This window comes from Xenophilus azovorans DSM 13620, assembly GCF_000745855.1.
GTDB classification, from domain to species: domain Bacteria; phylum Pseudomonadota; class Gammaproteobacteria; order Burkholderiales; family Burkholderiaceae_C; genus Xenophilus; species Xenophilus azovorans.
The window spans coordinates 1-54,711 of the sequence record NZ_JQKD01000034.1 but is presented as its reverse complement, the minus strand read 5'-3'; the positions used below and the strand labels follow the sequence as shown (position 1 = coordinate 54,711).

General features: G+C 70.0%; 54 protein-coding genes and 1 riboswitch (1 of these 55 only partly in view). Of the genes, 35 read left to right on the top strand and 19 right to left on the bottom strand.

Going from position 1 to position 54,711, the window contains the following annotated elements:
• Positions 1 to 95 carry the 3' portion of a hypothetical protein gene (locus Q392_RS34060; RefSeq protein WP_281173421.1) on the top strand. 34 nt of this gene lie to the left of the window's left edge, so only the last 95 of its 129 coding nucleotides appear in the window; the start codon falls outside the window, past its left edge; its stop codon occupies positions 93 to 95.
• Between the two features lie 36 nt (positions 96 to 131).
• On the opposite strand, the gene Q392_RS17965 is transcribed toward Q392_RS34060, so the two are convergent.
• Together Q392_RS17965 and Q392_RS17960 are read right to left on the bottom strand one after the other, a co-directional pair.
• Positions 132 to 383, bottom strand: coding sequence for a hypothetical protein (locus Q392_RS17965; protein WP_038210649.1), 252 nt, complete (start codon positions 381 to 383; stop codon positions 132 to 134).
• 188 nt (positions 384 to 571) lie between these two features.
• Complete coding sequence (locus tag Q392_RS17960) at positions 572 to 925, bottom strand: HU family DNA-binding protein (RefSeq protein ID WP_038210648.1); 354 nt, start codon at positions 923 to 925, stop codon at positions 572 to 574.
• A gap of 166 nt (positions 926 to 1,091) precedes the next feature.
• Here Q392_RS17960 and Q392_RS17955 point away from each other — a divergent pair, with 166 nt between their 5' ends.
• The 4 genes from Q392_RS17955 (at position 1,092) to Q392_RS17940 (ending at position 5,320) form a co-directional block, all read left to right on the top strand.
• Complete coding sequence (locus Q392_RS17955; protein WP_038210688.1) at positions 1,092 to 1,799, top strand: response regulator transcription factor; 708 nt, start codon at positions 1,092 to 1,094, stop codon at positions 1,797 to 1,799.
• Complete coding sequence (locus Q392_RS17950; protein ID WP_038210647.1) at positions 1,796 to 3,151, top strand: sensor histidine kinase; 1,356 nt, start codon at positions 1,796 to 1,798, stop codon at positions 3,149 to 3,151. Before Q392_RS17955 ends, Q392_RS17950 begins: the two co-directional genes overlap by 4 nt.
• A gap of 128 nt (positions 3,152 to 3,279) precedes the next feature.
• Positions 3,280 to 3,765: a tripartite tricarboxylate transporter TctB family protein gene (locus Q392_RS17945; RefSeq protein WP_038210646.1), complete on the top strand. Its 486-nt coding sequence runs from the start codon at positions 3,280 to 3,282 to the stop codon at positions 3,763 to 3,765.
• Positions 3,766 to 3,808: 43 nt separating this feature from the next.
• A complete protein-coding gene (locus Q392_RS17940; protein ID WP_038210645.1) occupies positions 3,809 to 5,320 on the top strand; it encodes a tripartite tricarboxylate transporter permease in 1,512 nt (503 codons plus the stop codon).
• A gap of 62 nt (positions 5,321 to 5,382) precedes the next feature.
• Here the strand turns inward: Q392_RS17940 and Q392_RS17935 are convergent, their stop codons facing one another.
• From Q392_RS17935 to ruvB, 3 genes are all read right to left on the bottom strand, one after another.
• A complete protein-coding gene (locus tag Q392_RS17935) occupies positions 5,383 to 6,249 on the bottom strand; it encodes a UDP-2,3-diacylglucosamine diphosphatase (RefSeq protein WP_051953664.1) in 867 nt (288 codons plus the stop codon).
• A gap of 82 nt (positions 6,250 to 6,331) precedes the next feature.
• Positions 6,332 to 7,273 (bottom strand): CDF family Co(II)/Ni(II) efflux transporter DmeF, encoded by a 942-nt coding sequence (gene dmeF / locus Q392_RS17930; protein ID WP_038210685.1) that lies wholly within the window; start codon positions 7,271 to 7,273, stop codon positions 6,332 to 6,334.
• Between the two features lie 25 nt (positions 7,274 to 7,298).
• The gene (gene ruvB, locus Q392_RS17925) at positions 7,299 to 8,363 is read right to left on the bottom strand and encodes a Holliday junction branch migration DNA helicase RuvB (protein ID WP_038210683.1); all 1,065 of its coding nucleotides are present in this window, start codon (positions 8,361 to 8,363) and stop codon (positions 7,299 to 7,301) included.
• Positions 8,364 to 8,540: 177 nt separating this feature from the next.
• Here ruvB and Q392_RS17920 point away from each other — a divergent pair, with 177 nt between their 5' ends.
• The 7 genes from Q392_RS17920 (at position 8,541) to Q392_RS17890 (ending at position 14,710) form a co-directional block, all read left to right on the top strand.
• Complete coding sequence (locus tag Q392_RS17920) at positions 8,541 to 9,161, top strand: CDP-alcohol phosphatidyltransferase family protein (RefSeq protein ID WP_038210644.1); 621 nt, start codon at positions 8,541 to 8,543, stop codon at positions 9,159 to 9,161.
• 19 nt (positions 9,162 to 9,180) lie between these two features.
• Positions 9,181 to 10,947, top strand: coding sequence for a bifunctional alpha/beta hydrolase/class I SAM-dependent methyltransferase (locus tag Q392_RS17915; RefSeq protein ID WP_038210682.1), 1,767 nt, complete (start codon positions 9,181 to 9,183; stop codon positions 10,945 to 10,947).
• Positions 10,944 to 12,272 (top strand): phosphatase PAP2/dual specificity phosphatase family protein, encoded by a 1,329-nt coding sequence (locus Q392_RS17910; protein WP_038210643.1) that lies wholly within the window; start codon positions 10,944 to 10,946, stop codon positions 12,270 to 12,272. The genes Q392_RS17915 and Q392_RS17910 overlap by 4 nt, the downstream gene beginning before the upstream one ends.
• Positions 12,269 to 12,709, top strand: coding sequence for a hypothetical protein (locus tag Q392_RS17905; RefSeq protein ID WP_038210642.1), 441 nt, complete (start codon positions 12,269 to 12,271; stop codon positions 12,707 to 12,709). Before Q392_RS17910 ends, Q392_RS17905 begins: the two co-directional genes overlap by 4 nt.
• Positions 12,706 to 13,404 carry a lysophospholipid acyltransferase family protein gene (locus tag Q392_RS17900; RefSeq protein WP_084217160.1) on the top strand — a complete coding sequence of 233 codons (699 nt, stop codon included), beginning with the start codon at positions 12,706 to 12,708 and terminating at the stop codon, positions 13,402 to 13,404. The genes Q392_RS17905 and Q392_RS17900 overlap by 4 nt, the downstream gene beginning before the upstream one ends.
• A complete protein-coding gene (locus tag Q392_RS17895) occupies positions 13,401 to 14,336 on the top strand; it encodes a phosphatidate cytidylyltransferase (protein WP_038210641.1) in 936 nt (311 codons plus the stop codon). The genes Q392_RS17900 and Q392_RS17895 overlap by 4 nt, the downstream gene beginning before the upstream one ends.
• 164 nt (positions 14,337 to 14,500) lie before the next feature.
• Positions 14,501 to 14,710 (top strand): hypothetical protein, encoded by a 210-nt coding sequence (locus Q392_RS17890; RefSeq protein WP_038210640.1) that lies wholly within the window; start codon positions 14,501 to 14,503, stop codon positions 14,708 to 14,710.
• 21 nt (positions 14,711 to 14,731) lie between these two features.
• Here the strand turns inward: Q392_RS17890 and ruvA are convergent, their stop codons facing one another.
• Complete coding sequence (gene ruvA / locus Q392_RS17885) at positions 14,732 to 15,313, bottom strand: Holliday junction branch migration protein RuvA (RefSeq protein WP_038210639.1); 582 nt, start codon at positions 15,311 to 15,313, stop codon at positions 14,732 to 14,734.
• A 41-nt stretch (positions 15,314 to 15,354) separates the two neighbouring features.
• On the opposite strand from ruvA, the gene Q392_RS17880 reads away from it, so the two are divergent.
• From Q392_RS17880 to Q392_RS17870, 3 genes are read left to right on the top strand one after another with little or no spacing between them, the layout of a single operon-like run.
• Positions 15,355 to 16,293: a PhoH family protein gene (locus Q392_RS17880; protein ID WP_038210637.1), complete on the top strand. Its 939-nt coding sequence runs from the start codon at positions 15,355 to 15,357 to the stop codon at positions 16,291 to 16,293.
• A gap of 3 nt (positions 16,294 to 16,296) precedes the next feature.
• Positions 16,297 to 16,758 carry an rRNA maturation RNase YbeY gene (gene ybeY, locus Q392_RS17875; RefSeq protein WP_038210635.1) on the top strand — a complete coding sequence of 154 codons (462 nt, stop codon included), beginning with the start codon at positions 16,297 to 16,299 and terminating at the stop codon, positions 16,756 to 16,758.
• Positions 16,759 to 16,766: 8 nt separating this feature from the next.
• Positions 16,767 to 17,510 carry a sulfite exporter TauE/SafE family protein gene (locus Q392_RS17870; protein WP_038210633.1) on the top strand — a complete coding sequence of 248 codons (744 nt, stop codon included), beginning with the start codon at positions 16,767 to 16,769 and terminating at the stop codon, positions 17,508 to 17,510.
• A gap of 4 nt (positions 17,511 to 17,514) precedes the next feature.
• Here Q392_RS17870 and dtd read toward each other — a convergent pair whose 3' ends face one another.
• The gene (gene dtd, locus Q392_RS17865) at positions 17,515 to 17,958 is read right to left on the bottom strand and encodes a D-aminoacyl-tRNA deacylase (RefSeq protein ID WP_038210632.1); all 444 of its coding nucleotides are present in this window, start codon (positions 17,956 to 17,958) and stop codon (positions 17,515 to 17,517) included.
• A complete protein-coding gene (locus tag Q392_RS17860) occupies positions 17,955 to 18,878 on the bottom strand; it encodes a cation diffusion facilitator family transporter (RefSeq protein WP_038210631.1) in 924 nt (307 codons plus the stop codon). Before Q392_RS17860 ends, dtd begins: the two co-directional genes overlap by 4 nt.
• Positions 18,879 to 18,999: 121 nt before the next feature.
• Here Q392_RS17860 and Q392_RS17855 point away from each other — a divergent pair, with 121 nt between their 5' ends.
• Complete coding sequence (locus Q392_RS17855) at positions 19,000 to 19,494, top strand: FecR family protein (RefSeq protein ID WP_038210630.1); 495 nt, start codon at positions 19,000 to 19,002, stop codon at positions 19,492 to 19,494.
• Positions 19,491 to 20,135: an OmpA family protein gene (locus Q392_RS17850; RefSeq protein ID WP_342665614.1), complete on the top strand. Its 645-nt coding sequence runs from the start codon at positions 19,491 to 19,493 to the stop codon at positions 20,133 to 20,135. The genes Q392_RS17855 and Q392_RS17850 overlap by 4 nt, the downstream gene beginning before the upstream one ends.
• Positions 20,136 to 20,202: 67 nt before the next feature.
• Here Q392_RS17850 and tyrS read toward each other — a convergent pair whose 3' ends face one another.
• The gene (gene tyrS / locus Q392_RS17845; protein ID WP_038210629.1) at positions 20,203 to 21,435 is read right to left on the bottom strand and encodes a tyrosine--tRNA ligase; all 1,233 of its coding nucleotides are present in this window, start codon (positions 21,433 to 21,435) and stop codon (positions 20,203 to 20,205) included.
• Positions 21,436 to 21,600: 165 nt separating this feature from the next.
• Between tyrS and Q392_RS17840 the strand changes: the two genes are divergently transcribed.
• The gene (locus tag Q392_RS17840; protein WP_038210677.1) at positions 21,601 to 22,953 is read left to right on the top strand and encodes a M23 family metallopeptidase; all 1,353 of its coding nucleotides are present in this window, start codon (positions 21,601 to 21,603) and stop codon (positions 22,951 to 22,953) included.
• A 60-nt stretch (positions 22,954 to 23,013) separates the two neighbouring features.
• The gene (locus Q392_RS17835) at positions 23,014 to 24,129 is read left to right on the top strand and encodes an anhydro-N-acetylmuramic acid kinase (protein WP_038210628.1); all 1,116 of its coding nucleotides are present in this window, start codon (positions 23,014 to 23,016) and stop codon (positions 24,127 to 24,129) included.
• A 4-nt stretch (positions 24,130 to 24,133) separates the two neighbouring features.
• Here Q392_RS17835 and mdtD read toward each other — a convergent pair whose 3' ends face one another.
• The 4 genes from mdtD to rplM all read right to left on the bottom strand — a co-directional run bounded on the left by mdtD (position 24,134) and on the right by rplM (position 26,978).
• On the bottom strand, positions 24,134 to 25,579 hold the full coding sequence (gene mdtD / locus Q392_RS17830) for a multidrug transporter subunit MdtD (protein WP_157008055.1): 1,446 nt from the start codon (positions 25,577 to 25,579) through the stop codon (positions 24,134 to 24,136).
• A gap of 70 nt (positions 25,580 to 25,649) precedes the next feature.
• Entirely contained in the window at positions 25,650 to 26,021 is a 372-nt protein-coding gene (erpA, locus tag Q392_RS17825) for an iron-sulfur cluster insertion protein ErpA (protein ID WP_038210627.1), read from the bottom strand.
• Positions 26,022 to 26,145: 124 nt separating this feature from the next.
• Positions 26,146 to 26,538 carry a 30S ribosomal protein S9 gene (gene rpsI, locus Q392_RS17820; protein ID WP_038210625.1) on the bottom strand — a complete coding sequence of 131 codons (393 nt, stop codon included), beginning with the start codon at positions 26,536 to 26,538 and terminating at the stop codon, positions 26,146 to 26,148.
• 11 nt (positions 26,539 to 26,549) lie between these two features.
• Positions 26,550 to 26,978 carry a 50S ribosomal protein L13 gene (gene rplM / locus Q392_RS17815; protein ID WP_038210624.1) on the bottom strand — a complete coding sequence of 143 codons (429 nt, stop codon included), beginning with the start codon at positions 26,976 to 26,978 and terminating at the stop codon, positions 26,550 to 26,552.
• A gap of 263 nt (positions 26,979 to 27,241) precedes the next feature.
• Here rplM and Q392_RS17810 point away from each other — a divergent pair, with 263 nt between their 5' ends.
• Together Q392_RS17810 and Q392_RS17805 are read left to right on the top strand one after the other, a co-directional pair.
• A complete protein-coding gene (locus Q392_RS17810; protein WP_038210622.1) occupies positions 27,242 to 28,135 on the top strand; it encodes a 23S rRNA (adenine(2030)-N(6))-methyltransferase RlmJ in 894 nt (297 codons plus the stop codon).
• 187 nt (positions 28,136 to 28,322) lie between these two features.
• The gene (locus Q392_RS17805; protein WP_038210621.1) at positions 28,323 to 29,189 is read left to right on the top strand and encodes a transporter substrate-binding domain-containing protein; all 867 of its coding nucleotides are present in this window, start codon (positions 28,323 to 28,325) and stop codon (positions 29,187 to 29,189) included.
• A gap of 6 nt (positions 29,190 to 29,195) precedes the next feature.
• On the opposite strand, the gene Q392_RS17800 is transcribed toward Q392_RS17805, so the two are convergent.
• Genes Q392_RS17800 through ahcY form a run of 4 tightly spaced genes read right to left on the bottom strand, consistent with a single transcriptional unit; the run spans position 29,196 to position 32,968 of the window.
• Positions 29,196 to 29,903 carry a septal ring lytic transglycosylase RlpA family protein gene (locus Q392_RS17800; protein WP_084217156.1) on the bottom strand — a complete coding sequence of 236 codons (708 nt, stop codon included), beginning with the start codon at positions 29,901 to 29,903 and terminating at the stop codon, positions 29,196 to 29,198.
• Complete coding sequence (gene metF, locus Q392_RS17795) at positions 29,900 to 30,745, bottom strand: methylenetetrahydrofolate reductase [NAD(P)H] (protein ID WP_038210619.1); 846 nt, start codon at positions 30,743 to 30,745, stop codon at positions 29,900 to 29,902. The genes Q392_RS17800 and metF overlap by 4 nt, the downstream gene beginning before the upstream one ends.
• Positions 30,742 to 31,497 (bottom strand): TlyA family RNA methyltransferase, encoded by a 756-nt coding sequence (locus tag Q392_RS17790; protein WP_038210617.1) that lies wholly within the window; start codon positions 31,495 to 31,497, stop codon positions 30,742 to 30,744. Before Q392_RS17790 ends, metF begins: the two co-directional genes overlap by 4 nt.
• 13 nt (positions 31,498 to 31,510) lie before the next feature.
• Positions 31,511 to 32,968 (bottom strand): adenosylhomocysteinase, encoded by a 1,458-nt coding sequence (gene ahcY, locus Q392_RS17785; RefSeq protein WP_038210615.1) that lies wholly within the window; start codon positions 32,966 to 32,968, stop codon positions 31,511 to 31,513.
• A 60-nt stretch (positions 32,969 to 33,028) separates the two neighbouring features.
• Positions 33,029 to 33,115, bottom strand: a riboswitch (S-adenosyl-L-homocysteine riboswitch).
• Positions 33,116 to 33,293: 178 nt separating this feature from the next.
• Between ahcY and Q392_RS17780 the strand changes: the two genes are divergently transcribed.
• From Q392_RS17780 to Q392_RS17755, 6 genes are all read left to right on the top strand, one after another.
• On the top strand, positions 33,294 to 33,710 hold the full coding sequence (locus tag Q392_RS17780; protein ID WP_038210613.1) for a DUF2170 family protein: 417 nt from the start codon (positions 33,294 to 33,296) through the stop codon (positions 33,708 to 33,710).
• 33 nt (positions 33,711 to 33,743) lie between these two features.
• Positions 33,744 to 34,469 carry a PspA/IM30 family protein gene (locus tag Q392_RS17775; protein ID WP_038210612.1) on the top strand — a complete coding sequence of 242 codons (726 nt, stop codon included), beginning with the start codon at positions 33,744 to 33,746 and terminating at the stop codon, positions 34,467 to 34,469.
• A gap of 71 nt (positions 34,470 to 34,540) precedes the next feature.
• Entirely contained in the window at positions 34,541 to 34,915 is a 375-nt protein-coding gene (locus Q392_RS17770; protein ID WP_038210611.1) for a hypothetical protein, read from the top strand.
• A 49-nt stretch (positions 34,916 to 34,964) separates the two neighbouring features.
• Positions 34,965 to 35,609 carry a hypothetical protein gene (locus Q392_RS17765; RefSeq protein ID WP_038210609.1) on the top strand — a complete coding sequence of 215 codons (645 nt, stop codon included), beginning with the start codon at positions 34,965 to 34,967 and terminating at the stop codon, positions 35,607 to 35,609.
• 138 nt (positions 35,610 to 35,747) lie between these two features.
• Entirely contained in the window at positions 35,748 to 37,886 is a 2,139-nt protein-coding gene (locus Q392_RS17760) for a flotillin family protein (protein WP_038210608.1), read from the top strand.
• A 9-nt stretch (positions 37,887 to 37,895) separates the two neighbouring features.
• On the top strand, positions 37,896 to 43,460 hold the full coding sequence (locus tag Q392_RS17755; protein ID WP_051953660.1) for a DNA repair ATPase: 5,565 nt from the start codon (positions 37,896 to 37,898) through the stop codon (positions 43,458 to 43,460).
• A gap of 27 nt (positions 43,461 to 43,487) precedes the next feature.
• Here Q392_RS17755 and Q392_RS17750 read toward each other — a convergent pair whose 3' ends face one another.
• Together Q392_RS17750 and Q392_RS17745 are read right to left on the bottom strand one after the other, a co-directional pair.
• A complete protein-coding gene (locus Q392_RS17750; RefSeq protein WP_038210607.1) occupies positions 43,488 to 45,032 on the bottom strand; it encodes an aldehyde dehydrogenase family protein in 1,545 nt (514 codons plus the stop codon).
• Positions 45,029 to 46,183 (bottom strand): saccharopine dehydrogenase family protein, encoded by a 1,155-nt coding sequence (locus Q392_RS17745; protein ID WP_051953657.1) that lies wholly within the window; start codon positions 46,181 to 46,183, stop codon positions 45,029 to 45,031. The genes Q392_RS17750 and Q392_RS17745 overlap by 4 nt, the downstream gene beginning before the upstream one ends.
• Before the next feature lie 130 nt (positions 46,184 to 46,313).
• Here Q392_RS17745 and Q392_RS17740 point away from each other — a divergent pair, with 130 nt between their 5' ends.
• From Q392_RS17740 to cas2, 8 genes are all read left to right on the top strand, one after another.
• The gene (locus Q392_RS17740) at positions 46,314 to 46,748 is read left to right on the top strand and encodes an Lrp/AsnC family transcriptional regulator (protein WP_038210605.1); all 435 of its coding nucleotides are present in this window, start codon (positions 46,314 to 46,316) and stop codon (positions 46,746 to 46,748) included.
• An 81-nt stretch (positions 46,749 to 46,829) separates the two neighbouring features.
• The gene (locus Q392_RS17735) at positions 46,830 to 49,127 is read left to right on the top strand and encodes a CRISPR-associated helicase/endonuclease Cas3 (RefSeq protein WP_038210603.1); all 2,298 of its coding nucleotides are present in this window, start codon (positions 46,830 to 46,832) and stop codon (positions 49,125 to 49,127) included.
• Between the two features lie 46 nt (positions 49,128 to 49,173).
• On the top strand, positions 49,174 to 49,848 hold the full coding sequence (gene cas5c / locus Q392_RS17730; protein WP_038210602.1) for a type I-C CRISPR-associated protein Cas5c: 675 nt from the start codon (positions 49,174 to 49,176) through the stop codon (positions 49,846 to 49,848).
• Positions 49,845 to 51,662, top strand: coding sequence for a type I-C CRISPR-associated protein Cas8c/Csd1 (gene cas8c, locus Q392_RS17725; RefSeq protein ID WP_038210600.1), 1,818 nt, complete (start codon positions 49,845 to 49,847; stop codon positions 51,660 to 51,662). Before cas5c ends, cas8c begins: the two co-directional genes overlap by 4 nt.
• Positions 51,659 to 52,540: a type I-C CRISPR-associated protein Cas7/Csd2 gene (gene cas7c / locus Q392_RS17720; RefSeq protein ID WP_038210598.1), complete on the top strand. Its 882-nt coding sequence runs from the start codon at positions 51,659 to 51,661 to the stop codon at positions 52,538 to 52,540. Before cas8c ends, cas7c begins: the two co-directional genes overlap by 4 nt.
• Positions 52,541 to 52,565: 25 nt before the next feature.
• Entirely contained in the window at positions 52,566 to 53,225 is a 660-nt protein-coding gene (gene cas4, locus Q392_RS17715) for a CRISPR-associated protein Cas4 (RefSeq protein ID WP_038210596.1), read from the top strand.
• Positions 53,210 to 54,250, top strand: a complete 1,041-nt coding sequence (gene cas1c / locus Q392_RS17710; protein WP_038210595.1) for a type I-C CRISPR-associated endonuclease Cas1c — start codon at positions 53,210 to 53,212, stop codon at positions 54,248 to 54,250. The genes cas4 and cas1c overlap by 16 nt, the downstream gene beginning before the upstream one ends.
• Positions 54,251 to 54,259: 9 nt before the next feature.
• Positions 54,260 to 54,550 (top strand): CRISPR-associated endonuclease Cas2, encoded by a 291-nt coding sequence (gene cas2, locus Q392_RS17705; RefSeq protein WP_038210594.1) that lies wholly within the window; start codon positions 54,260 to 54,262, stop codon positions 54,548 to 54,550.
• The last annotated feature ends 161 nt before the right edge of the window (positions 54,551 to 54,711 follow it).

The window sequence follows — 54,711 nt, the reverse complement described above, 5'->3', positions numbered from 1 at the left end:
CCAACCCGCAGAACCCCGACCAGCAGCAGCAGAATCCGGGCAAGCCGGGACAGCAGCAACCGGGACAGGGACAGCAGCCCGGCCAGCGAGGCTGACCAAGGCGCTCCGCACGCCGCCTCCGGGCGGCCTTTTCATTCCAAGGCCGCGAAGCCGGACGGCGGCCGGTGGAGGTATTCGTGGATCCACCACCGCGCCTTCTCGGCGATCACCGTGCGGACAGCGTCGCCTTCCTGCTCGTTGAGCATGATAGACAGGCGGCACATCACCTTGCCGTCACGCCGCAACTCCGCGATGTGCTGATCGCCTTCGCGGATCATGTCCATCGTCCAATCCTCGGGGGCCAGAGGCGCCTCGTGCGGCGCTCCAGGGCGATCCAGTTTCATTTCGTGCTCTCCAGCGATCGAGAGTACGCCGAACTTCGCCGCAAAAGGGAAGTTCTTTACGCTTTCTGTGTGTCTTAGGACATAGCCATGCGCCGGGCGGCACCTTGCAGAGTGTCATCGAGCGCCGGAGCCACCAACAAGAATGGCCCCGAAGGGCCATCTCGAAGGATCGGCAGGTGCCGTGCTTCTTACTTCTTCGCGCCCTTCTTCGCGGCCGGCTTCTTCGCCGGCTTGGCGGCGGCCTTCTCGGCCTTGCGCTTGGCGGCCTTCGGATCGACGGCCGCCTTGAAGGCTGCGCCCGGCACGAACTTCGGCACCTTCTGGGCGGCGATCTTGATCTTCTCGCCGGCCTGCGGGTTGAAGCCGGTGCGCGCGGCGCGAGCCACCTGCTTGAAGGTGCCGAAACCGACCAGCGACACGCTGTCGCCCTTCTTCACGGCGCCGACGATGGTGCTGGTCACCGTCTCCAGAATGCGGCCGGCCTCGGCCTTGGACACGCCGTGCGCGGCGACGATCTTTTCGATGAACTCGATACGATTCAAAACTGCTCCTTGAGATACGAAATCGCCCGCGGGGATTTGCCCGCGGGCGGGTTCGCAGTGTAGACGCCGCGCGAGGCTCGACAATTTGGCCATGGCCCCGAGCACCGACAGCATGCAGACGCACCCCTCATCCGCACAGCCGGCGGCCGGCGCGACGGGCACCGCCATGTGGCGCTGCCTGGTGGTCGAGGACGACGCCGACAACGCACGCTACATCGCCGACGGCTTCCGCGGCCTGGGGCATGTGGCCGTGATCTGCCGCGAAGGGCCGGAGGCGCTGGCGCGTGCCAGCGCCGAGGCCTGGGACCTGATCATCCTCGACCGCATGCTGCCCGGCGGCGTGGACGGGCTGGGCATCCTGGCCGCGCTGCGCGCCATGGGCAGACGCACCCCGGTGCTGGTGCTCAGCGCCCTGAGCGCGCTGGACGAGCGCGTGCGCGGCCTCAAGGCCGGCGGCGACGACTACCTGGCCAAGCCCTTCGCCTTCTCGGAACTGGCCGCGCGCGCCGAGGCGCTGGTGCGCCGCTCGCGCCCCGGCCCGGAGATCCGCGTCGTCGAGGTGGCCGACCTGCGCCTGGACCTGGGCAGCCGCAAGGCCGAGCGCGGCGGGCGGCCCATCGCGCTGCAGCCGCGCGAGTTCCGGCTGCTGGCCTTCCTGGCGCTGCATGCGGGCCAGGTGCTCACCCGCACCATGCTGCTCGAGGCCGTGTGGGACTACCAGTTCGACCCGCAGACCAACGTCATCGACGTGCAGGTCAGCCGCCTGCGCGCCAAGCTGGACGCGGGTGGTGGCCCCTCGCTGATCCACACCGTGCGCGGCGTGGGCTACCGGCTCGCGGCGCCGGCATCCGGCGACGGCGCCGCGCAGACATGAACGCGCTGCGCCGGCTGTGGCGCTCGGCCGGCTTCCGGCTGGCCGCGCACTACGCGCTGCTGGTGGGCATCACCATGCTGGCGGCGCTGGCCATCATCTACCTGCAGACGGTGGGCGTGCTGCACCAACGCATGGCGCGGCAGGTGAGCACCACCGCGCAGCAGCTCGCGACGCTGCTGGAGCGCGAAGGCGCCGACGCCGTGGTGCGCGAGATCGAGCGCACGCTGGCCGACGGCCGCAGCACCGACCAGGAGATGCTGCTGCTCGTGGACGCGCAGGGCCGCCGCCTGGCGGGCAACCTCGACACCCTGCCGGCGCCCGGCGCCGACGGCCAGCGGCAGGTGCTGCGCAAGGGCCGCAGCGTGCGCGCCTGGCTGGTGGTGCGTCCGGTGGCCCAGGGCCACGTGCTGGTGGTGGGCAGCGACCTGAGCGACCAGCAGGCGCTGGAGGAACTGATCGTCAGCGCCAGCGCCGCCGCGGCCTTCGTGGCCATGCTGCTGCTGGCCGGCGGCGTGTTCGTGTTCCGCCAGGAGCTGGAGCGCAGCGTGGGCGCGGTGCGGCGCACGGCCGCGCGCATCGCGCTGGGCGACCTGCGCCATCGCGTCCCGCTGTCGGAAGACGACGACGAGTTCGCACTGCTGGAGCAGGACGTCAACACCATGCTGGACCGCATCCAGTCGCTGATGGATGGCGTGCGCCACGTCTCGGACACCATCGCCCACGAGCTGCGCACGCCGCTCACGCGCATCCTCGCGCGCCTGCGCGCGGCGGACGACGACGGCGCCGACGCCGGGCAGCGCCGGGCGGCGATCCGGACCGCCATCGCCGAGCTGGAGGACCTGAACCGCGTGTTCGGCAAGCTGCTGCAGATCGCCGAGGCCGAGGCCGGCGCGCAGCGCGGCCGCTTCGGCGCGGTGGCGCTGCACACCATCGCCGACGACGTGGTGGAGCTCTACGGCGCCGTGGCCGAGGCGCAGGGCGCCACGGTGCTGCGCGAGCCGTGCGAGGCGCTGCAGGTGCGGGGCGACCGCGAGCTGCTGGCCGGCGTGGCGGCCAACCTGCTGGACAACGCGCTCAAGTACGGCGGCCCCACCTGCACCGTGCGCGTGGGCACCGAGGCCCGGGACGGCTGGGGCCTGCTGACGGTGCAGGACGACGGCCCGGGTGTGCCGGAAGCGGACCGCACACGCATCGGCACGCGCTTCGTGCGCCTGCGCCCCCAGGTGGGCGGCCACGGCCTGGGCCTGGCCGGCGTGCAGGCGGTGGTGGCGCTGCACGGCGGGCGCGTGCACTACGAGGACGCGCAGCCCGGCCTGCGCGTGCGCGTGGAACTGCCGGCCGCCGGCACCTGAGCACCGGGCGGCGCCCCGCACATTGCCGAACGGCAATGGTCCGGTCATGCACGCCGTCGCGCGCCTTTCCTACGATCGCCTGCGCCCTTTTTTTTTCATCTCCGGGGCGATCCACAGGAGACCAGTCAGTGAACATCAAGAGTCAGCGGGACTTCTTCGCGGGAGTCCTTTTCTGCGCTTTCGGCGTGGCCTTCGCCTGGGGTGCCACGACCTACACGGTCGGCACCGGGGCGCGCATGGGCCCCGGCTACTTCCCGATGATCGTGGGGGTGCTGATCGCCATCATGGGCGTCGCCATCACGCTCAAGGCGCTGGTCGTCGAGACCGAGGACGGCGAACCGGTCGGCAAGATCGCCTGGCGCCCCCTGATCTTCATCATCGGTGCCAACCTGCTGTTCGGCCTGCTGCTGGGCGGCCTGCCCAGCATCGGCCTGCCGCCGATGGGGCTGATCGTGGCGATTTACGCCCTCACCTTCGTCGCCAGCCTGGCCGGCGAACGCTTCAACGCCAAGGCCACGGCCATCCTGGCCACCATCCTGGCCGTCGGCAGCTACCTGGCCTTCGTGGTCGCGCTGAAGCTGCAGTTCCCCGTGTGGCCGACCTTCATCGCCTGAACGGCGCCTACGACAACCGAGACATACAGAACCGAACGGCCCCATGGACCTTCTCAGCAATCTCGCGACCGGCTTCGGCGTCGCGTTCACCTTCCAGAACCTGGCGTACGCCTTCGTCGGCTGCCTGCTGGGCACGCTGATCGGCGTGCTGCCCGGCATCGGCCCGGTGGCCACCATCGCCATGCTGCTGCCGGCCACCTACGCGCTGCCGCCGGTGTCGGCCCTGATCATGCTCGCCGGCATCTACTACGGCGCTCAGTACGGCGGCTCCACCACCGCCATCCTGGTCAACCTGCCGGGCGAGTCGTCGTCGGTGGTGACCTTGATCGACGGCTACCAGATGGCCAGGCAGGGCCGGGCCGGGCCGGCGCTGGCCGCGGCGGGCCTGGGCTCCTTCTTCGCCGGCTGCGTGGGCACCATCATCCTGGCCGCCTTCGCGCCGCCGCTGACCGAGCTGGCCTTCAAGTTCGGCCCCGCCGAATACTTCAGCCTGATGGTGCTGGGCCTGATCGGCGCCGTGGTGCTGGCCTCCGGCTCGCTGCTCAAGGCCATCACGATGATCCTGCTGGGCCTGGCCCTGGGGCTGGTGGGCACCGACGTCAACTCGGGCGTGGCGCGCTATTCCTTCGACATTCCCGAACTGACCGACGGCATCGGCTTCATCGCCATCGCGATGGGCGTGTTCGGTTACGGCGAGATCATCGGCAACCTGTCCGTGCCGGAGGAGCACCGCGAGGTGTTCACCGCCAAGGTCAAGGGCCTGTGGCCGACCAAGGAAGACTTCAAGCGCATGACGCCCGCCGTGCTGCGCGGCACCGCGCTCGGCTGCTGCCTGGGCATCCTGCCGGGCGGCGGCGCGCTGCTGTCGTCCTTCGCCTCCTACACGCTCGAGAAGCGCAGCCGCCTGAAGCCGGGCGAGGTGCCCTTCGGCCAGGGCAACATCCGCGGCGTGGCCGGCCCCGAGTCGGCCAACAACGCCGGCGCGCAGACTTCCTTCATCCCGCTGCTCACCCTGGGCATCCCGCCCAACCCGGTGATGGCGCTGATGGTCGGCGCCATGACCATCCACAACATCCAGCCCGGCCCGCAAGTGATGAGCAGCAACCCCGAACTCTTCTGGGGCCTGATCGCGTCCATGTGGATCGGCAACCTGATGCTGATCATCCTGAACCTGCCGATGATCGGCCTGTGGATCCGGCTGCTGACCATCCCCTACAAGTGGCTGTTCCCCGCCATCGTGCTGTTCTGCGCCGTCGGCGTGTACTCCGAGAACAACAACACCTTCGACGTGTGGATGGTGGCGATCTTCGGCATCGTGGGCTACGCGTTCCTCAAGCTCAAGTGCGAGCCGGCGCCGCTGCTGCTGGGCTTCATCCTCGGGCCGATGATGGAGGAGAACCTGCGCCGCGCCCTGCTGCTCTCGCGCGGCGACTGGTCGGTGCTGGTGACGCGGCCGATCTCGCTCGGCCTGATCATCGCCTCGGCGGCGCTGCTGACGATCGTGCTGCTGCCGTCGGTGAAGGCCAAGCGCGAGGAGGCCTTCGTCGAGGAGTAGCGTAGCCCCGGCCCGTCGGGGCCCTGGCGACGCAACGGCACCCTGGCGGTGCCGTTCGCGTTTCAGGCGCCCTGGCTCGCCGCCTGCTGCGGCAGCCCGGCGCGCATGCGCTGCGCCCAGTCGATGATCTCCAGCCGGCCGTCGGCATGCTCGGCCAGCGCCGTGAGGCTCTCGACCCAGTCGCCGTCGTTGCAGTAGAGGATGCCGTCGATCTCGCGCATCTCGGCGTGGTGGATGTGCCCGCACACCACGCCCTGCACGCCGCGCTTGTGCGCCTCGCGCGCCACGGCGGCCTCGAAGTCGCCCACGTAGCTCACGGCGCGCTTGACCTTGCCCTTGAGGTACTTCGACAGCGACCAGTACGGCAGTCCCATGCGCGCGCGCAGCGAGTTCAGGTGCCGGTTGAGCTTGAGCGTGAACTCGTAGAGCGAATCGCCCACGTAGGCCAGCCACTTGGCGCACTGGATGACGCCATCGAACAGGTCGCCGTGCATCACCCACAGCTTGCGACCGTCGGCGGTCTCGTGGATCCACTCCTCGGCCACGTCGATGCCGCCGAAGTTGTGGTGCAGGTACTTGCGCGCGAACTCGTCGTGGTTGCCCGGCACGAAGACCACGCGGGTGCCCTTGCGCGCCTTGCGCAGCAGCTTCTGGATGACGTCGTTGTGCGCCTGCGGCCAGTACCAGTGCCGCTTGAGCTGCCAGCCGTCGATGATGTCGCCGACCAGGAACAGCGTGTCGCTCTCGGTGTGCTTCAGGAAGTCGAGCAGCGCATGGGCCTGGCAGCCCGGCGTGCCCAGATGCAGGTCGGAGATCCACAGCGTGCGGTAGCGCTGCGGCGGACGCGCGTCCCCGCCCTCGTCGCCGGTGTCGAGCAGCCGGGCCGCGTTGTCGCGCCAGGCGCGCAGGAAAGCGTCGTCGCGTTGCATGGCCCCGCAGCATCGCGCGGGCCGGTGACCCGGGTGTGTCGATGCGATGACGGGCGCGTGACACGGCGGCGGCCCGCCGCGCTCAGCCGCAGCGCTGGATCTCCACGGTCGAGTGGCGGATCTCCTCGTGCATGGCGAAGGTGGCGCGCACCTCGTCGGCCGTGAGCACGGTTGAATGCGTGACGACGGTGACGGCGCAGGCATAGGCCTCGCGGCCCACGCGCCAGACGTGCAGGTCGGCCACGCGCGTCTCGGAATCGGCCAGGCCCGCCTCGATGCCCTGGCGGATCTCGTCGGTGACCGGATGATCCATCTCGCGGTCCAGCAGCACCTTGCCGGTTTCCGCCAGCAGGCCCTTGGCCCACCACGCCACCAGCGCGGCGCCCACCAGGCCCATCGCCGGGTCGAGCCAGCGCCAGCCGAAGAACCAGCCGCCCAGCAGGGCTGCGATGGCGAGCACCGAGGTCGCCGCGTCGGCGACGACGTGCAGGTAGGCCGAGCGCAGGTTGAGGTCATGGCCGTGATGCGCGTGGCCGTCGTGGTGATGATCGTGGCCGTGGTGATGAGCGTGATGCCCGGCCAGCAGCCGCGCGCTCAGCAGGTTGACCAGCAGCCCCAGCACGGCGACGGCCGCCGCCTCGCGGTAGTGGATGGGCTGCGGCGACCACAGCCGCTCCAGCGAGCCCGCCACCATGAGCACGGCCACGCCGACCAGGAACAGCGCGCTGCTGTAGCCGGCCAGCACCTCGATCTTCCAGGTGCCGAAGGCGAAGCGCGAGTCCTTCGCGTAGCGGCGCGCGGCCGCATAGGCGAAGGCGCTCAGGCCGATGGCCACGGCGTGCGAACTCATGTGCCAGCCGTCGGCCAGCAGCGCCATCGAGTTGAACCACCAGCCGGCCGCGATCTCCGCCACCATCGCCACGGCGGTGATCCACATCACCAGGCGCGTGCTGCGCTCCGCGGAAGCGTTGCCGGTGTCGAACTGGTGGCTGTGCTGCCAGGGGCCGAGGTCGTGCGTGTGCATGGCCGCCATTGTGGCGGCCGGGACCTCAGGCGCCGAACAAGTCCGCGTCGCCGACGCGGCCGCTGGGCGCGGCCACGCCCAGGTGCCGGTAGGCCGCCAGCGTGGCGATGCGACCGCGCGGCGTGCGCTGCAGGTAGCCCTGCTGGATCAGGTAGGGCTCGATCACGTCCTCGATGGTGCCGGCCTCCTCGCCGATGCTGGCGGCGATGTTGTCCAGGCCCACCGGGCCGCCGTCGAAGCGGTGGATCACCGCCTCCAGCAGCTTGCGGTCCATCAGGTCGAAGCCCTGCGGGTCGACGTCGAGCATGGCCAGCGCGCGGTGCGCGATGTCCTGCGTGATGCGGCCGTCGCCCTTGACGTCGGCGAAGTCGCGCACGCGGCGCAGCAGGCGGTTGGCGATGCGCGGCGTGCCGCGCGAGCGGCGGGCGATCTCGAAGGCACCGTCGGCGTCGGTCGGCGCGTTGAGCAGGCCGGCGCTTCGGGTGACGATGCGGGCCAGCTCCTCGGCGGTGTAGAACTCCAGCCGCGCCACGATGCCGAAGCGGTCGCGCAGCGGGTTGGTCAGCATGCCGGCGCGGGTGGTGGCGCCGACCAGGGTGAAGGGCTGCAGGTCCAGCTTGATGCTGCGCGCGGCCGGGCCCTCGCCGATCATGATGTCGATCTGGTAATCCTCCAGCGCCGGGTAGAGGATTTCCTCGACCACCGGCGAGAGACGGTGGATCTCGTCGATGAAGAGCACGTCGTGCGCTTCGAGGTTGGTCAGCAGCGCGGCCAGGTCCTTGGGCTTTTCGAGCACGGGGCCGCTGGTCTGGCGCAGGTTGACGCCGAGTTCGGCGGCGACGATGTGCGAGAGCGTGGTCTTGCCCAGGCCCGGCGGGCCGAACAGCAGCACGTGGTCGAGCGGCTCGCGGCGCTTGCGGGCGGCGCCGATGAAGATTTCCAGCTGCTCGCGCACCTTGGCCTGGCCCACGTACTCGTCGAGCAGCTTGGGGCGCAGGGCGCGCTCGATGGCTTCCTCGTTGGGCGAAGCCGGCGCGGCGGACACCACGCGAGGCGGGGCCGGAGCGAAGTCGTCGGTCTGGATGGACATGGCGCGGTGCGAAGCGCCGGATTGTAGGTGGGCGTCGCCGGACAGGCCGCGCGGGTGCACCAGGCGATACCGCCTGCCGGAAGCGGCAATACTTGGCAGGGCATGGGCGGGGGCGCCCGGGCCGATAGGCAGAATCCCGCCCGTCGCCCTTCCGCGCGCCCGCCGCGCCCATCCATCTTGTCGATCTACCAGCTCAAACCCCGCTTCCAGGCTCTGCTGCGGCCGCTGGTGCGCCGCCTGGCCACTGCCGGCGTCACGGCCAACCAGGTCACCGTGGCCGCCTGCGCGATCTCCGTGGCGCTGGGCCTTTGGCTCTTCTTCGCCGAGCCGAGCCCCGACGCCTTCGCCATGGTGCCGCTGTGGATGTTCCTTCGCATGGCCTTCAACGCGGTGGACGGCATGCTCGCGCGCGAGCACGGCCAGCAAAGCCGCCTGGGCGCCTTCCTCAACGAACTGACGGACGTGCTGTCCGACGCGGCGCTGTACCTGCCCTTCGCCACGTACTTCGCGGCGCTGTCGCCCCACGGCGGTTTCTGGGTCGGCGCGGTGATCGTGCTGGCCGGTCTGTCCGAGTTCGCCGGCGCCCTGGGGCCGAGCGTGGGCGCCAGCCGCCGCTACGACGGCCCGATGGGCAAGAGCGACCGCGCCTTCGTCTTTGGCGCGCTCGGGCTGTACATCGCCCTGGGCGGGCCGCTGCCGGACTGGACGGCCGCGCTGATGCCGCTGGTGGCCGCCCTGGTGGGCTGGACGACGGTTCGCCGCGTGCGCGCCGCATTGGCCGAGGCGGCGCCGCGCTGATCCGACGATGAACCACACCATGACCTCCTCTTCTTCCCGCACGGCCGACGAGCTGCACTTCCGCACGCACGACGGCGAATCGCTGTTCTACCGGCACTGGCCGGCCGCCGGCCCCGCGCGCCGCGGCGCGGTGGTGCTGTTCCACCGCGGCCACGAGCACGGCGCGCGCATGGCGCACCTGGTGGACGAGCTGGACCTGCCGGACTTCGACTTCTTCGCCTGGGACGCCCGCGGCCACGGCCGCTCGCCGGGCCAGCGCGGATACAGCCCGAGCTTCGCGCACTCGGCGCGCGACGTGCAGACCTTCATCGAGCACATCGGCACGCAGCACGGCATCGCCGAAGAAGACATCCATGTCGTGGCGCAGAGCGTGGGCGCGGTGCTGGTCTCGACCTGGGCGCACGACTACGCGCCGAAGGTGCGCGGCCTCACCCTCGCCTCCCCCGCCTTCAAGGTCAAGCTGTACGTGCCCTTCGCACGGCCCGGCCTGGCGCTGATGCACAAGCTGCGGGGCCTGTTCTTCGTCAACAGCTACGTGAAGGCGAAGTTCCTCACGCACGACCCCGAGCGCATCGCCAGCTACGACAGCGATCCGCTGATCACCCGGCCGATCGCCGTCAACATCCTGCTCGACCTGTACGAGACGGCCGAGCGCGTGGTGCAGGACGCCAACGCCATCGTGCTGCCGACGCAGTTGCTCATCTCCGGCGCCGACTGGGTGGTGCACCACAAGCCGCAGCACGCCTTCTTCGAGCGCCTGGGCAGCCGCGTCAAGGAGAAGATCGAACTGCCCGGCTTCTTCCACGACACCCTGGGCGAGCGCGACCGCGCGCCGGCGGTGCAGTCGGTACGCGCCTTCATCCTGAAGCTGTTCGACACGCCGCCCGAACCGGTCGACCTGCGCGAGGCGGACAAGGCCGGCGCCACCGCCGACGAGTCGCGCGCGCTGGCCGAGCCGCTCGCACCGCTGTCGCCGCGCGGCGCGTACTGGACGTTCACGCGGGCCGGGCTGAAGCTCGGCGGCAAGCTCTCGCGCGGCATCGCGCTGGGGCACGAGACGGGCTTCGACTCAGGCAGCACGCTGGACTACGTCTACCGCAACGAGGCCGCCGGCGCGCCGCTGGTCGGCAAGCTGGTCGACCGCACGTACCTCGACTCCATCGGCTGGCGCGGCATCCGCCAGCGCAAGCTGCACGTGGAGGAGCTGCTGCGCGAGGCGATGGAGCGCCTGGCCGCCGCCCAGCGCGAGGTGCGGGTGATGGACATCGCCGCCGGCCACGGCCGCTACGTGCTCGACGCGGTGGCCGCCAGCCCGGTGAAGGCGCAGTCCATCCTGCTGCGCGACTACAGCGACATCAACGTGCGCGACGGCCAGCATCTGATCGCCGAGCGCGGCCTGCAGGACCGCGCGCAGTTCGTGCAGGCCGATGCCTTCGACCGCGTCAGCCTGGCCAGCGTGATGCCGCGCCCCACGCTGGCGGTGGTCTCGGGCCTGTACGAGCTGTTCCCCGACAACGAGATGGTGCGCCGCTCGCTGGCCGGCGTCGGCGACGCGGTGGAGGACGGCGGCTGGCTGGTCTACACCGGCCAGCCCTGGCACCCGCAGCTCGAGATGATCGCCCGCGCCCTCACCAGCCATCGCCAGGGCCAGGCCTGGGTGATGCGCCGGCGCACGCAGGCCGAGATGGACCAGCTCGTGGAAGAAGCGGGCTTCCGCAAGGTCGCGCAGCGGGTGGACGAGTGGGGCATCTTCACCGTCTCGCTGGCGCAGCGCGTGGAGCGATGACGCGCCCTGCCCCGCCGCGCCCCTGGAAGCGCGCCGCCGCGTGGCTGGCGCTGCTCGGGCCGCTGTTCTACCTGAGCTACGGCCTGGCGAACTGGTGGGCCGGCACGCGGGCGCAGGTGCCCTCGGTCGTGTTCGAGTGGGAGCGCGGCATGCCCTTCTGGGCGTGGACGATCTTTCCCTACTGGTCGATCAATGCCTTCTACGCGCTCTCGCTCTTCCTTGGCCGCACCAAACACCTGGTGGACCGGCACGCGGCACGGCTGCTGACGGCGCAGGCGCTGGCCGTCACCTGCTTCGTGCTGTGGCCGCTCGCCTTCAGCTTCGGCCAGCCCGCGGTGAGCGGCGCCCCGGCCTTCCTGTTCGAGGCGCTGCGCGGCTTCGACAGGCCCTTCAACCAGGCGCCCTCGCTGCACATCGCGCTGGCCGTGATCCTGTGGGACTGGTACCGGCGGCTGATCACCGCCCGCTGGGCGCGCGCCGTGCTGCATCTGTGGGCGCTGGCCATCTGCGGCTCGGTGCTGACGACCTGGCAGCACCATTTCATCGACATCCCGACCGGCGCCCTGCTCGGCCTCGTGTGCGTGTGGCTGTGGCCGCTGGAGCGCCGCGTGGCGCTGCCGCGCGCCTGGCGGCTGGCGCGCGATCCGCAGCGCTGGAAGCTGGCCGCCGCCTATGCGCTCGGCGCGGTCGCCTGTCTGGCGCTGGGCCTGTACGGCGGCGGAGCCGCCTTGTGGCTGGGCTGGCCCGCCGCCTCGCTGATGCTGGTGGCGCTCAACTACGCCGGCTTCGGCGCACGCGGCTTCGCCATGGACGCACGGGGACGCATGCACTGGTCGGCGCGCTGGCTGTTCGCGCCCTACCGCCTCGGCGCGGCCGTCAACGCCTGGGCCTGGACGCGCCGGCTGCCGCCCAGCGCGGAGGTGGTGCCGGGCGTGCGGCTGGGCCGCCTGCCCTCGCGGGCCGAGTGGGAAGCGGCCGGCCGGCCGCGCCTGCTGAGCCTGTGCGCCGAACTGCAGCTGCCCCCCGTGCCGCACGCACGCTGCGTGCCGATGCTGGATCTGGCGATGCCCTCGCCGGCGCAGTTGCGCCGCGCCGTTGCCGTGCTGGAAGGCCAGCGCCGCGGCGGCCCGGTCTGGGTCTGCTGTGCGCTGGGCTTCTCGCGCAGCGCCGCCACGTTGGTCGGCTGGCTGCGACGGCATGGCACGACGGCCGACCTGGCCGGCGCGGAAGCCGCCGTGCGGCAGGTACGCCCGCAGATCGTGCTGCGTCCCGCCTGGCGCGACATGCTGGGCTCGGCGTGGACCGGGAAGGGCCCCGCATCATGAGCCTGGACACGCAGGACCGCGCCGATTGCGCCGCGCTCGCCGCGCTGCTGGCCGGCCAGGACACGCTGGCCCGGTGGAGCCTGTGGCTCTCGGCCCTGGCGCTGGCCGCGCTGTGCTTCGTTCCCGCTCCGGGGGCGGCCGCCCTGCTTCTGTCGGCCGCGGCGCTGCTGGGCCTGCCGGAGCGCTACCTGGCCTTCCGGCTGCGCCTGGACCAGCGGCTCTTCGACGCCCTGGCCGCCGGTCGCATCGCGGACCTCGCGGCGCTGGACCGCTCGCTCGCGCACATCGGCCTGCGCACCGCGCCCGAAGGCGGAACGCGGCCCCTGGCCGACCGCCTGCGCGGCACGCGCCGGCTGGTGCGCGGGCATGCGAGCATCGTGGCCGTGCAAAGTCTCGTCTTCCTCGCCGCCATCGCGGCCCGCCTCGCCTTCCCATGACCGACGCCTTCACCTCCGACGCCCCGCCGCCGCGCGAGTTGCTGCGCCGGGCCGGCACCTTCGCCGCCGCGCGCCTGATCGTCTTCATCGCCAAGCTGCTGACCGGCGTGCGCGCCGTCTGGAGCGGCTCCGCGCCGGTGGCCGACCAGACCCTGTACTTCGCCAACCACTCCAGCCACGGCGACTTCGTGCTGCTGTGGGCCACGCTGCCGCCCGACCTGCGCTCCCTCACACGCCCCGTCGCCGGGCAGGACTACTGGCTGGCATCGAAGGCGCGGCGCTTCATCGGGCAGGACGTGTTCAACGCGCTGATGATCCGCCGCGACGGCAGCGGCGACGGCCCCAACCCGGTCGACCAGATGGTGCAGGCGCTGCAGTCGGGCGACTCGCTGATCATGTTCCCGGAGGGCACGCGCAACACCGGCGAGGAGGTGATGCTGCCGCTCAAGAGCGGGCTGTTCCACATCGCCCGCGCCTGCCCGCAGGTGCGGCTGGTGCCGGTGTGGATCGAGAACCTCAAGCGCGTGCTGCCCAAGGGCCAGCTCATCCCGGTGCCGCTGGCCTGCTCGGTGCGTTACGGCGCGCCCATCGCGCTGGCCGAGGGCGAGGACAAGGCCGCCTTCCTGGCGCGGGCGCAGCAGGCGATGCTGGACCTGCGGCCCGAGCACGACAAGGAGGAGGCGAGCGCATCATGAGCCCCACCCTGCACCTGTTCGCCGGCGTGGCCGGCGTGCTGATCCTGGCCTCCGCCGTTGGCGCGCTGCTCAAGTGGCGCGTCGCGCACGGCGCCCCGCACGCGGTCATCGACAACCTCAACGCCCGCGTCAATACCTGGTGGGTGATGGTGGCGGTGATCGGCCTGGCCTTCGCCTTCGGCAAGGGCGGCGTGATCGTGCTGTTCTACCTGATCTCGTTCTACGCGCTGCGTGAGTTCATGAGCCTGACCTACACGCGGCGCGGCGACCACCTGGCGATGGCGGCGGCCTTCTACATCGCGCTGCCGGTGCAGTACTTCCTCGTCTGGATCGAGTGGTACGGCATGTTCGCCATCTTCATCCCGGTGGAGGTGTTCCTGATTCTGCCCATCCTCTCGGCACTGGGCGGCGACACCAAGCGCTTCCTGGAACGCACGTCGAAAGTGCAGTGGGGCCTGATGGTGTGCGTGTTCTGCATCAGCCACGTTCCGGCGCTGCTGACGCTGCACATCCCCGGCTTCGAGGGCGGCAACCTGCTGCTCATCGCCTTCCTCGTCATCGTGGTGCAGGGCAGCGACGTTCTGCAGTACGTGTGGGGCAAGCTCCTCGGGCGGCGCAAGGTGGCGCCGGAGCTGTCGCCCTCCAAGACCTGGGAAGGCCTGGTCGGCGGCGTGGCCAGCGCCACGCTGCTGGGCGCGGCCCTGTGGTGGGCGACGCCCTTCACGCCGTGGCAGGCAGCGCTCATGGCCTTCATGATCTGCGTCATGGGCTTCTTCGGCGGGCTGGTGATGTCCGCCATCAAGCGCGACCGCGGCGTCAAGGACTGGGGCACCATGATCGAGGGTCACGGCGGCATGCTCGACCGGCTGGACTCGGTGATCTTCGCCGCGCCCATCTACTTCCACGCGCTGCGCTACTGGTGGGTACCTTGATGCGCGCGGTACTGATGCATCGCCGCCACATCGCCACCTGTTTTTCGTGATAGACCGCACGGCTTAGCCGGCCTGTGGGAGGCCGGGCCTTCAACATGGCCCATGGTCGACCGTTCTGACGCATATTGGGCGACATCGGACCCATTGGCAGGAGGTCGACGACCATGAACACCTTGCTCGATACCCGGCACTTCCAGCTGCGCTTCCGCTCGCTGTTCAACGAAGGGCGCGGCTACGCCTTCCCCTGCGACGCCAGCGGCGAGGTGGACCTGGACGCGCTCAGCGAACAGTCGCGACACAACTACCTGTATGCACGCGCCATGATGGGCCGCGAGGTGGCCCACCCCGTAGTGGAGCCCTGCCTGCCGCATTGAAGAAGGTGAAGGCCCGATGGCCTACTTCGCCAGCGCCTTGAGCGCCAGCTTGATCCCTTCGCTCACGCCCACGTCCTTGGGCAGGGCCTTGAGGGCGGCCGCCGCCTCCTTGTCGCTGTAGCCCAGCGCCAGCAGCGCCTGCAGGATGTCGGCCTGCGCATCACTGGCCGGCTGCGCCAGTCCGGCAGCCTGGCCCAGGGTGTCGCCCAGTTTCCCCTTGAGTTCGAGCAGCAGCCGTTCGGCGGTCTTCTTTCCGATGCCCGGAATCTTGACCAGCCGCCCCGGCTCCTGCAGCGACACGGCCTGCGCCAGCTCGTTCACGCTCATGCCCGACAACACCCCCAGCGCGGTGCGCGGCCCGACGCCGGAGATCTTGATGAGCTGGCGAAACGCCGCCCGCTCGGCGGCGGTGCCGAAGCCGTAGAGCACCTGCGCATCCTCGCGCACCACGAAATGCGTGAGCAGCGACACTTTCTCGCCCACCGGCGGCAGGTTGTAGAAGGTGCCCATCGGCACGTCGACCTCGTAGCCCACGCCGTGGCAGTCGATCACCACCTGGGGCGGGTTGCGTTCGGCAAGGATGCCGGTGAGTTTGCCTATCATCAACGGTCCAGGCCGCGCTGCGGCCCCATTCCAAGAAACGCGTGATTCTCCGCCACAGCTTCACCCCCCCGAACAACACCCGCCTGGCCCATCTGTGCGGCCCGATGGACACCCACCTGCGCCAGATCGAGGACGCGCTGGAGGTGAAAGTCAGCCACCGCAACGAGGCCTTCAAGGTCGAGGGTCCCAAGGCGAAGGCCACGCGCGCGATGGAAACCTTGCAGGCGTTGTACGAGATCGCGCAGCGGCCCATCGACGCCACGCTGGTCCAGCTCACGCTGGCCGGTGACGGCACCCTGGCAGAAGACGAGGACGGCGTGAAGCTGCTGAGCACGCGCCGCACCGACCTGCGCGCCCGCACGCCCAATCAGAGCGTCTACCTCGACAACATCGCCGGCCACGACATCACCTTCGGCATCGGCCCCGCCGGCACCGGCAAGACCTACCTCGCCGTGGCCTGCGCGGTGGATGCGCTGGAACGCAGCGCGGTGCAGCGCATCGTGCTCACCCGCCCCGCGGTGGAAGCCGGCGAGCGCCTGGGCTTCCTGCCCGGCGACCTGACACAGAAGGTGGACCCGTACCTGCGGCCCCTGTACGACGCGCTGTACGACCTGATGGGCTTCGAGAAGGTGAACAAGGCCTTCGAGCGCAACGCGCTGGAGATCGCGCCGCTGGCCTTCATGCGCGGGCGCACGCTGAACAACGCCTTCGTGATCCTCGACGAGGCGCAGAACACCACGCCCGAGCAGATGAAGATGTTCCTCACGCGCATCGGCTTCGGCAGCAAGTGCGTGGTGACCGGCGACGTGAGCCAGATCGACCTGCCCAAGCAGCAGACCAGCGGCCTGATCGACGCGGAGCGGGTGCTCAAGCGCGTGGCCGGGCTGGCCTTCACGCATTTCAACAGCGGCGACGTGGTGCGGCACCCGCTGGTGGCGCGCATCGTCGACGCCTACGACAAGAGCGGCAAGCGGGCCTGAGCGATGGCGCTGCCCGAGCTGTCGCTGTCCCTGCAGTTCGCCCGCTTCGATGGCGTGGCGCGGCACCGCGCCGCCCTGCCGCGGCACCGGGTGGCACGCTGCATCCGCCATGCGCTGGCGCTGCCCGGCGAGCTGGCGGTGCGCATCGTCGATGCCGACGAAGGCCGGCGCCTGAACCGCGAGTTCCGCGGCAAGGACTACGCCACCAACGTGCTGACCTTCGACTACGCCGCCTCGCCGGTCGTCATGGCCGATCTGGTGCTGTGCGCGCCCGTGGTGGCGCGCGAGGCGAAGGAGCTGCGCGTGACGCTGGCGGCCCACTATGCGCACCTGCTGGTGCACGGCACCCTGCACGCCCAGGGCTGGGACCACGAGACCGGCGAGGCAGACGCGCAGGCGATGGAGGCGCGCGAGACCGCGATCCTGGCCGGGCTGGGCATCGCCGACCCCTATCGCGGACGCTGAACGCCGCCATGTTCGACATCGCCCTGCTGCTGGCCGCTGCCTTCGTCGCCGGCGCGCTCAACGCTGTCGCCGGAGGCGGCAGCTTCCTCACCCTGCCGGCGCTGGTGTTCACCGGCGTGCCGCCAGTGGTGGCCAATGCCACCGGCACGGTGGCGCTGCTGCCGGGCTACCTGGCCGGCGCGTGGGGCTTCCGCGAGGACTGGCAGAGCCCACCGGGGCTGACGATGCGCAGCATCGTGCTGTGGTCGCTGGTGGGCGGCGCCGCGGGCGCCGCGCTGCTGCTGCTCACGCCGGACAGCACCTTCCGCCTGATCGTGCCCTGGCTGCTGCTGGCGGCGACGCTGCTGTTCGCCCTGGGCCCGCGCATCCGGCGCTGGACGGCCGGCGCCCACGGCGCCTCGCCGCTCAAGGCGGCGTTCGGCGTGCTGGCGGTCTCGGCCTACGGCGGCTACTTCAACGGCGGGCTGGGCATCCTGCTACTGGCGCTGTTCGCGCTGCTGGGCCAGACCCAGCTGCATGCGATGAACGGCATGAAGAATCTGGTGTCGGCGCTGCTGACGGCGATCGCCGTCGCGATCTACGCCGCCGGCGGCCTGGTGCAGTGGCCACAGGCGCTGATGATGATGGTGGCCGCCACCGCCGGCGGCTACGGCGGCGCCCGCCTGGCACGCCGCATCCGGCCCGAGTGGCTGCGCGCCGGCATCGTGCTGGTGGGACTGGCGATGGCGGCGCTGTTCTTCTGGAAGGGATAGTGGTTCAGGGCGCCATCTGCAGCGGGATGGTCACCGGCCCGTCGTTGACCAGGTGCACCTGCATGTCGGCGCCGAAGACGCCGGTAGCCACCTCCGGGTGCAGCGCCCGGGCGCGCGCGACGAAGGCGTCGTAGAGCCGCCGGCCCTCGTCCGGCGGCGCGGCCTGCGTGAAGCTGGGCCGGTTGCCGCCGCTCGCATCGGCCGCCAGGGTGAACTGGCTGACGATCAGGAGGCCACCGCCCACGTCCTGCACGCTGCGGTTCATCTTGCCGGCGTCATCGCTGAAGATGCGCAGCTTCAGGATCTTGGCCAGCAGGCGCTCGCCGACCGCCTCGTCGTCGCCCCGCTCGGCACACACCAGCACGAGCAGCCCCCGGCCGATGCGGCCGGCGCATTCGCCGGCGATCTCCACGCGCGCCTCGCTCACGCGCTGCAGCAGGGCCTTCATCGCGTATCCCCTTCCCCAGTGGCCTGCACGGCGCGCGCCTCCATGTCCAGCGGCAGCAGTTGCAGCGTGACGCGCAAGCCCGGCACGGCGTCCATCAGCGCCTGCTCCAGCGCGTCGCGCAGGCCGGCGGCGCGCTGGAGCGTCCACTGGCCCGGCACGTGCATGTGGATGTCGGCGAAGAGGCGCTGACCCGAGCGCCGCGTCGCGATGTCGTCGAAGCGCAGGACGCCGCCGTCCGGCGCTTCGGCGGCGAAGCGGTCCAGCACGGCCTGGATGGCGGCCTGCTGCGCCGGCTCCAGCGCGTGGTCCATCAGGCCCTGGCTGGAGCGCCACACCAGCCGCGCGCCCTCGCGCACGATGTTGGCCGCCACGGCCAGCGCCAGCAACGGGTCCAGCCACAGCCAGCCGGTAAGCATCACGGCCAGCACCCCCACCAGCACGCCGGCCGAGGTCCACACGTCGGTCATCAGGTGCCGGCCGTCGGCCTCCAGGGCGATGGAGTGGTGCACCCGCGCCGCCTTGAGCATCAGCAGCGCCAGCGCCGCGTTCAGCCCCGCGCTGGCCACCGACAGCGCCATGCCCCAGCCGAGCCGCTCCAGCGGCTGCGGCGCCAGCAGCCGGCCGACCGCCGCCCAGCCGATGGCCAGCGCCGCCGCGATGATCAGGATGCCCTCGAAGCCGGAAGAGAAGTACTCGGCCTTGTGGTGGCCGTAGGGATGGCCCTCGTCCGCCGGCCGGTTGGCGATGGTGATCATCGCCAGCGCGAACACGGCGCTGGCCAGGTTGACGAAGGACTCCATCGCGTCCGAGATCAGCCCCATCGAATGGGTGATCCAGCCGGCGGCCCCCTTGAGGGCGATGGTCAGCAGCGCCACCGCCACCGACAGCCGCAGCAGGGTGCGGGGGCTCGGCGCGGCCAAGGAAGATCGCGGGGAAAAGTGAAGCACAGCACGATGCCGGGGGCCGGCGGAAGCCCGCGATTATGAAGGGCGCGCCCTGCTCGCTTACCATTGACGCCCCCCGAAACACCCCCGGAGCACCATGAGCCACCGCCTGACGATCCTGTGCGCGGGCCTGCTGGCGGCGGCCGCCGCCTTCGCCCAGCCGACACCCGCCGCGGCACCGCAGCCCTCGGCCGAAGCCGGCGCCGAAGCAGCGGCCGGCTTCATCAAGTCGGCGCAGGGCGACGTGCGCGTGCTGGGCACCGACGGCACCGGCCGCCCGGCCCGGCCCGGTGACCGCGTCCTGCCGATCGACCGCGTGAGCACCGGCCCCGATAGCGGCGCCAGCCTCGTCCTGCGCGACGGCACCACGCTGGTGATGGGCCCCGAGTCGCGGGTCGACCTGAAGCAATTCCACTTCGACCCGACGACGCAGGAAGGCGGCATCCTGGTGTCGCTGCTGCGCGGGTCCATGCGCATGATCACCGGCCTCATCGGCCGGACCCAGCCCGACGCGGTGCGGGTGGAAACGCAGACCGCCACCATCGGCATCCGCGGCACCGACTTCATCGTGACCGACAGCGGCCAGCCGTGAGCCGCCCGACCGCACCCCGCTCCCCCGCCCTGGCCACCGCGCGGCGGCTGGCCGCCCTGTGCACGCTCGCCGGCGCCGCGCTGCTGGCCGCCTGCACGACGCCCGCCACGCGGGTCGTGCTGCTGCCGCAGGAAGACGGCAAGCCCTCGGCCGTGGTGGTCCGCACCGAGAACGGCCAGCAGGTGCTGGACCGGCCCTACCTGCAGGCCACGGCGCCGCACGGCACCCAGGCCGCGCCGACGGTGGACACGGTCGACCCCGCCGAACTGCAGCGCGACCACCCCCAGCTCTTCGCGCTGCGGCCTCCGGCGCCCCAGCACTACACGCTGTACTTCGTCTCGGGCGGCACGGTGCTCACCGAAGCCTCGCAACTGACCGTGCAGGAGATGCTGGCGGCCGCCCTGGCGCGGTCGGGCGCCGACATCGTGGTCACCGGCCACACCGACACCATGGGCGCCGGCCCGCGCAACGATGCACTGTCGCGCGAACGCGCCGCCGAGGTGCGGCAGATGCTGGTGCAGCGCGGCTTTCCCGCCGTGCGCATCGAGGCCGTCGGCCGCGGCGAACGCGAACTGGCCGTTCCCACCGCCGACGAGGTGGATGAGCCGCGCAACCGCCGCGTGACCATCGACGTACGCTGAATTCCGGCGGCCGCGCCGAAAGACAAACGGGGCCCGCGGGCCCCGTTTTCCTTGCCGCCAGCGGCCGTCAGCCGACCGTGACCCGCGCGAACTTGCGCTTGCCCACCTGCACGACGTAGGTGCCGGCCGGCAGCTTCAGGCCCTTGTCGCTCACCACGGCCGAATCCACCCGCACGCCGCCGCCGTCGATCAGGCGGTTGCCCTCCGAGGTGGACGACGCCAGCCCCGCCTGCTTGAGCAGGTGCGCGATGCCCAGCGGCGCGCCGGTCAGCGCCACCTCCGGGATCTCGTCGGGCACCCCGCCCTTGCTGCGGTTGACGAAGTCCTGCTCCGCCGCCTCGGCCGCCTGCGCGCTGTGGAAGCGCGTGGTGATCTCCTTGGCCAGCATCACCTTGGCGTCCTTCGGGTTGCGCCCCGCTGCCACCTCGGCCTTCAGCGCCTCGATGTCGGCCAGCGAGCGGAAGCTCAGCAGCAGGTACCAGCGCCACATCAGCTCGTCCGAGATCGACAGCACCTTGGCGAACATGGTGTTGGCGTCCTCGCTGATGCCGATGTAGTTGCCCTTGCTCTTGGACATCTTCTCGACGCCGTCCAGCCCCTCCAGCAGCGGCATGGTCAGGATGCACTGCGGCTCCTGGCCGTACTCCTGCTGCAGGTGGCGCCCCACCAGCAGGTTGAACTTCTGGTCGGTGCCGCCCAGTTCCAGGTCGCTCTTCAGCGCCACCGAGTCGTAGCCCTGCATCAGCGGGTAGAGGAACTCGTGCACCGAGATCGACTGGCCGGCGTGGAAGCGCTTGTGGAAGTCGTCGCGCTCCATCATGCGCGCCACCGTGTACTTGGCGGCCAGTTGGATCATGCCGCGCGCGCCCAGCGGGTCGCTCCACTCGGAGTTGTACCGGATCTCGGTCTTCGATTCGTCCAGCACCAGCTTCGCCTGGGCGAAGTAGGTCTCGGCATTGGCGCGGATCTGCTCGGCCGTCAGCGGCGGGCGCGTGGTGTTGCGCCCGGAGGGGTCGCCGATCAGGCTGGTGAAGTCGCCGATCAGGAAGATGACGGTGTGCCCCAGGTCCTGCAACTGGCGCATCTTGTTGAGCACCACGGTGTGACCCAGGTGGATGTCGGGCGCCGTCGGGTCCAAGCCCAGCTTGATGCGCAGCGGCTGGCCGGTGGCTTCCGAGCGCTGCAGCTTCCTGACCCACTCGTCCCGGGGCAGGAGCTCGTCCACACCACGAAGTGAAATGTCAAGCGCTTGTCTTACACGATCAGACGGCGGTTGACTAGTGAAAAACTCGGAAGTCATTCGAATTTTTGTGGAGAAAGCAACGGCCGGCGCTATACTCCGCCCGTTTTGCCAAAGCGGTGCATTGTAGAGAGCGCGCCGCTTCCTCGCCCCGCCGGGCGCGGCCCGCGACATGCGGCAGCCGGCGGTCGCTGACTCCAAGCTGGGTTTCTCGTTTTGTCCAAACTGATCAACGGCATTCTTGCCGCGGAGGAGGCTGTTGCCTCCCGCGTCGCGCATACCGTCAAGACCTACCCGCGCCAGATCACCGCGGCCATCGCAACGCTGCTGCTGTGCGCCGGCGGCGGTGCCTTCGCCGTGGCCAACCTGGGCCCGGATGCCTCCGACCTGCCGGTGCGGCAGGTGTTCGAGGCCGTCACGCCCCTGCCGATCGACAGCCAGGGCGCCGAACTCGACGGCCACCGCTTCACCCTCTTCCGCAGCGAGCAGACGCGCGCCGGCGACACCGCCGAGGCGCTGCTGGGCCGCCTGGGCGTGGCCGACGGCGATGCCGCCGCCTTCGTGCGCGGCAACGCGCAGGCGCGCGCGGCGCTGTTCAACCGCGTCGGCCGCACGGTGTCGGCCGAACTCGGCCAGGACGACCGCCTGATCAGGCTGTCGGCGCGCTGGATCCCCGACGTCGACGGCAGCTTCCGCCGCTTCGTGGTCGAGCGCATGCCGGGCGGCTTCGTCGCCCGCATGGAGGCCGAGGCGCTGACGCCCGGCTCGCGCCTGGCCAGCGGCGTGGTGAAGAGCTCGCTGTTCGCCGCCACCGACGCCGCGCGCGTGCCCGACAGCATCGCCAGCCAGCTGGCCGACATCTTCTCGGGCGACGTGGACTTCCGCCAGCTGCGCAAGGGCGACCGCTTTGCGGTGGTGTACGAGACCTTCGACGCCGACGGCCAGGTCCTGCGCACCGGCCGCGTGCTGGCCGCCGAGATGCAAAGCGCCGGCAAGACATGGCAGGCGCTGTGGTTCCAGCCGCCCGGCGGCAAGGGCGGCTACTACCGACCCAACGGCGACAGCCTGCGCAAGGCCTACCTGAGTTCGCCGGTGGAGTTCACCCGCGTGTCCAGCGGCTTCGCGATGCGGATGCACCCCATCCTGAACAGCTGGCGCCAGCACAACGGCATCGACTTCGCCGCGCCCACCGGCACGCCGGTGCGCACCGTAGGCGACGGCAAGGTGGACTTCGCCGGCCAGCAGAACGGCTACGGCAACATCGTCATCATCGGCCACCGCAACGGCCAGCAGACGGCCTACGCGCACCTCTCTCGCATCAACGTCAAGGAAGGCGAGCAGGTCGAGCAGGGCCAGACCATCGGCGCCGTCGGCTCGACCGGCTGGGCCACCGGGCCGCACCTGCACTTCGAGTTCCGCATCAACGGCGAGTACCACGACCCGAGCACCATCGCCCAGCAGAGCGAGGGCAGCACCGCGCTCACCGCCGCGCTGCGGCCGGCCTTCGACAAGCTGGCGAGCGCCTCCCGCACCGAACTGGCCGCAGCCTTCTCCGTGGTCCAGGCCAGCGCGGATTGACCCTCGCGTGACACCCATCCTGAAAACAGGGCGCCGCACGGGCGCCCTTTTCTTTTCCGCATGACCGAGCGCTTCATCGGCCTGATGTCGGGCACCTCGCTCGACGGCGTCGACGGCGTGCTGGCCGAATTGGACGCCGGCCGCATCGCCGTGCGCGCCCACGCGGCGCGCCCCTTCCCCGCGCCGCTGCGCGAAGAACTGCTGGCCCTCAACACCCCCGGCGGGCGGGACGAACTGCACCGCGCGGCGCTGGCCGCGAACGCCCTGGTGCGCGTCTACGCGGACACCGTCGCGGCCCTGCTCGTCGACACCGGCCTGCCTCCCGCGGCCGTGCGCGCCATCGGCGCGCACGGCCAGACGGTGCGCCACCGCCCCGGCGAGTTCGACGGCACCGGCTACACCGTACAGCTCAACAACCCGGCGCTGCTGGCCGAGCTGACCGGCATCGACGTGGTGGCCGACCTGCGCAGTCGCGACGTGGCCGCCGGCGGCCAGGGCGCGCCGCTGGTGCCGGCCTTTCATGCCGCGCTGTTCGCGCCCGGTGATGAGGGCGTGGCGGTGCTCAACCTGGGCGGCATCGCCAACCTGAGCCTGCTGCCGCCCGGCGACGGCGCGGTGCTGGGTTTCGACTGCGGGCCGGCCAACGCCCTGCTGGACCACTGGTGCCAGCGCCACCGCGGCGCACCCTACGACGCGAACGGCGACTGGGCCGCCGGCGGCCAGGTACTGCCGGACCTGCTGGCGCGGCTGCTGGTCGAGCCCTACTTCGCCCGCCCCGTGCCCAAGAGCACCGGTCGCGACCTGTTCCACCCCGACTGGCTTGCGGCCCGCCTCGGCGATGCGGCCTCGGCCGATCCGCAGGACGTCCAGGCCACCCTGGCGGAACTGACGGCGCGCACCTGCGCCGAGCATCTGCAGCGCCACGGTGCCGGGCTGCCGCGCCTGATCGTCTGCGGCGGCGGCGCCTTCAACGCGCACCTGATGCGGCGGCTGGCCACCCTGCTGCCGGGCGTGGCCGTCGAGTCCTCCGCCGCGCACGGCCTGCCGCCGCAGCAGGTGGAGGCAGCCGCCTTCGCCTGGCTGGCCTGGCGCATGCTCGCGCGCGCGCCGGGCAACCTGCCCAGCGTGACCGGCGCCGCCGGGCCGCGCGTCCTGGGTGCTCTGTACCCGACCTGAAGCCTCAGCCGTGGCCTGACACTTCCGGGCCCTCCGGCTGCGGCGCCCGCGCCTCGGCTGGCAGTTGCCAGAACACCGCCGCCGAGGCCAGCGTGATCAGCCCCACCGTCACGAAGGTGGCCTGGAAGGCGTGCAGCGCCGCGCCGGGCTCCACGCCGGCGCCGAAGGCGCGGCTGAAGCCGGAGAGCACGGCGCCGGCGATCGCCACCCCCAGGCTCATCGCCAGCATCTGCACCATCGACAGCAGGCCGTTGCCGCTGCTGGCGCTGGCGCCGTCCAGGTCCTTGAGGGTGATGGTGTTCATGGCCGTGAACTGCAGCGAGTTGAAGGCGCCGAAGGTCGCGAGCAGCGCGACGTGCAGCGCCCAGGGCGTGGCCGGCGTGGCGAGGGCGAAGCTGGCCATCAGCACGCCGATGATCGCGGTGTTGGCCACCAGCACCGTGCGGTAGCCCAGGCGCAGGATCAGCGGCGTGGCCACCCGCTTCATCGCCATGCCGGCCAGCGCGGTGGGCAGCATCATCAGGCCGGCGTTGAAGGGCGAATAGCCCAGCGCCACCTGCAGCGAGATCGGGATCAGGAAAGGCATCGCCCCGCTGCCCAGCCGGCAGAACAGGTTGCCCATCAGCCCCACCGACAGTGTGCGCACGTGGAACAACTCCGGCGAGAACAGCGGCCGCGGATGGCGCGCCGCATGCAGCCAGTACACCACCAGCGCCACGAAGCCGAACACCGCCAGCACGGCGGTGTTGCCGCGGCCCAGGCCCATCTCGGTGCCGCCCTCGATGGCCAGCGAGATCGACACCATGCCGAAGGCCAGCAGCGCGTAGCCGGCCAGGTCGAAGCGCGGCGTGTCGGCGTTGCGCGCATCCGGCATGAAGCGCCAGGTCGCCAGCAGGCCGATCAGGCCCACCGGCAGGTTGATCAGGAAGATCCAGTGCCAGGAGGCCACCTGCACCAGCCAGCCGCCCAGCGTGGGGCCCAGCAGCGGGCCGATGAGGCCGGGGATGGCGACGAAGGCCATGGCCTGCAGGAATTCCCCGCGCGGGAAGGTGCGCAGCACCGCCAGCCGCCCCACCGGCAGCAACAGCGCCCCGCCCAGCCCCTGCAGCACGCGCGAGGCCACTAGCTCGCTCAAGCCCCGCGAGGCGGCGCAGGCCAGCGAACCGAGCGAGAACAGCACGATCGCCAGCATGAACACCCGCCGGGTGCCGAAGCGGTCGGCCAGCCAGCCCGAGGCGGGGATCAGCATGGCCATCGTCAGCGAGTACGCCACCACCACCGACTGCATGCGCAGCGGGCTCTCGCCCAGGCTGGCGGCCATCGCCGGCAGCGCCGTGTTGATGATGGTCGCGTCCAGCGTCTGCATGAAGAAGCCGATGGCGACCAGCCACAGCAGCAGGCGGCGGCTGCCGGCGGTGGAGGCCAGGGGCGGGACGAGGGAATCGCTCATCGCAGGAAGGATGCAGACGGCAATGAAAAAGCCGCCCGAAGGCGGCTCGCGGTGCACAGGATGGTCAGGCTCACGCCGAGAAGCTGGAGCCGCAGCCGCAGGTGCTGCTGGCGTTGGGGTTCTTGATCACGAACTGCGCGCCCTGCAGGTCTTCCTTGTAGTCGATCTCGGCGCCGACCAGGTACTGATAGCTCATGGCGTCGATCAGCAGCGACACGCCGTTCTTGGTCATGGTCGTGTCGTCGTCGTTGGTGATCTCGTCGAAGGTGAAGCCGTACTGGAAGCCCGAGCAGCCGCCGCCCTGCACGAACACGCGCAGCTTCAGGTCGGGATTGCCCTCTTCGGCGATCAGGTCGGCCACCTTGGCCGCGGCGGCGTCGGTGAAGACGATCGGGTCCGGCATCGCGGCCGGCGTGGCGATGGTTTCGGCAACAGCGCTCATGGAATCGGTTCTCCGTGGGGGCGGCCTTCCAGGGGCGGAGGGCAGCCGATGAGGGGATGCTACCCCAGCCAAAGAAAAACCGCCTCGAGGGCGGTTTTTCCGGTGGCAGCAGCCAAGCAGGGGATCAGCGCTTGCTGAACTGCTTGCGACGGCGTGCGGAGTGCAGGCCGACCTTCTTGCGCTCGACCTCGCGGGCGTCGCGGGTCACGAAGCCGGCCTGGCTCAGCAGCGGCTTGAGGTTCGCGTCGTAGTCGATCAGCGCGCGGGTGATGCCGTGACGCGTGGCGCCGGCCTGGCCCGATTCGCCGCCGCCGTGGACGTTGACCTGGATGTCGAAGGCCTCGACGTTCTCGGTCAGCACCAGCGGCTGCTTGGCGATCATGATCGAGGTCTGGCGGCCGAAGAACTGTTCGATCGGCTTGCCGTTGACCGTGATCTTGCCGGTGCCCTTCTTGAGAAACACGCGGGCGACGCTGGACTTGCGACGGCCGGTGCCATTGTTCCAATCACCAATCATCTCAAGACTCCTCAGATTTCCAGCGCCTTGGGCTGCTGCGCGGTGTGCGGATGCTCCGCGCCGCCGTAGACCTTCAGCTTCTTGATCATGGCGTAGCCGAGCGGGCCCTTGGGCAGCATGCCCTTGACGGCCTTCTCGAGCGCGCGGCCGGGGTGCTTGGCCTGCATGTCGCGGAAGTTGGTGGCGGTGATGCCGCCGGGATAGCCCGAGTGACGGTAGTACACCTTGTCGGTGGACTTGGCGCCCGTGACCTTAAGCTTGGAAGCGTTGACGATGACGATGAAGTCGCCCGTGTCGACGTGAGGCGTGTAGATGGCCTTGTGCTTGCCGCGCAGTCGGAGGGCCACTTCGCTGGCGACCCGTCCGAGAACCTTGTCGGTTGCGTCAATCACAAACCACTCGTGCTTCACGTCAGCGGGCTTGGCGCTGAACGTAGACATGAGATTTCCTTGTAGGGAAGCGGTTTGGCGGGCCCTTTTCCACGGTCGGCCTCCTCATGGTGCACCCCAAATGTCACGTAGGACACGGCGTGCGGCGGGAAGCTCTTAGGTGGGAGAATGACTTTGCCGCGGGGCCCGAAATCGCTGCAAAGCCCGCCATTGTAGCGCGGCTGGGGCCAATTGCCCAGGGGCTGCCGCCGAGCACCGACAATCGCGGGTTCGCCGCTCTGGCGGCATCATCCCCTTCATCCGTCCCACCTCCCATGTTCAGCTACCGCCACGCCTTCCATGCCGGCAACCATGCCGACGTGCTCAAACACACGGTGCTGATCGCCGTGCTGGAGCACCTGCTGCACAAGGACACGCCGCTGACCGTGGTGGACACCCATGCCGGCGCCGGCCTGTACCGCCTGGACGGCGACTACGCGGGCACCAGCGGCGAGGCGGCCGATGGCGTGCTGCGGCTGCTCGCCGGCACGCCGGAGCCGGCCCCGCCGCCGGCCCTGGCCCGCTACCTCGAGGTGGTGCGCGGCTTCAACCCCGGCGGCGGCAACCGTGTCTACCCCGGCTCACCCTTCATCGTGCAACGCCTGCTGCGCCCGCAGGACCGGCTCAAGCTGTGCGAACTGCACCCTACCGACGCGCGCACGCTGGCCGCCAATGTCGCCCAGCTGGAGGCGGGCCGCCAGGTGGCGGTGCTGCGCGAGGACGGCTTCGGCACGGCGACGAAGTTCCTGCCGCCGCCCTCGCGCCGGGCGATGGTGCTGGTGGACCCCAGCTACGAGATCAAGACCGACTACGCCCGCACCGCCGCCTTCGTGGGCGAGGCGCTCAAGCGCTTCGCCACCGGCGTCTACGTGGTCTGGCATCCGATCATTCCCCGGCCGGAGGCGCACGACCTGCCGCGCCGCCTGCGCACCCTGGCCACCCGCGCCGGCAAGCCGTGGCTGCACGCCACGCTGACGGTGAAGTCGAGCAAGGTCGTGGCCACGCCCGACGGACAGGCGCGCCGCCCCGGCCTGCCGGCCAGCGGCATGTTCGTGCTGAACCCACCCTACACGCTGGCGGAGCAGTTGCGACCCGCCCTGGCCTGGCTGGCGCCGCAGCTGGCGCAGGACCGGCACGCCGACTTCACGCTGGACGGCGCATCAGCCTAGGCTGCACGGCACAGCGCGGGCGGCACATGCCGCCAACGGCGGGCCGACGGCCATGCGTGCAGTTGTTCACGCCGTCCGCCGCTTCATCCTGCAGGTTGTAAAAAACCGACTTCCGGTCTATTTTCACCGCGGCTCTCCCGTCCTACATTCGGGCCCGTCACACATCGGGCAATCGAGGGAGAGATACGTGGACAAGCGGGCATTCGCACGCTGGCTGGCGCTGGCCGTGTGCATCACGGCGGCAGCTCCGGCACAGCCGCAGGAAAGAAAACGGGTCGACACGCTGACGCGGATCCAGGCGGAGGGCGTCATCCGCATCGGCGTGCGCGACAACGCGCCGCCCTTCGCGTATCACGACACCGCCGGCAGGCCGGCCGGATTCGCGTGGGACGTGTGCCGCGCGCTGGTGCGCGAGCTGGAGGCCCAGCTCAGGCGGCCGATCGAGATCCGCACCACGCCGGTCTCGCTGCCCGGCTCCTTCGAGATGCTCGCGGACGGCCGCATCGACCTGCAGTGCGGCAGCACGACGCACACCGCCGAGCGCGCGCAGAAGGTCGACTTCAGCCACACCTTCTTCGTCTCGGGCATCGTGGTGTCCTACCGGAAGGACGAGGTTCGCTACGCGCATCCGATGGAGTTCGGGCGGGTGGGCGTCGTCGCCGGCTCGACCGCCGAGGGCATCATGAAAAAGCGGGCGGCACAGGGCGGTGCGGCCCGGGTCGAGGCCGTGGTGCCGGTGCCCGGCTATGACGCCGGCGTGGAGATGCTGAAGAAAAAGCGGATCGACACGCTGTTCGCAGACAGCGTGCTGGTGCCGCTCGACCCGGATATCGCGCGCCGCGGCACGCTGGAGACGGTGGAGCCCTATGCGCTCATGCTGCGCAAGGGCGACCGGGCCTTCGGCGAGCAGGTCGACCGGGCCCTGCTGAACCTCCTGCACAGCCCCGCGATGCTGCAGATGGCGCAGGCTGCGAGACTGGGCGGCAAGATCAACCACCTGACGCAGGAGATCTGGCGCCGGCCTTCGCGCGACCCTGCGCCGCAGATGTACTGACGCGGACTACCGGCGCCGGCGGGCCGGCCGGGGAGCCGGGGCGGCCTTGCGCGCGGATGGCGCGGGGGGCGCCGGATCCGCATCGACGCCCGAAGAGGCGCCGTTCTCGGCCACGTCCACCGCCGCGCCATTGCAACGCCCGCCCTCGGCGCCGATCAGCGTCAGCGTCACCTGCTTGATACCCAGGCCGATCATGTCGAGCTGCTCGGCGGCGGCCCGGCTCAGGTCGATGACCCGGCCGGCGGCGTAGGGGCCGCGGTCGTTGACGCGCACCAGCACTTCCTTGCCGTTGACCAGGCTGCGCACGCACACGCGGGTGCCGAAAGGCAGCTTCTTGTGCGCGGCAGTGAACGCGCCCATGTCGAAGCGCTCGCCGCTGGCCGTCCTGCGCTGGTGGAACTGGATGCCGTACCAGGAGGCGCCGCCGCGCTCGTACACCTCGCCGGGCGGCTGGTCGCCGGGCGCGCCGTCGTCGGGCGGCAACTCGTCTTCGGCGCGGCCGATCGCGAGGTCGTAGCGCACGGAGGGCACGCGGGAGCGCGGCGCCTCCAGCGGCGTGCCGGCCTGGCGGGCCAGCGGCTTCAGCGGCTCCGCGGAAGCACCCGCCGCGGCCGGCGGCTCGGCGGGCGGCGTGGTGCAGCCGCCCAGCAGGCCGAGCAGCCAGGCCGCGCCCAGCCAGCGCGCCCGACGGATGGCCGCCGATGCCCTCCTCATGCCCCCCAGCCCAGCCGCTGCAGCACGCCGAGCGTGGCCTGCGACTGGTTCATCGTGTAGAAGTGGATCGCCGGCGCGCCGCCCGCGCGCAGCCGCTCGCACAGTTGCGCCACCACGTCCAGCCCGAAGGCGCGGATCGAGGCGACGTCGTCGCCGTAGGCCTGCAGGCGCAGGCGGATCCAGCGCGGGATCTCGGCGCCGCAGGCGTCGGAAAAGCGCATCAGCTGCGTGGAGCTGGTGATGGGCATGATGCCCGGCACCACGGGCACGTCCAGGCCGAGCGCCCGCGCGTCCTCGACGAAGCGGAAGTACGCCTCGGGGCTGAAGAAGTACTGGGTGATGGCCGAGTCGGCCCCGGCCTGCACCTTGGCGGCGAAGGCCCGCAGGTCGGCCTCGGGGCTGCGCGCCTGCGGGTGCACCTCGGGGTAGCAGGCCACCTCGATGTGGAAGTCGCGTCCGGTCTCCTCGCGGATGAAGCCCACCAGGTCGCTGGCGTACTGGAACTCGCCGCCGATGCCGTAGCCGCTGGGCAGGTCGCCGCGCAGCGCCACCAGGCGCTTCACGCCCATCGCCTTCAGTTCGGCCAGTTGCGTGCGCACCGTCTCGCGCGTGGCGCCGATGCAGGAGAAGTGGCTCGCGGCATCGACGCCCTCCTGCAGGATCTCGCGCACCGCGCCGAAGGTGCCGGCCTGGGTGGAGCCGCCGGCGCCGTAGGTGACGGAGCAGAACTGCGGCTTCATCGCGTAGAGCTGCTGGCGCACCGCACGCAGCTTGACCACGCCCTCGGGCGTCTTGGGCGGAAAGAACTCGAAGCTCAGGGAGAGCGGGGAGGCGGTCGTCATGTTTTCCTCAACACCATCAGGAACTCGCGGTTGCCGTCGCCGCCCAGGATCGGGCTGTCGTGCCAGCCGGCCCAGGCCAGGCCCAGCGCGTCGGCGGCACCGCGCAGCTTGTCGCGTACTTCGTCGTAAGCGGCCGCGTCGCGCACGATGCCACCCTTGCCGATGCGGCCCGGCTGCAGCTCGAACTGCGGCTTGGCCAGCAGCAGCATGCAGCCGCCGGCGGCCAGCAGCGGCGCCAGCGCCGGCAGCACCAGCGCCAGCGAGATGAAGGACAGGTCGCCGACCACGAGGCCGAAGCCGCCCGGCGGCAGCGCGCCGCCCAGGCCGGCGGCGGTCAATGCACGGGCGTTCACGCCCTCCAGCGCCGTCACGCGCGGGTCGGCACGCAGCCGTTCGTGCAACTGGCCATGCCCCACATCCACGCCGACCACGCGCGCCGCGCCGTGGCGCAGCAGGCAATCGGTGAAGCCGCCGGTGGACTGGCCCACGTCGAGGCAGACCAGGCCGGCGGCATCCACGCCAGCCAGGCGCAGCGCGGCCTCCAGCTTCAGGCCGCCACGCGAGACATAGCGCGTCTCGGCGTCGTCCTCCGGCTGCAGCTCTGCCGCGGGCGGCAGCTCCTCGCCGTTCTTGGCGACGCGCCTCCACGCGCCGCCCGCCAGCCGCCACTGCACGCCGGCCGCGATCAGCCGCTGCGCCTGCGCACGCGAGGCGGCCTGGCCGCGCTCCACCAGCAACTGGTCGGCGCGCATCGCAGCCCCTCGCTCAGTAGCGATAGGTATCGGGCTTGTAGGGGCCCTGCACCGGCACGCCGATGTAGGCGGCCTGCTCCTTGGTCAGCTTCGTGAGCTGTGCGCCCAGCTTCGACAGCTGCAGCCGCGCCACCTTCTCGTCCAGGTGCTTGGGCAGCACGTACACCTTGCCCGGCTGGTAGTCCCTGGACTTGGAGAACAGCTCGATCTGCGCGATGGTCTGGTTGGCGAAGCTGGAGGACATCACGTAGCTGGGGTGGCCGGTGGCGCAGCCCAGGTTCACCAGGCGCCCCTTGGCCAGCAGGATGATGCGCTTGGCCGGCTTCCTGCCCTGCCTGGGGAAGATCACGTGGTCAACCTGCGGCTTGATCTCTTCCCACTGGCAGTGCTTCTCCAGCGAGGCGACGTCGATCTCGTTGTCGAAGTGGCCGATGTTGCAGACGATGGCCTGGTCCTTCATCGCCGCCATGTGCGCGTAGGTGATGACGTCCTTGTTGCCGGTGCAGGTGACGAAGATGTCGGCCTTGTCGGCGGCCTCTTCCATCGTCACGACGCGGTAGCCTTCCATCGCGGCCTGCAGGGCGTTGATCGGGTCGATCTCGGTGACCCACACCTGCGCCGACAGCGCGCGCAGCGCCTGGGCCGAGCCCTTGCCCACGTCGCCGTAGCCGCACACCACGGCGATCTTGCCGGCCACCATCACGTCGGTGGCGCGCTTGATGCCGTCCACCAGCGACTCGCGGCAGCCGTACAGGTTGTCGAACTTGCTCTTGGTCACCGAGTCGTTGACGTTGATCGCGCGCAGCGCCAGCGTGCCCTTGGCCGACATCTCCTGCAGGCGGTGCACGCCGGTGGTCGTCTCCTCGGTCACGCCGATGATGTTCTTCAGGCGGCGGCTGTACCAGGTGGGGTCGTCCTTGAGCCGGGCCTTGATGGCGGCGTGCAGGATCTTCTCTTCCTCGCTCTTGGCCTTGCCCAGCGCCTTGATGTCCTTCTCGGCGCGCGCGCCCAGGTGCATCAGCAGCGTGGCGTCGCCGCCGTCGTCCAGGATCATGTTCGGGCCTTCGGCCTTGCTGCCCTTGAGGCCGAACTCGAAGATGCGGTGCGTGTAGTCCCAGTAGTCCTTCAGCGACTCGCCCTTGATGGCGAACACCGGCGTGCCGGCGGCCGCGATGGCGGCGGCGGCGTGATCCTGCGTCGAGAAGATGTTGCACGAGGCCCAGCGCACTTCGGCGCCCAGCGCCTGCAGCGTCTCGATCAGCACGGCCGTCTGGATCGTCATGTGCAGCGAGCCGGCGATGCGCGCGCCCTTGAGCGGCTTGCTCTTGGCGTACTCGTCGCGGATCGCCATCAGGCCGGGCATCTCGGTCTCGGCGATGGCGATCTCCTTGCGGCCCCAGGCCGCCAGGCCCAGGTCGGCGATCGCGCAGTCGACGTTGGTCAGTTGTTTGGAAGTGGCAGGCGCGTTCATCAATACTCCATACGGCAGGTTGAAGACGACCACGTTCTGGGGAAACTCACCGCACAGAGCCGTGGGCGAGCGTCGTTGCAAAGAATCGGTCCGAGCCTCGCGACCGCTCCGCTCCGGGCGGGGGACGCTGCAACGCTCCTCGGAAGTGGGCGAATTATAGAAAGGGCGCCGCGCACCGCCGCCGCACGGGGCCGTCCGGCGGAGGATCCTTGACATTTCATGTCAAAAATCCGTTGACATGATATGTCGCGCGACCGCATACTGCATTCACCGTCGGGCTCCGGCGAGGCATCCGATCCACGGCCATCACGATTAGGAGGGCACCATGACCGTTCTGCTCCATCAGCTCAGCAACCTGGACACGCTGACGTCGGCCGTGATGGGCGGCGTCGGTGTGCAGTTGCAGCCCATCGCCGGCGAGGTGCCGGTGATCCAGGTCTGCATCGAGGGGCGCGACGAGCTGCCGATCTTCGTGACCTGCTCGGACACGCAGTTGATCTGCCTGTGCTACCTCTGGACCGACGAGGACGTGCGCGCGGACCGCCGCGCCGAGCTGCACGAGGCCCTGCTGGACCTGAACCCGTCGGTGCCGCTGTCGTCCTTCGGCCGCGTGGGCCAACGCTACGTGCTCACGGGCGCCCTGGCCCGCAGCGCGCGCGCCGAGGACGTGGCCCACGAAGTCGCCGTGCTCAGCGACAACGCCCTCGACGCCCTCGATGCGCTGGCCGACTACCTGCGCTGACCTCCCCGCCCCGAACCCACACAGGAGCCGAACATGACCGTCATCAAGAAACTCGTCACCCTGCTACGCGGCAGCGCCCGCGAACTGGGCCAGAGCGTGGTCGACAACAACGCCACGCGCATCTACGAACAGGAGATCGTGGACGCCAAGGCCAGCATCGCCGAGGCCAAGACCGAACTCACGGCCGTGATGGCCAAGGAGATGCAGACCGCGCGCGACATCGAGCGCATCAAGGGCGAGATCCGCCGCCACGAGGACATGGCCCTGCAGGCCCTGGACAAGACCGAGGAGGGCCTGGCGCTGAAGGTGGCCGAGCGGGTGGCGGCGCTGGAGGGCGAGATGCAGGTGCAGACGCAGGCGCACGCCGGCTTCGCCGTGCAGGTGGGCCGCCTCAAGGACCTGATCCGCAGCGCCGAGGCGCGCGTGCGCGAGCACGAGCGCGAGATCGGCATCGCCAAGACGACCGAGAGCGTGTACCGCGCCACGCAGAGCATCTCGGACAGCATCGGCAGCACGGGCTCCAGGCTCACGAGCGCGCGCGAATCGCTGGACCGCATCAAGAAGCGCCACGAGGACCTGGCCGACCGCATGGCCGCCGCCGAGGAACTGGACCAGGAGTTCGGCCACAAGGCACTGGAGAACGAACTGGCCGCGGCCGGCATCGGCGACAGCGACAAGAGCCGCGCCGAGGCCGTGATGGCGCGGCTGCGGGCGCGCCGCGCCGCAGGCACAGGCGACGGCGGCGCGCCCGCCGCCTGAAGGGCGCGCACCGGCCGACCCGCGCGGCGGCCGGGCCGCCCGGCATCCAGCGTCACACGCACGTCACCAACATGGACAACAACAGCACGAAGCGAAAGACACCGGCCCGCTGGCAAGGCTCCGAATCGGCACTGCGCGCCGTGCAGGTGGCCTTCGACGTGGAGGAGGCGGTGATGGAGGCGATCCGCGCCGCCGCCTTCCGCGAGAACGTGTCCACCTCCACGCAGATCCGCCACGTGCTGGGCCTGCCGGTGGCGGGCAAGCCCAAGCGGCCGCGCCTGACCGTCACGCTGGACGAGTCCGACTACGTGCTGCTGGCCCGGCGCTACGGCCTGTCTCCCGAAGACCGGCTGGGCATCAAGGAGGCCGCCACGCGCGAGCTGATCAACTTCATGCCGCAAGGCGCCCCATCGCGCAGCCCGGCCGCCAGGAAGCGCAAACGCTGACCGTCCGGCCGCCGAACCCGCTTCGCCACCTCACAAGAACAAGGGCACCATGCGCGAATTCCTCTCCGTCGTCTTCGGCTTTCCCACATTCATCTACAGCCTGCTGCTGGCGGTGATGCTGGTCTACTGGATCGCCGCCATCGTGGGCCTGGTCGACTTCGGCGAGAGCAGCATCGACCTGGACATCGCCCAGCACGCCGACGCGAGCGCGGACGACCTGGGCGCCATCGCCGGCTACGTGGTGGCCTTCGGCCTGTCCGGCGTGCCCTTCTCCATCGTGGTCACGCTGCTGGTGGTGATCGGCTGGACGCTCAGCACGCTGGCCGGCATCTGGCTGCTGGCCTGGGTGCCCACGCTGGCGCTGCAGGTCGTGGCGGGGCTGGTGGTGCTCGCGGCCTGCTTCGCGCTGTCCATCGTGATCGCGGCGCGGCTGGTGCGCCCCTTGCGCGGCGCCTTCGTGACGCAATACGCCCGCCAGAACAGCGACCTGATCGGCCAGCCCTGCACAATCACCACCGGCGTGGTCGACGAGAGAGAGGGCCATGCCGAAGTGGCGCAGCGCGGCGCGGGCATCCTCATCCAGGTGTGGGCGCCCAGCCCCAACCCGCTGCGCCGCGGCAGCCGGGCGCTGATCGTGGACTACGACGCGGCCCGGCGCCGCTATCTCGTGCAACCCATGGAGGGAGAACCGTGATGCACCGAACGACGACCCGGCCGCCCGGCCGGTGCCGACCCGTGCCGCCATCCGCCGCACGATCGCCCTGAGAGCGCCTCGCTCCTGCCCTTCATCCCGCCCGCCGGCCCTAAAAATTCCTTGCAAGCGAGCCTCAGCATGTCCCTGTCTCCCTCGATCATCACCTTCCTGGTCCTCGCCGCCATCGCGGTGATCGTGATCTTCGGCATCTTCGCGATGTTCTCCCGCTTCTATCACAAGGTGGAGCAGGGTCACGCGCTGATCATCAACCCCTTCCGCGGCGACCCCAAGGTCACCTTCACCGGCGGGCTGGTGTTGCCGATCATCAACAAGGCCGAGTTGATGGACATCTCGATCAAGACCATCGAGATCGACCGCTCGGGCGACCAGGGCCTGATCTGCGCCGACAACATCCGCGCCGACATCAAGGTGAAGTTCTTCGTGCGTGTGAACCAGACCGCCGAGGACGTGCTGCACGTGGCGCAGTCCATCGGCTGCGACCGGGCCTCCAACCAGTCCACGCTGGAAGACCTGTTCTCGGCCAAGTTCTCCGAAGCGCTCAAGACGGTGGGCAAGGCCATGGATTTCGTCGACCTGTACGACGCGCGCGACGCCTTCCGCGACAAGATCATGAGCCAGATCGGCAACGACCTGTCGGGCTACGTGCTCGAGAGTTCGGCCATCGACTACCTGGAGCAGACGCCGCTGGCGCGCCTGGACGCCAACAACATCCTCGATGCGCAGGGCATCAAGAAGATCACGCAGCTCACCGCCGTGGAGCACGTGACCACCAACGAGCTGCGCCGCAACGAGGAAATGCAGATCAAGAAGAAGAACGTGGAAACGCAGGAGGCCCTGCTCGAGCTGGAGCGCCAGCAGGCCGACGCCACGGCGCGCCAGGCGCGCGAGGTGGCCAGCGTGAAGGCCCGCGAGGAGGCCGAGACCTCCAAGATCCAGGCCGAGGAGCACACCCGCGCAGAGATGGCGCGGCTGCAGGCCGAGCAGCAGATCTCGGTGCAGAACGAGAACGTGCTGCGCGAGAAGGAGGTGGCCGAGAACAACCGCAAGCGCGCGGTCGTGATCGAGCAGGAGCGCGTGACCCGCGCCCGGGACCTGGAAGTGGTGGCGCGCGAGAAGGAAGTGACGCTGCAGCAGATCGAGAAGGACAAGGCCGTCGAGGTGCAGAAGAAGGCGATCGCCGACGTCATCCGCGAGCGCATCGTGGTCGAGCGCACGGTGGCCGAGCAGGAAGAGGCGATCAAGGAAGTGCGCGAGGTGGCAGAGGCCGACCGCACGCGCAAGGCGGTGGTGATCGGCGCCGAGGCGGCTGCCGAGGAGAAGGTGATCCTCGAGGTGAAGGCGGCCGAGGCGCAGGAGCGCAAGGCGCGCCACAAGGCGGCCGAAGACCTGGTGCTGGCCGATGCGCGCCTGAAGGTGGCCGAGCGCGAGGCCGAGGCCAAGAAGCGCGAGGCCGAGGGCATCGAGGCCCTGACGGCCGCGCCCGGCCTGGCCGAGGCCAAGGTGCAGGTGGCCGGGGCCAGCGCCAAGCTGGCCAGCATGGAAGCCGAGGCCACCGGCAAGGAGAAGGTGGGCCGCGCCGAGGCGCAGGTGACCGAGGTGCAGGCGCAGGCCGACGCCGTGGGCATCCGCGCCCGCATGGAGGCCGAGGCCGCCGGCAAGGAAAAGATCGGCCAGGCCGATGCGCTGGTGCGCACCGTGGACGCCGAGGCGCTGGCCAAGCAGGGCGATGCCGAAGCGCACAACATCGACGTGAAGTTCAGCGCCGAGGCGCGCGGCCTGAAGGAGAAGTTCGAAGCCATGAAGGCCATGAGCCCCGAGACGCGCGAGCACGAGGAATACCGCATGCGCCTGGAGCGCGCGCACCTCGAGACACTCAAGCAGATCGACGCGCAGCAGGCCATCGCCCGGGAGCAGGCGGAGGTGCTGGGCGTGGCGCTGAAGAACGCCCGCATCGACATCGTGGGCGGCCAGGGAGACTACTTCGACAGCTTCGTGCGCGCGCTGTCGGTGGGCAAGGGCATCGACGCGGCCGTGAACAAGAGCGATACGCTGCAGGTGGCGTTCAAGGAGCAACTGGCGGGCGAGCGCGACGTGGTGGAAGACGTCAAGCAGATCCTCGGCGCAGCGGGGCAGTCGGCGGGTGAATTGCAGAACCTCAGCGTGTCGGCCCTGATCGGTAAGGTGATGAGCGAAGGCACGGACAGCCAGAGGCACGCGCTGCAGCAACTGGTGCAGAGCTTCAGGAAGCCCGGCTGACGCCGCCGCATGTCCAGCCCCCCCAACGAAGCGGCCGACCGCGCCGCCGTCGACGCCAGCGTCGCCGAGAGCAGCAGCTACGAACTGCTCAAGAAGCGCCTGCAGGCGCAGGGCGACCAGCTCCTGGCGAAGGCGCAGGCGCTCAACGCCGAGCGCATCGCGCAGTTCGGCCAGCGCGAGCAGCAACTGCTGCTGCGCACCCGCGCGCGCACCGAGCACAACTGCGTGGCGCGCGACCTGGTCTACATCGGCGGCAACCGCCTGCTGCTCGGCTACAACGTGTTCATGGGCCTCAAGCGCGAGACGCGCGTGGAGGACGTGTTCGCGATCTACGCGCTGGCGCACCACGACGCCGACGCCGCCGGCAACCCCGAGAGCGACGAACTGGTGCAGGTGCCGCTGGAAGGCAGCTTCCTCGCCGACCCGCGCTTCGTCGCCGACTTCAACGAGCTCTACACCTACTACAAGCAGGCCACGCTGCAGCTGCTGCGGCCCACGCCCGACTACCTGCTGGCGGCCTTCCAGATCGGCCAGCAGGCGCAGGACATCCGCGTGTTCCGCTGGGCGCGCGGCAACGACGGCACGCTCCAGTACGTGGACAACCGCGGCGAGCGCGACCTGGCACCGCCGCCCAGCCACGACTTCGCGTGGACCCCGCTCACGCGCGAGCACCACGTGGGCGGCGCGCACCCGCACATCAACGTGCTCGACACGATCTTCGTGGAGACCACCGGCGGCTCGCTGACCGTCAAGGTCGAGAACAACACCGAGACCGGCCTGGGCATCTACGAGGAACCCGTCGAGGACGCCAACCAGGCGCTGGGCGACGCCGAGATCGCCTACGCCCGGCTCGGCCTGCTGATCCTGCTGCAGGTGCGGCCCTACCGCGAGCAGGCCGCGCGCTACCTGGTCTACAACCAGCGCACGCAGCAGGTGCTGCGCATCGACGCCATCGGCGCCTCGTGCATGCAGTTGCCCGAAGACCACGGCATCATCTTCCCCGGCGGCTATTACCTGCAGTCGGGCGAGCACAAGCGCTTCGACCTGCCGCCCGAGCTGACCGAGCAGTTGCGCTTCACGCGCATGCTGCGCTCGCCCAACGGCGAGGACGTGGCCTACATCTTCTATGGCACCGTGCCGCCGCCGCAGGGCAGCCCGGCCACGCTCGATGCCGGCTGCTACGCCTTCTTCACCTACAACCTGATCGAGAAGTCGCTGGCCACGCCCATCCTGGCCGACGGCTACAGCCGCTTCCCCGACGGCCGCCTGCTGGTCTTCCAGGCCGCACGCGGCGAGGCCACGCGCGTGCACCTCATGCAGTTGTGGCGCACCCCCTTCGCCACCGAGGAATACGCCAGCCGCCAGCCGGCGGGCACGGGCTTCTTCGCGCGCGTGGGCAATGCCGACCTGGTGCGCGGCATCTCGGACCTGCTGGGCATCGCGCGCGCCGTGCGCGAGCAGGCCCCCACGCGCACCGCCTACGAGGACCTGATCCGCCAGTGCCAGCGCGCGCGCGACGCCTACTTCTGGCTCGACGCCCACGAGGCGCAGGGCGCCGCGGCCGACCTGCAGGCCATCGAGCAGGCCGCACAGGCCACGCTGGGCGAGTTCGAGAAGGTGGAGAGCATCCGCCAGGACACGGCGCGCGCCCTGCTTAAGGCCGAGGGCCAGCAACGCGAGCTGATGACCGACATCGCCAGCCAGATGTGGCGCGGCCCGCAGGACTTCGTGCGTGCGCTGGACCGCCTGCGCCAGCGCCAGGGCGAACTGCATCTGCTGCGCGAGCTGCGCTATGCCGACGTGCCGCGCATCGAGGCCATGGCCGGGCAACTGGCCGCCGAGCAGCAGCGCGTGGGCGAGCGGGCCATGCAGTTCCTCGCGGACGAGAAGGCTTTCGACGGGCAGCAGAAGGCGCTGGCCGCCGTGGCCGCCGCGCTGCCGCAGGCGGCGACGGCCACGCAGCTCTCGGAACAACTGGACGCGCTCGACGCCGAGGCGGCCGGACTGGACCTGCTGAGCGAGCAACTGGGCAACCTGCCCGGCGGCGATGCGGTGCAGCGCACCGCGATCCTCGACCGCATCGCGCTGCTGTACGCCGACATCAACCGCCTGCGCGCCGATGCACGCGCGCGCCGGCGCAGCCTGGGTGCGGCCGAGCAGCGCGCCGAGTTCGGCGCCCAGTTCAAGCTCTTCGGCCAGGCGGTGGAGAACGCGCTGGAGCTGTCGGACACGCCGCAGAAGTGCGACGAGGCGCTCACGCGGCTGCTGGCCCAGTTGGAAGACATCGAGGGCCGCTTCGCCGAGCAGGAAGAATTCCTCGCCGACATCGCCACGCAGCGCGAGACCGTGTACGAGGCCTTGTCGGCCCGGCGCCAGGGCCTGGTCGAGGGGCAGCAGCGCCGCGCCAAGGCACTGGCCGATGCGGCGGGCCGCATCCTCGACGGCGTGCCGCGCCGCGTGGCGGGCTTCGGCGAGCTGGCGCAGGTGCACAGCTACTTCGCATCCGACCCGATGCTGGCCAAGCTGCGCGAGCAGGTGGCCGAACTGCGCAGGCTCGGCGCGGCGGTGGCCGCCGACGACATCGACACCCGGCTGAAGACGGCGCGCGACCAGGCCGTGCGCGCGGTGCGCGACCAGCGCGAACTGGCCTCGGGCGCCGAAGGCGGCATCAGGCTGGGCGCCCACACCTTCACCGTCAACAGGCAGCCGCTGGACCTCACGCTGGTGGGCCACGGCGACGGCCTGGCCTGGCAGATCACGGGCACCGACTACCTCGCGCCCGCCATCGATGCACGGCTGGAGGCGCTGCGCCCCTTCTGGCCGCAGGCCCTGGTGTCGGAGACGCCGCAGCTCGCGCGGGCCGAATACCTCGCCGCCGAATGGCTGGACGCGCTGCAGCGCGGCGAGGCCGAGCCCGGCTGGCCCGAGCTGCTGGTCCAGTTGGCCGAACACGCCAGGAACGCCGCCGCCACCGACGCGCCGCCGCCGGCCGCCCTGCTCGACTCGCTGCGCCGCTTCGCGGCCAGCCGCTACCAGGAGGGCTACCAGCGCGGCATCCACGACGACGACGCGCTCGCCATCGTGCGCGTGCTCGCGCCCATCCAGGACGCCGCCGGCCTCCTGCTGTACGGCTGCGCCGAACGCGCGCTGGCCAAGCTGTTCTGGCACCTCGAGCTGCGCGAGGAAAGCCGGCAGTCGCTGGCGCGCCGCGCCCGCAGCGCGCAGCACATCACGCAACTGTTCGGCCGGACGGCGCCGCGCGACACCCTGGAGCGCGAGACGGCGCAGAGCCTGCGCCACTTCCTCGATGCCCAGCGGGTACTGCGGCAGGAATGGCTGCCCGAGCTGGCGCAGGCCCTGGGCATTGCGCCGGCCGCGGACGACCAGGAGGACCCGGCGCACGACGCGCTGCTGCAGACTCTGGCCGAAGAGGCCGCGGCCTACCTGGTGCGCGAGCTGGCGCAGGCCGATGCCGCCGCCGATCTCGCCACCGCCACGCCGCACTGGGTGATCAGCAGCGCCGGCGAAGACCTGGCGCAGGCCTTGCAGCGCGCGCTGGACCGCGGCGGCCTGGCCGGCGCGCTCCAGCGCGACCTGCAGGCGGCCGAGCCGCTGGAGCGGTGGCGCATGGCACGCGGCTGGCTGCGGGCCCTCGCCGAGTCGCAGGCAGCCGGCGACGGCGCTGCGACGGCGCTGGCCTGGATCGACGACGCCGCCACGGCCATGACGTTCCAGGGCGCGCGCCGCCGCATCAACGCCGCGCTCGACGCCACCGTGACCGGCCTGCGCAGCGAACACCCGCGCATCCGCGAGGCATCCCTGCCCTTCAACCTGAACGACTTCCGCCGCCGCGTGCGCCACCACCGCCGCCACGCGGTCCGCGGCTTCGTCCAGTTGCAGGCGCTGCGGCACGCCTTGCTGGAGGAGGAAAAGCGGCGCCTGCACCTGGAGCAGTTCCAGGCCAGGCCGCTGGCCACCTTCGTGCGCAACCGGCTGATCGACGAGGTGTACCTGCCGCTGATCGGCGACAACCTGGCCAAGCAGCTCGGCGCGGCCGGCGACAGCGCGCGCACCGACCGCATGGGCATGCTGCTGCTCATCTCGCCGCCCGGCTACGGCAAGACCACGCTGATGGAATACGTGGCCAACCGGCTGGGCCTGGTCTTCGTGCGCATCAACTGCCCGGCGCTGGGGCACGGCGTCACCAGCATCGACCCGGCCACCGCGCCCAACAGCGCCGCGCGGCAGGAGCTGGAGAAGCTCAACCTCGGCCTGGCGATGGGCAGCAACGTGATGCTGTACCTGGACGACATCCAGCACACGCACCCGGAGTTCCTGCAGAAGTTCATCGCGCTGGCCGACGGCACCCGCCGCATCGAGGGCGTGTGGCAGGGCCAGCCGCGCACCTGGGACATGCGCGGCAAGCGCTTCGCCATCGTCATGTCGGGCAACCCGTACACCGAGTCGGGCGACGTGTTCCGCATCCCCGACATGCTGGCCAACCGCGCCGACATCTACAACCTGGGCGACGTGCTCTCGGGCCGCGAGGCGGTGTTCGCGCTCTCGTACATCGAGAACAGCCTGACTTCGCACCCGGTGACGCAGCCGCTGGCCGCGCGCGAGCCCGGCGACGTGCACCTGCTCGTGCGCCTGGCGCAGGGCGAGGCGATCGACGCCACCCGCTTCGCGCACCCGTACAGCGCCGTCGAACTGGACGAACTCAAGGGCCTGCTGCAGCGCCTGTTCAAGGTGCGCGACGTGCTGCTGAAGGTGAACCTGGCCTACATCGAGTCGGCCGCGCAGGACGACCGCTACCGCGAGAAGCCGCCCTTCCGCCTGCAGGGCAGCTACCGGAACATGGCTCGGCTGGCGCCGCAGGTCACGTCGCTGATGCGCGACGACGAGATCGACGCCCTGCTGCGCGACCACTACCGCGGCGAGGCGCAGACCCTGACCACCGGCGCCGAGGAGAACCTGCTGCAACTGGCCCACCTGATCGGCCTGGCCACGCCGGAGGAACAGGCGCGCTGGCAGCAGATCACCGGCGACTACCAGCGCCAGCGCAAGCTGGGCGGCGCCGAGGACGACCCCAGCGTGCGCGTGACGCGCGGCCTGCTGGACATCGCGCGCAGCGTGGACACGCTGGCGCCGCTGTCACGCATCGCCGAGCAACTGGCCGCTGCGGGCCCCGAGCAGCGTGCCCTGCTCGCCCGCCTGGAACAGCCCCTGGCCGACCTGGGCACGCTGGCACGGCAACTGCAGGCCGGCGACACCAGCGCGCAGCAGCAGTTGCGCGCCAGCCTGGACGCCAGCGCGGCCGCGCTGCACGCCCTGCGCGAGAGCACGCAGGCGCTGAACACCCACAGCAGCTCCGCGCAGGACCAGCGGATGGTCGACGCGCTGCTCTCGCTCTCGGTCACCTACCGGCAGCTCATCATGCCGCTGGTGCGCGCCGTGGAAGCGCGGCTGGGCATGGACAGCACCCATCCGGAGATCGCCCAGGTGGAGGCGCGCATGGATGCACTGGGCGAGACGCCGGCGGCGGCACCCGCGGCGGGCCGCAAGAAGAAGTAGCCCCGGCCGCGCCGCCTTCCGGAACGGCTACCCGCCGGCGCCGTCCACCTCGAAGCGCACCCCCTGCGCCAGCGGCAGCGCGCGGCCGTAGTTGATGGTGTTGGTGGCGCGGCGCATGTAGCCCTTCCAGGCGTCGGAGCCCGACTCGCGGCCGCCGCCGGTGTCCTTCTCGCCGCCGAAGGCGCCGCCGATCTCGGCACCGCTGGTGCCGATGTTGACGTTGGCGATGCCGCAGTCGCTGCCGGCCTGCGACATGAACTGCTCGGCCTCGCGCAGCGACTCGGTGAAGATGCACGAGGACAGGCCGTGCGCGGCGGCGTTGTTCAGCGCGATCGCCTCCTCCAGGGCGGCGACGCGCTGCAGGTACAGGATGGGCGCGAAGGTCTCGCGCAGCATGGCGGCATGCTGCACCTCGGTCTCCACCAGCGCGGGGCGGACGTAGAAGCCGCCCTCGCAGCCGGGCACAGCGACGCGCTCGCCGCCCCACACGCGGTTGCCGTGCACATCGCGGCACTCGGCCAGCGTGCGCTGCATGGCCTCGAAGGCGGCGCCGTCGATCAGCGGGCCGACCAGCGTGCCCCCGGCCGCCGGATGGCCGACGCGCAGCGAGGTGTAGGCGCGCTGCAGCCGCTCGCGCAGCGGCTCGTACACGTCGGGATGCACGAAGGCGCGCCGCAGCGTGGTGCAGCGCTGGCCGGCGGTGCCAGCGGCGGCGAACACGATGGCGCGCGCAGCCAGTGCCAGGTCGGCGCTGGGGCGCACGATGGCGGCGTTGTTGCCGCCCAGCTCGAGGATGCTGCGCTTGAAGTGCTGCGCACAGGCGACGCCCACCGCACGCCCCATGCCGGTGGAGCCGGTGGCGCTGACCAGCCGCACCGCCGGGTGCGCCACCAGCGCCTCGCCGGCCTCGCGCCCGCCCAGCCAGAGCTGCGCGACCGCCTCATGCCCCGGCACGGCCTCGCCCAGTGCGCGCAGCAGCAGCCCGTGCGCCGCCAGCGCCGACAGCGGCGCCTTCTCGGAGGGCTTCCACACCACGGCATTGCCGCACACCAGCGCCAGCGCCGCATTCCAGGACCACACCGCCGCCGGGAAGTTGAAGGCCGAGATCACGCCGCAGACGCCGAAGGGGTGCCAAGTCTCCAGCATCTTGTGCTCGGCGCGCTCGGAAGCGATGACGCGGCCATGCAACTGGCGCGACAGGCCCAGCGCAAAGTCGCAGATGTCGATCATCTCCTGCACCTCGCCGCGGCCCTCGGCGGTGATCTTGCCGGTCTCCAGCGTCACCAGCCGGCCCAGCGTGTCGCGGTGCCGGCGCAGTTGCTCTCCGAAGGCGCGCACCGCCTGGCCGCGCGCGGGCGCCGGCAGAGCCGCCCAGCGCGACTGGGCAGCCGCGGCGGCTTCGGCCGAGGCCTGCTGCGCCCGCTCGCCGGTGCGCGGCAGCCAGGCCAGCAGGGCGCCATCGACCGGCGAACGCACGGACCAGGCCGTCGCCGCATCGGCGGCCGCAGCCGGCAGCGTCAGGCCCAGCGCATCGAACAGGGCCTGCAATTCGGGATGAGGGGCAGCGGTCATGGTGCGAACTCCTTCTCGGCACGGCCGGCACCGGGCGCCTGCGGCGCACGTTCGGCGTAGACGGCACCGAAGCGGTTGGCCAGCAGCGCCGCCAGCGGCACCTGCTGCGGGCCGACGAAACCGGCCTGCGGCAGCACGCCCTGCACCACCAGGTCGAGCGCCGCGCAGATGCCGGCGGCCGTGCAGCGCTGGATGGCCGACAGCGCGTGTCCGTCGAGTTCGGCGCCCAGGATGCGCACCGAGAAGCGTTCGCGCGCCGGCCGGCCGCCGCGCAGGCCGCTGGCGCGCGCCGCGATCAGCACCACGTCGTCCAGCGTGGTGCCCAGGGCCGACTCGAAGATCTCGCGCAGCAGGTCGCGCCGCTCGCGCAGGCGCAGGTCGTTCAGCAGCAGCTTCATGATGGCGCCGTGCCCCGGGTAGCGGATCGACTTGTAGTCGGCTCGCCGTACCGAGGCCGGCAGCGTGTGCGTCAGCGTGCCGAGCCCGCCGGAGGTGTTGAAGGCCTCGTAGGCCACGCCGTCCAGCACCAGCCGCTCCAGTCCTTCGAGCGCCGGCAACTCGACGCGCCGGCCGCCGGCGATGGCCTCGCAGGGGTTGCAGTACTCGTTGATCAGCCCCTCGGTGCTCCAGGTGAGCTTGTAGCGCAGCGCGTTGTCGGGCCGGCGCGGCAGCGCGCCCACGCGCAGGTGCAGCGCGGCAGGCTGGTCGAAGCGCGCCGCCAGCGCATGGCCCAGCACGCCGACGAAGCCCGGCGCCAGCCCGCACTGCGGCATCAGCACCGTGCGCGCGCCCTCGGCCAGCGCCTGGATGGCGCGGGTGCTCGGCACGTCCTCGGTCAGGTCGAAGTAGTGCACGCCGGCCTGCCGGCAGGCGGTGGCCGCGTCTACCGCGCAGTGGAAGGGCAGCGCGTTGAGCGCGGCGTGGCAGCCGCGCACCGCGCGCGCCAGCGCGGCGGCGTCGTGGCCGTCCAGCGCCAGCGTCTCGCAGCCCAGCGCCGCGGCCAGCGCCAGCCGCGCCGGGTCGCGGTCGGCCACGCGCAGCGTGTAGCCGCCGGCATGGCGCAGCATCCGCGCGATGGCCAGGCCCATGCGGCCGGCGCCGAGCACGGCGACCGGCACGGCGGCGGATCGAGAGGCGGTGGAGGCGGTCATGACAGGCTCCTCGAAGCAGCGGCAGGTGCCTCGATGCTAGGCCGGAGTGCCGACGATCCGCAGCCCCCGATCCGTCGAAGAACGCCTTCGTGTTTGTCGAAACGGCGACCGGCTCCTACATTCCGTCGTCATGGACGACACCGACCGCCGCCTGCTCGCCCTGCTGCAGGCCAATGCGCGCGCGCCCACGGCCGAGCTGGCGCGCCGGCTCGGCCTGGCGCGCACCACCGTGGTGGCGCGCATCGCGCGGCTGGAGCGGCAAGGCGTGGTGGCCGGCTACGGCGTGCGCCTGGGCCGGCGGCTGGAACAGGGCGCGGTGCGCGCCTGGTGCGCGCTGAGCGTGCAGCCGCGCAGCAACGCGGCGGTGCTGCGCGCGCTGGAGCGGCTGCCCGAGGTGGAGGAAGTCTTCACCGTCAGCGGCCAGTTCGACGTCCTGGCCTTCCTGCGCTGCGAGACGCACGAGCAGCTGGACGCCCTGCTCGACCGCATCGGCCAGACCGAGGGCGTGGACCACACGCAGACCTCGATCGTGCTCAGCCGCAAGCTGGACCGGCGGCAGGCGTGAAGGCGCGGGGCCGCTGGTTTTCCCCCAGCAGCTGCGATTCACCCCCCGCCTAGCATCCATGACACGAGGGAGAACAAAGCCATGGACGAAAAAGGCTGCAGCCGCGGCACATCGGCAACCACGTACTTCGCGCACTCACTGCCAGGCGAGGACGAGCGGTTCTGGCAACCCTTGCCGGCGCACCTCCTGAACGTCGGCGCGGCTGCCGGCGCATTCGCCAGCGTCTTCGATGCCCAGATGCTGGCTACCGTGCAGGGCTGGCTTCACGACCTGGGCAAGTACACCCTGCCCTTCCAGGAACGGCTGCGCGGCAGCCCCTTGCGCGTCGATCATTCGACCCATGGCGCACGCATCATCGCGCAGCAGCGCTTCGGGTTGGCCGGACAGCTGCTGGCCTATGGCATCGCAGGACACCATGCCGGACTGGCCAACGGCCAGGGCGAAGGCGAACGCACCGCACTGGCGGATCGCCTTCGCAGCGCGGACCTGCCCGTGCTCGATCCCGTCTGGGAGCGGGACATCGCCCTGCCCGACAAACTCGGCCTGCCATCGGGCTTCAAGTTCTATGGCGAGACTCGCCAGCAAGCCAAGGATCGCCAGCCCTTCCAACTGGCATTTCTCACGCGCATGCTGTTCTCGTGCCTGGTCGATGCGGACTTCATCGATACCGAGCGCTTCTACCGCCAAGCGGAGAATGAGCCCGATCACCGCAACTCGGGCCCACCCGCGCCGCCGCTGGAGGCGCTACGCAGCCAGCTCGACAGCCATCTCGGCCAATTCAAGGCCGACAGCGAGGTCAACCGATTGCGCAGCGACATCCTGCGCCACGTCCGCCAGCAGGCCGCACGCGATCCCGGCCTGTTCTCGCTGACCGTACCGACCGGCGGCGGCAAGACCCTCGCCTCGCTGGCCTTCGCGCTGGACCACGCCATCGCGCACGGGCTGCGGCGCGTGATCTTCGTGATCCCGTTCACCAGCATCGTCGAGCAGAACGCCGCGGTGTTCCGCCAGGCCCTGGGGCCGCTGGGCGAGGCGGCCGTGCTCGAACACCACAGCGCCTTCGTGCAGGCCGACCCGCCGCGCGACGACCCCGAGCGCTACCAGTCCCTGGAGAAGCTGAAGCTGGCCATGGAGAACTGGGACGCGCCCATCGTCGTCACCACCGCCGTGCAGTTCTTCGAAAGCCTGTTCGCGGCCAAGCCCTCGCAGTGCCGCAAGCTGCACAACATCGCGGGCAGCGTGGTCGTGCTCGACGAGGCACAGACCATGCCGCTGAAGCTGCTGCGCCCCTGCGTGGCGGCGATCGACGAACTCGCACGCAACTACCGCAGCAGCGTGGTGCTGTGCACGGCCACGCAGCCGGCACTGGAGGCGCCGGCGTTCGAGGGCGGCTTGACGGACGTACGCGAGCTGACGCACGAGCCGACGCAGTTGTTCAGGCAACTGGAACGGGTACGCGTGCGGCATATCGGCACCCTGAGCGACGAAGCACTGGCCGAGCACATGCGCTCGCGCGAACAGGTGCTGTGCATCGTCAACAACCGCCGCCACGCGCGCGCCGTTTATCAGGCCATGGCCGATCTGCCGGGCGCCCGACATCTGACTACGCTGATGTGCGCCAAGCATCGCAGCAAGGTGCTGGCCGAGGTGCGGCAGATGCTCAAGGAGGGACTACCCTGCCGGCTGGTGAGCACCAGCCTCATTGAGGCTGGCGTCGACGTCGATTTCCCCACGGTGCTGCGCGCCGAAGCAGGCTTGGACTCGATTGCCCAGGCCGCCGGCCGCTGCAATCGCGAGGGAAGGCGTGCCCTCAACGCCAGCGACGTTCTGGTGTTCGCAACGGAGAACGAGGACTGGGCACCGCCTCCTGAACTCAAACAATATGCCCAGGCTGCCCGCGAAGTCTTGCGCCAATGCGAAGACGATCCGCTCTTGCCCGAGGCCATTGAACGCTACTTCTCGCTGCTGTACTGGCAAAAGGGCAGCGAGCGGCTCGACGAGCCCAACCTCATGGGTCAGCTCAGGGACAGCCGCCCCGACAGCCTGCCCATGGAAACTCTGGCCGCCAAGTTCCGCATGATCGACAGCGTGCAGATGCCAGTCATCGTGCCGTATGACGATGACGCGAAAAAGGTCATCGATGCCCTGACGTATGCCCAAGGTTGTGCAGGTCTGGCACGCAAGCTTCAGCCCTATCTGGTGCAGTTGCCACGTCAGGGCTTCGATGCCCTCTACAAGGCGGGGGCCGTAATTTCGGTGACGCCAGAGAAATGGGGCGATCAGTTCATGGTGCTGGCGCACGAGGGTTTGTACGACCCGCATTTCGGCCTGAGTTGGGATAACCCAACGCTCATCCGCCCGGATCTCTTGAGCTGGTAATATTTTGTAAACGAACATCTGAGACAGCCTGCCGGAGGGAAGACCCATGGGGTATGGAGTGAGACTCAAGCTCAGTGGTGAGCGCGCCTGTTTTACGAGGCCGGAGATGAAGGTCGAGCGCGTCTCCTATGACGTCATCACCCCCTCCGCTGCACGCGGCATCCTCAGCGCGATCCACTGGAAGCCGGCGATCGCATGGCGCATCGACCGCATCCATGTACTGAATCCCATCCGCTTCGAGTCCATCCGCCGCAACGAGGTTGGCGGCAAGATCTCGCCGGCCAGCGTGGCCAAGGCCATCAAGGCGAAGTCCACCGCGGGCCTGGCGAACTACGTCGATGAGGACCGCCAGCAGCGCGCAGCCACCATCCTGCGCGACGTGGCCTATGTGATCGAGGCGCACTTCGACCTCACGGCGCAGGCTGGCGCCGACGATTCCGTGGGCAAGCACCTGGACATCTTCAATCGCCGCGCGCGCAAGGGCCAGTGCTTCCAGATGCCGTGCATGGGCGTTCGGGAGTTCCCGGCAGACTTCTCGCTGCTGGAAGAGGGTGCCCCGCTGCCCGGCGCGCACGACAGCCTGCGCGGCGAGCGCGACCTGGGCTGGATGCTGCACGACATCGACTTCGAGCGGAACATGACGCCGCGCTTCTTCCGCGCGCAGATGGTGGACGGCGTGATCGACGTGCCGCCCTGGCACAGCGAGGAGGTGCGGGCATGATCCTCCAGGCCCTGAACGGCTACTACCAGCGGCTGCTGACGCGCGGCGAGGAAGGGCTGGCCCCTTTCGGCTACAGCCCCGAGAAGATCGGCTACGAGATCCTGCTCGCGCCCGACGGCCGCGTGGTGGACGTGAACGACATCCGCGACACCTCGGGCAGGAAGCCCCTGCCTCGCCTGATGAACGTGCCTCAGCCCGAGAAACGCACGGTCGGCATCAAGTCGAACTTTCTCTGGGACAAGACCAGCTATGTGCTGGGCGTCAGCACCACCAGCAAGCGTGCCGACAAGGAGCACGAGGCCTTCAAGACACTGCACCGGGAAAGCCTGGCCGGCACCGACGATCCGGGCCTGAAGGCATTGCTGGCCTTTCTTGCGGCTTGGACTCCAGAGCGTTTCTCGGAGCCGCAATCGCATTTCACCGAGGAGATGCGGGACGCCAACATGGTGTTCCGCCTGGACGGAGAAAAGACGTACCTGCACGAGCGCCCGGCCGCGCAGGCGATTCGCGCCCGGCTGCTCGCAGGCGAGGATGGCGAGGCTGCTGTGCTGGCGGCGCCCTGCCTGGTGACCGGCGAGCGCCTGCCGATGGCACGCTTGCATCCCCCCATCAAGGGCGTGAACGGCGCGCAGAGTTCGGGCGCCTCCATCGTGTCGTTCAACCTGGAGTCGTTCGCGTCCTATGGCAAGAGCCAGGGCGAGAACGCCCCGATTTCCGAGCAGGCCGCGTTTGCCTACACCACCGTGCTCAACCACCTGCTGCGCCGCAGCGAGCACAACCGCCAGCGTATCCAGATCGGCGATGCCAGCGTGGTGTTCTGGGCCGAGGCGGAAGCCGATGATGAAGCCGAAGCTGCGGAAGAGTTTCTGGCCAACACATGGAACTGGGACGATCGCCCCACCGATGCCCAGGAGAACAACGCCATGGGCCTGGCTTTGGCCAAACTGGTTCAAGGCAAGCCTTTACATGAGATCGATCCGCGCTTGAGCGCATCGACACGGATCTACGTCCTGGGGCTGGCGCCGAACGCATCACGCATTTCGATCCGCTTTTGGTATGTCGACACCTTGGGTGCCCTCGCCCGGAACGTGGCTTGGCATGCGCATGACATGCATCTGGAGCCGGCCCCCTGGAGCGGAATGCCTGCGCTATGGCGTCTGGTGCTGGCCACGGCACCTTCACGTGACGGACGAGCCAAGGCAGAGGATGTACCACCTCAACTGGCCGGCGATCTGATGCGCGCCGTTCTGAGTGGCACGCGCTATCCCGGCAGCCTGCTGGCCAATGTCCTGATGCGCATGCGCACCGACGGTGATTTGTCGGGTGTTCGCGTTGCCATCTGCAAAGCCTTTCTGGCACGCCAACGGCGATTCAACTGCAATTCCAACGAGGAGGTACCTGTGAGTCTTGACAAGGAATCCACGAGCCCCGGCTACCGGCTGGGTCGTCTGTTCGCCGTGCTGGAGTCCGTGCAGCGCGCAGCGTTGGGCGGGCAGGTCAACGCCACCATCCGCGACCGCTACTACGGCGCGGCCTCGGCCACGCCGGCGTCGGTGTTCCCGGTGCTGCTGCGCAATACCCAGAACCACCTGGGCAAGCTGCGCAAGGACAAGCCCGGCTTCGCCTTCAACCTGGAAAAGGACATCGCGGAAATTGTGGATGGCCTGCCCGAGCACTTTCCCCGCAGTCTGCGTATCGAGGCCCAGGGCCAGTTCGCGATCGGCTACTACCACCAGTCGCAAAGCCGCTTCCGCAAGGCCGCAGACGGCAGCGATGCCGACACCGATTCCACCACCGAGGGAGCCTCCGCATGACCGCCATCGCCCATCGCTACGAATTCGTCTACTTGTTCGACATCACCAACGGCAACCCCAACGGCGACCCCGACGCGGGCAACCTACCGCGCCTGGACCCAGAGACCAATCGAGGGCTCGTCACGGACGTGTGCCTCAAGCGCAAGGTCCGCAACTTCGTGAGCCTGGACAAGGAGGGTGCCGCAGGCTACGCGATCTACATGCAGGAAAAGGAGATCCTGAACAACCAGCACCGCAAGGCTTATGACGCCATCGACGTCAAGCCCGAGGACAAGAAGCTGCCCAGGGACAAGGACAAGGCGCGCGAGATCACGGCCTGGATGTGCGCCAACTTCTTCGACATCCGCAGCTTCGGCGCCGTGATGACCACGGGCGTGAACGCGGGCCAGGTGCGCGGGCCGATCCAGATGGCTTTCGCCACCTCCATCGACCCGGTGGTGCCGCTGGAGATTTCTATCACCCGCATGGCCGTGACCACCGAGAAGGAAGCTGAAGCCCAGAGCGGCGACAACCGCACCATGGGCCGAAAGCACATCATTCCCTATGGCCTGTACCGCGCTCATGGCTTCATCTCGGCCAAGCTGGCCGAGCGCACGGGCTTCTCGAACGAGGATCTCGATCTGTTCTGGCGCGCGCTCATCAACATGTTCGAGCACGATCGCTCCGCCGCCCGCGGCGAGATGGCCGCGCGCAAGCTCATCGTGTTCGAGCACGAAAGCGCAATGGGCAACGCACCCGCGCACGTGCTGTTCGACGCCGTCAAGGTGCAGCCCGCGCGGGGCGACGAGGCCGCAGCACCGCGTGCCTATGCGGACTATGAGGTGAGCATCGACCGCGCGGCCATTCCGGCCGGCGTGACGGTGCGCGAGCTGATCTGAAGCCACCTGCGCGAGGGGCCTGGCGATGGATGACGACGCCATCCCCCTCTCTGCCCTGCAGCACCACCTGTACTGTCCGCGGCAGTGCGCGCTGATCCATGTGGAGCAGCTTTGGGAGGAGAACCGGCACACGGCCGAAGGCCGCGTGCTGCACGAGAAGGCCGACAAACCCAGGATCGAGCGCCGCAAGGGCGTGCGCACGGTCCTGGCCATGCCGCTGGCTGCGCCTGAGTTGGGCATCACGGGCATCGCCGACGTGGTGGAGTTCCACCAGACGGCAGATGGGGAACGCGCCTTCCCGGTCGAGTACAAGCGCGGCCGTCCCAAGGCCCACCAGGCCGACGAAGTCCAACTCTGCGCCCAGGCCCTGTGCCTGGAATCCATGCTGGGGCAAACCGTCCCCGCCGGCGCGCTGTACTACGGGCAGACCCGCCGCCGCACCGATGTGCCGTTCGATGCCCCGCTGCGGCAATTGACGCTGAACACCATCGCCGCCGTGCGAACCATGCTGGCGGCCGGCGTCACACCCACGGCCCGCTACGACCGACGGCGCTGCGACGCGTGTTCTCTGCTGGATCTGTGCCAACCCAAGCTGCTGGGGCGCACGCGCAGCGTCAACGACTGGCTGGCGGCGCAATGGCGTCAGGAAACGGAAGCGAAAGGCGCGCCGTGCGAAGACAACTGAACACCCTGTACGTGACCACCGAAGGCGCCTGGCTGCGCAAGGATGGGGCCAACATCGTCATGGAAGTGGAACAGCAGGAGCGCGCCCGGCTGCCCGTGCACATGCTCGAAAGCCTGGTCTGCTTCGGGCGCGTGCTGGTGTCGCCGCCCTTGCTCGGCTACTGCGCGGAGCAAGGCATCTGCACGAGCTTTCTCACGCCCAACGGGCGCTTTCTGGCGCGCGTGGAAGGGCCGGTCTCCGGCAACGTGCTGCTGCGCCGCCAGCAGTACCGCGCCACCGACGATCCGCAGCGCTGTGCGGCCATCGTGCGCAACGTGCTGCTGGGCAAGCTGCACAACCAGCGCGCCGTGCTGGGTCGGGCTCTGCGCGACCACGGCGACAAGCTCAGGCCCGACGACGAAGCCGCGCTGACCCACGCTCATCGACGGCTGGACCGGCTGGCCGACAAGCTCATGCCGGAAACGGACCTGAATCTGCTGCGTGGCTACGAAGGCGAAGCCGCGCAGGCGTATTTCGGCGTGTTCGACCATTTGATCCGTATCGACAACCCAGCCATGCGCTTTCAAGGCCGCAGCCGCAGGCCACCGCGCGATGCGGTCAATGCGTTGCTGTCCTTTCTCTACACGCTAGTCACGCACGACTGCCGCTCAGCCCTGGAGAGCGTGGGCCTGGATCCGGCCGTCGGCTTCTTGCATCGGGACCGGCCCGGCCGGCCCAGCCTTGCACTGGACCTGCTCGAGGAGTTTCGCCCGCTGCTGGCGGACCGGTTGGCGCTGTCGCTGATCAACCGCAAGCAGATCGGTGAGCGGGATTTCCAATACATGGACAACGGCGCCGTGCTGCTGACGGAGACATCGCGCAAGACCGTGCTGACGGCCTACCAGGAGCGCAAGCGCGAGGAACTGCGTCATGTCTTCGTCGAGGAAAAGGCGGCCATCGGGCTGTTTCCCTTCATTCAGGCGCAACTGCTGGCCCGCCATCTGCGCGGTGACCTGGACGCCTATCCGCCCTTCCTGTGGAAATGAGGTGCGCCCATGATGGTCTTGGTCAGCTATGACGTCAGCACCCAGGACAAGGCGGGCGCGCGTCGGCTGCGACGCATCGCCAGGGCCTGCCTGGACTATGGACAGCGGGTACAGTTCTCCGTCTTCGAGATCGAGGTGGACCCTGCGCAATGGGTCGCCTTGAAGCACCGGCTGGTGCAGATCATCGACACCACCCAGGACAGTTTGCGCTTCTACTACCTGGGCAGACAGTGGCAGAGCAAGGTAGAGCACATCGGGGCCAAGCCGGTTCTCGATCTGAACGCACCTTTGGTTTTCTGAAGTCCACAATCACTTGCGAACCCTGAGCGATCGCCGCAACCCAGTGAAGGTTCGCGGCTCGGTAAGCTGTTGTCGCTGCTGGTTTTTTTATTCTCCTATCGTGGAGAGCAGTACTTCAAGCACAGAAGTACTCGTGGTTCGCGAGAAGGCTGGGTTTTTTC

What these genes read in the sequence shown, in the direction of transcription:
- Q392_RS17900 (WP_084217160.1), top strand. Translation starts at nt 12,706, where the DNA reads ATGACCGACGCCTTCACCTCCGACGCCCCGCCGCCGCGCGAGTTGCTG.
- dmeF (WP_038210685.1), bottom strand. Translation starts at nt 7,273, where the DNA reads ATGCACACGCACGACCTCGGCCCCTGGCAGCACAGCCACCAGTTCGAC.
- Q392_RS17950 (WP_038210647.1), top strand. Translation starts at nt 1,796, where the DNA reads ATGAACGCGCTGCGCCGGCTGTGGCGCTCGGCCGGCTTCCGGCTGGCC.
- Q392_RS17745 (WP_051953657.1), bottom strand. Translation starts at nt 46,183, where the DNA reads ATGACCGCCTCCACCGCCTCTCGATCCGCCGCCGTGCCGGTCGCCGTG.
- metF (WP_038210619.1), bottom strand. Translation starts at nt 30,745, where the DNA reads ATGACGACCGCCTCCCCGCTCTCCCTGAGCTTCGAGTTCTTTCCGCCC.
- cas5c (WP_038210602.1), top strand. Translation starts at nt 49,174, where the DNA reads ATGGGGTATGGAGTGAGACTCAAGCTCAGTGGTGAGCGCGCCTGTTTT.
- Q392_RS17775 (WP_038210612.1), top strand. Translation starts at nt 33,744, where the DNA reads ATGACCGTCATCAAGAAACTCGTCACCCTGCTACGCGGCAGCGCCCGC.
- cas7c (WP_038210598.1), top strand. Translation starts at nt 51,659, where the DNA reads ATGACCGCCATCGCCCATCGCTACGAATTCGTCTACTTGTTCGACATC.
- Q392_RS17765 (WP_038210609.1), top strand. Translation starts at nt 34,965, where the DNA reads ATGCGCGAATTCCTCTCCGTCGTCTTCGGCTTTCCCACATTCATCTAC.
- Q392_RS17870 (WP_038210633.1), top strand. Translation starts at nt 16,767, where the DNA reads ATGTTCGACATCGCCCTGCTGCTGGCCGCTGCCTTCGTCGCCGGCGCG.
- rplM (WP_038210624.1), bottom strand. Translation starts at nt 26,978, where the DNA reads ATGTCTACGTTCAGCGCCAAGCCCGCTGACGTGAAGCACGAGTGGTTT.
- ybeY (WP_038210635.1), top strand. Translation starts at nt 16,297, where the DNA reads ATGGCGCTGCCCGAGCTGTCGCTGTCCCTGCAGTTCGCCCGCTTCGAT.
- Q392_RS17855 (WP_038210630.1), top strand. Translation starts at nt 19,000, where the DNA reads ATGAGCCACCGCCTGACGATCCTGTGCGCGGGCCTGCTGGCGGCGGCC.
- Q392_RS17735 (WP_038210603.1), top strand. Translation starts at nt 46,830, where the DNA reads ATGGACGAAAAAGGCTGCAGCCGCGGCACATCGGCAACCACGTACTTC.
- cas2 (WP_038210594.1), top strand. Translation starts at nt 54,260, where the DNA reads ATGATGGTCTTGGTCAGCTATGACGTCAGCACCCAGGACAAGGCGGGC.
- Q392_RS17910 (WP_038210643.1), top strand. Translation starts at nt 10,944, where the DNA reads ATGACGCGCCCTGCCCCGCCGCGCCCCTGGAAGCGCGCCGCCGCGTGG.
- mdtD (WP_157008055.1), bottom strand. Translation starts at nt 25,579, where the DNA reads ATGAGCGATTCCCTCGTCCCGCCCCTGGCCTCCACCGCCGGCAGCCGC.
- rpsI (WP_038210625.1), bottom strand. Translation starts at nt 26,538, where the DNA reads ATGATTGGTGATTGGAACAATGGCACCGGCCGTCGCAAGTCCAGCGTC.
- ahcY (WP_038210615.1), bottom strand. Translation starts at nt 32,968, where the DNA reads ATGAACGCGCCTGCCACTTCCAAACAACTGACCAACGTCGACTGCGCG.
- Q392_RS17740 (WP_038210605.1), top strand. Translation starts at nt 46,314, where the DNA reads ATGGACGACACCGACCGCCGCCTGCTCGCCCTGCTGCAGGCCAATGCG.
- Q392_RS17895 (WP_038210641.1), top strand. Translation starts at nt 13,401, where the DNA reads ATGAGCCCCACCCTGCACCTGTTCGCCGGCGTGGCCGGCGTGCTGATC.
- Q392_RS17800 (WP_084217156.1), bottom strand. Translation starts at nt 29,903, where the DNA reads ATGAGGAGGGCATCGGCGGCCATCCGTCGGGCGCGCTGGCTGGGCGCG.
- Q392_RS17790 (WP_038210617.1), bottom strand. Translation starts at nt 31,497, where the DNA reads ATGCGCGCCGACCAGTTGCTGGTGGAGCGCGGCCAGGCCGCCTCGCGT.
- Q392_RS17835 (WP_038210628.1), top strand. Translation starts at nt 23,014, where the DNA reads ATGACCGAGCGCTTCATCGGCCTGATGTCGGGCACCTCGCTCGACGGC.
- Q392_RS17905 (WP_038210642.1), top strand. Translation starts at nt 12,269, where the DNA reads ATGAGCCTGGACACGCAGGACCGCGCCGATTGCGCCGCGCTCGCCGCG.
- dtd (WP_038210632.1), bottom strand. Translation starts at nt 17,958, where the DNA reads ATGAAGGCCCTGCTGCAGCGCGTGAGCGAGGCGCGCGTGGAGATCGCC.
- Q392_RS17770 (WP_038210611.1), top strand. Translation starts at nt 34,541, where the DNA reads ATGGACAACAACAGCACGAAGCGAAAGACACCGGCCCGCTGGCAAGGC.
- cas8c (WP_038210600.1), top strand. Translation starts at nt 49,845, where the DNA reads ATGATCCTCCAGGCCCTGAACGGCTACTACCAGCGGCTGCTGACGCGC.
- Q392_RS17890 (WP_038210640.1), top strand. Translation starts at nt 14,501, where the DNA reads ATGAACACCTTGCTCGATACCCGGCACTTCCAGCTGCGCTTCCGCTCG.
- Q392_RS17750 (WP_038210607.1), bottom strand. Translation starts at nt 45,032, where the DNA reads ATGACCGCTGCCCCTCATCCCGAATTGCAGGCCCTGTTCGATGCGCTG.
- Q392_RS17755 (WP_051953660.1), top strand. Translation starts at nt 37,896, where the DNA reads ATGTCCAGCCCCCCCAACGAAGCGGCCGACCGCGCCGCCGTCGACGCC.
- tyrS (WP_038210629.1), bottom strand. Translation starts at nt 21,435, where the DNA reads ATGACTTCCGAGTTTTTCACTAGTCAACCGCCGTCTGATCGTGTAAGA.
- Q392_RS17935 (WP_051953664.1), bottom strand. Translation starts at nt 6,249, where the DNA reads ATGCAACGCGACGACGCTTTCCTGCGCGCCTGGCGCGACAACGCGGCC.
- ruvB (WP_038210683.1), bottom strand. Translation starts at nt 8,363, where the DNA reads ATGTCCATCCAGACCGACGACTTCGCTCCGGCCCCGCCTCGCGTGGTG.
- Q392_RS17810 (WP_038210622.1), top strand. Translation starts at nt 27,242, where the DNA reads ATGTTCAGCTACCGCCACGCCTTCCATGCCGGCAACCATGCCGACGTG.
- Q392_RS17915 (WP_038210682.1), top strand. Translation starts at nt 9,181, where the DNA reads ATGACCTCCTCTTCTTCCCGCACGGCCGACGAGCTGCACTTCCGCACG.
- Q392_RS17955 (WP_038210688.1), top strand. Translation starts at nt 1,092, where the DNA reads ATGTGGCGCTGCCTGGTGGTCGAGGACGACGCCGACAACGCACGCTAC.
- Q392_RS17940 (WP_038210645.1), top strand. Translation starts at nt 3,809, where the DNA reads ATGGACCTTCTCAGCAATCTCGCGACCGGCTTCGGCGTCGCGTTCACC.
- cas4 (WP_038210596.1), top strand. Translation starts at nt 52,566, where the DNA reads ATGGATGACGACGCCATCCCCCTCTCTGCCCTGCAGCACCACCTGTAC.
- Q392_RS17780 (WP_038210613.1), top strand. Translation starts at nt 33,294, where the DNA reads ATGACCGTTCTGCTCCATCAGCTCAGCAACCTGGACACGCTGACGTCG.
- Q392_RS17965 (WP_038210649.1), bottom strand. Translation starts at nt 383, where the DNA reads ATGAAACTGGATCGCCCTGGAGCGCCGCACGAGGCGCCTCTGGCCCCC.
- Q392_RS17760 (WP_038210608.1), top strand. Translation starts at nt 35,748, where the DNA reads ATGTCCCTGTCTCCCTCGATCATCACCTTCCTGGTCCTCGCCGCCATC.
- erpA (WP_038210627.1), bottom strand. Translation starts at nt 26,021, where the DNA reads ATGAGCGCTGTTGCCGAAACCATCGCCACGCCGGCCGCGATGCCGGAC.
- ruvA (WP_038210639.1), bottom strand. Translation starts at nt 15,313, where the DNA reads ATGATAGGCAAACTCACCGGCATCCTTGCCGAACGCAACCCGCCCCAG.